The organism is Mucilaginibacter rubeus, from assembly GCF_014643835.1.
In the GTDB taxonomy this organism is placed as follows: Bacteria; Bacteroidota; Bacteroidia; order Sphingobacteriales; family Sphingobacteriaceae; genus Mucilaginibacter; species Mucilaginibacter rubeus.
The window spans coordinates 57,672-115,342 of sequence record NZ_BMKD01000004.1 but is presented as its reverse complement, the minus strand read 5'-3'; the positions used below and the strand labels follow the sequence as shown (position 1 = coordinate 115,342).

Sequence of the window (57,671 nt, the reverse complement as noted above, 5' to 3'; positions counted from 1 at the left end):
AACACCGTATATGCCATCGCCCATTTCAATCTCGTTCAGGTAAACCTCCATGATGCGCTTTTTGCTCCAAAAGGTTTCTATCAATATGGTAAAATAAGCTTCGATACCTTTACGGAGTATGGAACGGCCTTCCCAAAGGAAAACATTTTTGGCTACCTGCTGTGATATGGTACTGCCGCCAATTAGTTTTTTGCTGTGCGAATTTTTTTCGATAGCTTTTTCGATGGCGTTAAAATCGAAGCCGTGGTGCTCTAAAAAGGTCTGATCTTCGGCAGCAACGGCGGCACGTTTCATATTGTCGGAGATCTCGTCAAAATCTTTCCATTTTTTATCTATCTTCCATTCCTTACCTGCCGATTTACGCTGGAAGCCGCGTTCGATCATTAACCAGGTAAAAGGAGGGTTTATAAAACGGTAACCAATTACACCCAAAAGGCTTAAACCAAAAAACAGGATGAATATCAGTTTAAAAATTCTGAATATCAATTTAGGGACGCCATAAAGCTTTGAATCCGATGGTGAATTCCGTTTGCCCGACTTTGATTTTTGGTTGTTTTTGCCGAAGAATTTGAACACTGTTATAAAATATTTCCTGATAAAAGAAGAGGGTGCTTTGCTTTAGCAAAACACCCTCTAAAATTCTAAATTTTTTCCAGAAATCCGAAATAAATATTCTTGATTTCGGATTTCGAGTTTTCGATTTCGAATTTGTTTTTATTTAATTCTAATCATAAAAAAAAGGTGTTTTGAATTAACAAAACACCTTTTAAGTTTTTCAAAATCCGAAATCTTAAATCCGAATTCCGAAATATAATTATTCCGCTACTACTTCAAACGGAACCTGTACTTTAACTTCTTTATGCAGGTTGATGTTGGCAACATACTCACCAACAAATTTTGGCTCCTGGTCAAAAGTGATACGACGACGGTCAACTTCAAAACCTTCTTTTTTCAATGCATCAGCAATTTGGATAGTGTTGATAGCACCGAAGATTTTGCCTGTTTCGCCGGCTTTAGCACCAATGTTAAGTTTAACACCTTCTAAACGAGCTGCGATAGCATCAGCATCCTTGCGGATTTTTTCTTGCTTAAATTGAGCTTGTTTAAGGTTTTCGGCTAAAACTTTACGTGCGCTTTCGGTAGCTAATATGGCGTAGCCTTTTGGTAAAAGGTAGTTACGGCCATAACCTGGTTTCACATTTACGATATCGTCTTTATCACCCAGGTTTTTTACATCTTGTTTTAAAATAACTTCCATTTCTTAAATCTCCTATTATTTTAATGAATCTGTAACGTAAGGTAATAAACCGATGTGGCGTGCGCGTTTAACAGCCTGTGCCACTTTACGCTGAAACTTTAATGAAGTACCGGTTAAACGGCGTGGTAATACTTTACCCTGGTCGTTAATGAACTTTAATAAAAAGTTTGCGTCTTTGTAATCAATATACTTGATACCGTTCTTTTTGAAACGGCAGTATTTTTTACGGTTATCCTCCACTTTTGGAGCGGTAACATATTTAATTTGTTCGTTAGCCATTAGTTTGCTGCCTCCTCTGCTTTAGCTGCTGGTTTTTTGTTAAAAGCACCGCTGCGTTTTTTGTCATTGTAAGCAATGGCATGTTTATCCAAAGCAATGGTCAGGAAACGCAAAACACGCTCATCGCGCCTTAACTCTATCTCCAATTTGTTAATTAATTCACCCGGAGCCTTAAATTCAGTTAAGTGATAGTACCCTGTAGTTTTCTTTTGGATTGGGTACGCTAATTTTCTCAAACCCCAATTATCCTCCTGGACAATTTCGGCTCCGCCATCAGTAAGAATTTTGCTGTATTTGGCATTTGCCTCTTTAGCAGTCTCTTCTGAAAGCAACGGGGTTAGAACGATCACGATTTCGTACTGTTGCATTATACTTGATTTTTAATTATTTACCCGCTATAACGGGGCTGCAAATGTAGGGGTAATTATTGAAACAATCAAATGTTTTTAAATGAAATGCTACGTGTGTAACAGCAAATTAGCCCGGCAGTGCTATATTAGCAGCCAAATTAATATTATGAAAAAGAACCTGCTCCTTTTTATCGCATTTTTTATAACAACAACCGGTGCAATAAAAGCACAAACAATAGGGCCCGCGCAGCAACGCCTGCTTGATTCGCTTTGTAAGGAACTGTCCAAAATTGACGTGGCAAAGATATCTACCAAACAAGCTGCCAATGATGCTTTTGAAAAGTGCTTTGAAAACCATGCCGACTTGCTGATGGATGTAGCCAAAGAGCAAAATGTTGAGGTAACCGATGAACCGGCAATGAGTAAAGTAGGCGTGGAGATCGGTAAAAACCTGATGAAGCAAAAATGTGGATCTTTTATGCAACTGGCCATGAAAATGGGAAAGGGTGACGATGCTGAGGGTACCGGCGCGCAGGTTACTACCGGCGTATTTAAACGGATTGATACAAAAGGATTCAATTATATTGTTATAACAGATAAGGCGGCGGCCGAAAAATCATTTATCTGGCTCAGGCAGTTTTCCGGGTCTGAGAAATTTATAGATGCTTCACCGGCTAAACTTGCCGGTAAAAAACTGCAGATAACCTGGAAGGACCTGGAAGTGTATCTGCCGCAAGCCAAGGGGTATTATACGGTAAAGGAAATAGTATCGATAGATATTCTGTAAACAGGGGAGAGATTGTGTTGATAAAAACAATATTTTTTCTAAAACTTATGGCATAGCTTATGGTTTTACTTAAAAACTCATAAGCTATGCAACCCGCAACTATTCAAGCCGAAAAAGGAACAAGCAATCCGCTTACTTTCGATGAGATCTTAATGTATGGCGGAGGGGATGATCCCCTTGAAGGCGACTGGGACGACCAGGAAGATGAAGATTTTGATGATATCCTTGAGGATAAAGAAGATCTGCATGAAATACAGGTTGATGGCAGTATCGGTGAGCCCGACCCCGAAGATGATGATCATTTGCCTGATGATGATATTTAATATATTATGTGTTAAGTCGTGTTTGTTTGACCGCGATATATTAAGTTCCTTTTTGCTTATTCCTGTTTATTTCCTGTTGCTGCCTTAAAAAGGCAATCAGAGCAGCCTATTCCCTAAGCTGAGTTAAATTAAAATTGCGTAGTAATCATAACGCAGGCTCTTTTGTGTCTATTTTTTTCTTCATGATTTAATTTTTTTCGACCTGAGTTTCATTGACTTAAACGTATAGTTAAATTTAATTTGAAGTTAAAATGCGAATAATGTAATTTATTTGCTACATTACGATTGTTTTTGTATTAGCAATAGTATTATTGATGTGATTTTAATAAAAAAATAATATTATTTTTAATAGATTATCATTTTTTGTTATTTGAAATTAATCGTTAGCCGAAACTGTCTGTTATGAAAAAATTAGTCGTCTTATTGCCGATATTATTATCTTTTTTTTTAGCAAAAGCACAAAATCAGGATGTGCATATTAGCCTGGAGGCCCAGGGCATTGTCACTACCAATAATTCAGTGCCATTTTGGTTAAGGGCAAATCAGTTTGGCAGTATTCCGTTATCGGGTGGGTCCGGTAGCTTAATCGGAAAAATTCGGAAAGATTATGATACAACAAAAACTTACGACTGGGCCGCATCCTTTGAAGGTAGAGGAAATGCCGGAAATAATAGCAAGTTTATTTTAGTTGAGGGATTTGTAAAGGCCCACGCCGGTATTTTTGAATTGAAAGCTGGCCGTTCAAAGGATATTGTGGGGATTGTAGATTCGACCCTTTCATCCGGGGCATTTCCGATTTCAGGTAATGCCTTAGGCATACCCAAGATTAGTTTAAGCATACCCAACTATTATAGTATTCCATTTTTCGGGAAATTATTTGCAGTTAAGGGGACGTTAGCAAGTGGTTATTTAGGAGATGTTAAAGTTAGAACTGGTGAAAGGCCAACAGATTTCAAAGGTTATTATCTGGAAAATACACTGTATGTTAAAATAGGCAAGCCATCATGGAGATTTAAGTTTCAGGCGGGCTATAATCATGAAGCCTTATGGGGAAATGAAAAACGTGTGTTTAGCCGTTTTCAATTGTCGGGATCCGAAACGTATTGGTATGTGCTTACCGGTAAATTATATCAGGGAAGTAAAGTTGGCAATCATTTAGGTTCGTTAGACATGGGCGCTGAATATAGATTTGATGGGGTCACGGTATCAATATATCGCCAAAACTTTTATGATATAGGTGCCTTAAGGTCATTAGCTAATGTCACAGATGGCTTAAACGGAATTACTTTCGTTAATAACAAGCCAAACTCGGATCATTTTTACTGGAAGAAGTTTTTATTTGAATTTTTATACACAGCGAACCAGGCTGGTAAGGCGGATTCCAAGAAAACAAAATCAGGTGCTGAAAATTATTACAATAATTATGAGTACGAAGAAGGATGGTCATATAACGAAGTTGGATTGGGTACCCCCTTTATAACTACAGTAAATGATGTAAGAGATAGCCAAATAGGTAATAACAAGCAATTTTTTGTAAATAACAGGGTTTTAGCGTTGCATACCGGTGTGCAGTTTTATGCCTTTAACTGGCTTTATACAGGCAAGTTTTCCTATTCAGAAAATATGGGAACTTATGATAATGGCACTGAACTGTATAGATCGGTTGGAGGCAAAATACGAAGCCCTGCCAATTATGGGGCATTTAAAAAGGTGCATCAATACTCAACCTATTTTGAGGGAATCAGGGCGTTAAAAAATGGTTATTCTGTTGGATATGATCTGGCATATGATCATGGGGGCCTGCTTTACAATTCGTTTGGCATTATTTTAAAGGTGTCAAAAGCGTTTATGTAATAATGCCGGGTTTAACATGGCGAAGAGGCCGGTGTGTAAAAAAATTAGCAAAGCCGCTCTTTCACCAAATCTAATTTCTCACTACCTTAGCACTTGTGGATAATTTCATTGTTTCGGCCCGTAAGTATCGCCCGGCTACTTTTGAAACCGTTGTTGGTCAGCAACATATAACCAATACGCTCAAAAACGCTATAAAAAATAACCAGCTGGCACAGGCATTTTTGTTCTGTGGGCCGCGTGGCGTGGGCAAAACTACCTGCGCACGGATCCTGGCAAAAACCATTAACTGTACCAATTTACAGCCCAATGGCGAAGCCTGCGGCGAATGCGCTTCATGCAAGGCTTTTGAAAACGGAAATTCTTTTAATGTTCATGAGCTTGACGCTGCTTCAAACAACTCTGTTGATGATATCCGCAGTTTGATTGAGCAGGTACGGATCCCGCCCCAGGCGGCACGTTACAAGGTTTATATTATTGATGAGGTGCACATGCTGTCGCAGGCCGCTTTTAACGCGTTCCTGAAAACACTTGAGGAACCACCTCATTATGCCATATTTATATTAGCTACTACCGAAAAGCATAAGATCCTGCCAACCATTCTTTCGCGCTGCCAGATCTTTGATTTTAACCGCATCAGGGTTGAGGATATGGCCAACCATCTGGCATCAATTGCCGGCAAGGAAAGCATAGGTTATGAGCCCGACGGCCTGCATATCATAGCCCAGAAAGCCGATGGCGGTTTGCGCGACGCGCTTTCGATGTTTGATCAGATTGTAAGCTTCTCTGGTGGCAAAGTTACTTATCGTTCGGTTATCGATAACCTGAACATACTTGATTACGATTATTATTTTAATATAACTGAGAGCCTGCTTAAGGAAGATACCGCTAAAGTATTATTGTTTTTTGACGAGATCCTTTCGCGCGGGTTCGATGGCGCGCATTTTATAGCCGGGCTTTCTGAACATTTCAGAAATCTGTTGGTGGGGAAGGATCAATCGACACTAAAGTTGCTTGAGGTGAGTGAAGGCATTAAAACAAAATACCTGCAGCAATCGCAGCAGGCATCGGTGTCGTTTTTGCTCTCGGCCATGAATATTGCCAATCAGTGCGATATTAGTTATAAGCTCAGCAAAAATCAACGGCTCCAGGTTGAACTGGCATTACTCAAGATGTGCCACCTGCCATCGGTGTTTAACCTGGCAACCACACCACTCACTGTAACTTCCGCGACCGACGGGGGACTAAAAAAAAAACCTGATACCTCAACAGTAGCGCCTGTTAACGGAGCGCAGGCAAGCCCTGCTGTATCTATGGTGAGCGAAGCCGCACCGGTATACAGTGCCCCACCAAAAGAGGTTGTAACGCCATCTGTACAGGTAAAAGAAACAATAACATCGCCTGCTGAAAAGCCTAAGATAGTAATGCCTTCGCGAAGTACGCTCACCCCTTCATTAACCGGTGAAGTTAAAACGCAGGAAGAATTACTTGAAGAAGAGGACCCATATTTAAAAGGAGAGGATAAAGAGGATTTTACTATGGACGCCTTTTTGCAATGCTGGAGCGATTTTGCTGCATTCGCAAAAAAAGAGGGTAAAAAAACTTTGCTAACCGTTCTTACAGCGGGCGCGCCGCGCATGCTAAAGCCCTATGTTTTTGAAGTAATAGTAGGCAATATGGTGCAGGAAAACATTTTCAGGGATGAAAAGCCGGTTATGTTGAATTATCTGCGCAGTACACTTAAAAATTTTACTATCGAGGTAAATGCCCGGGTTGACGAACAAAAGGTAGTACGTAAGCCTTATACCGCGCCCGAAAAGTTTCAGCATATGGCAGCCCGCAACCCGCAGTTGCTGGAATTGAAAAGCCGGTTTAATCTTGATTTTGATTAACCGGGTTTTGAATGCTGAGCTGCGGGCTTAATTAAAAACCCACAACTCAGCAGTTAATAAATTATCTCAGGGGTTCCCTGTCATTTTTGGGGTATCCCTCTTCATCAAGGTCGTCGCGGTCATCTTCGGGAGTATGAGAAAGGGCGGCATCAACCGGATCAATCTCAACACTTTCTCCGTTGTCAATGTGCATTCCCAATTCATCTACATCGGTTTCAAGCGAACGGTCTTCGTCAAATTCGCCCTCTACATCGTAAGGGTTTGCCTCGTCATAGGTGGAGTTAAAATCCTCGCCGTTTTTTGCGGCAGTGTGATACGGGTCGGGATGGTCATAATCCGGGTCATCGCTTTTAACATCGTATTCGTAGCTATTATCGTCCGGGTTATAGCTCAGGTCTTCCTTATCAATGGTTTCGCCCAGTTCATCTTTCAGGCTTTCGTCGCGATCAGGCAGATCATCATTGAAACCTGCATCGTCTATTTGATCGTAGTTCATAGGTTTGTGCTTTTATTATATAAATATACGCAGTAAAAATCCTGCCAAAAAGCAAATCAACCAAAAAAGATTTAGCCTAAGCTTAATAATGGATCTGTTTGCGGTAAGATGTAACACCACCAATGGCAAATTTAAAACCTAAAGTAACCTGCGAATACGCGTCATTATGCGCGCCGGCTACGTAGGCGTCCAGATTATCGCCCATAATAAAATTGTACTGGTAGCCCAGGTCAATTTTAACTGCAGGCTGGTTGTAACTGTTAAACAGCTTAAACTCATAACCCAGCCTTAGTGGTATAAATATTTCATTTGTTTTGCGTTCGTAGGGTAATTCCAGGCCCTGCTCTAATAAAAGCGCATCTTGTGTTCTGTCTACAACATTATTATTAATGTATCCTAAGCCCGATGACAGGTAAAGGTTTTTAAAAGCATTGGCTACAGCACTTTTCGAGTAGTCAATTAATTCGCCTGCCTGTACCTGCACCCTGAAAGAGTAAGCACTGAAATGGTTTTCAAATTGCCTTTGAGTACTTGTAGCCGGCGAACCGCCTTTTAAACGGCCTACCTCCACATTAAATACATAATTTACAAACGGGCTTTGATTGTAAGTAAAGTTAAGATTTATAGAAGGTGTTGTTTTTAGGGTTTGCACATCGGTGGAACTGGCCTGGTTGATACCTGCGGCAAAGCCAACGTCATATTGTGCATAATCAAAGCCTATTTGGGCTTTAGCTAAAAAAGATACAGAACACAGCAGGATTATAATGGAGATTTTTAGTATGGATTTTATCATAAATAAACGGCAGCACCTGTATAAAAGGAGCTTGTTTTATGGTAAGCGTTTTATTTTATAAAAATAGCACCAAAGTTTATAAAAACAACAATGCCGGTACTAATAATTGTCATTATAACGAAATCTATAATTTTTCATTGCGTTATTTGATAAAATTGATAAAGTCAATTTTATATATTTGGGCCGTTTGTATAACAAAAACCACATCAGGCATGTCAAAAATAAAAGTAGAGAATCCGGTAGTTGAACTGGATGGCGATGAAATGACCCGAATAATCTGGAAATTCATCAAAGACAAATTGATTACCCCGTACCTTGATCTTGATATTAAATATTACGATCTGGGTATCGAGTACCGCGACCAAACCGACGACCAGGTAACTATTGACGCAGCTAACGCTATTAAACAATACGGCGTTGGTATTAAATGTGCTACTATTACGCCCGACGAAGCGAGGGTGAAAGAGTTTGGGTTAAAACAAATGTGGAAATCGCCGAACGGTACTATCCGTAACATATTGGACGGCACTGTTTTTCGTGAGCCTATTGTTATGTCCAATGTACCCCGCCTGGTACCTAACTGGACAGCACCTATCTGTATTGGCCGTCACGCGTTTGGCGATCAGTACCGTGCTACCGATTTCTTAACCAAAGGCAAAGGTAAATTAACCGTTAAGTTTACTCCTGAAGATGGCGGCCCCGAGCAATCATACGAGGTATTTAATTTTAAAGGTGATGGCGTTGCATTAACCATGTACAATACCGATGAGTCTATCAAAGGATTTGCGCATGCCTGCTTTAACCAGGCTTTAATGAAAGGCTGGCCTTTATACCTTTCAACCAAAAATACCATCCTTAAAAAATATGATGGCCGCTTCAAAGATATTTTTGAAGAGATCTATCAAAATGATTACAAACAAAAGTTTGAAGCAGCGGGTATCACCTATGAGCACCGCTTAATTGACGACATGGTTGCATCGGCCCTTAAATGGAACGGTAACTTTGTTTGGGCTTGTAAAAACTACGATGGCGACGTACAGTCAGATACTGTAGCACAGGGCTTTGGTTCATTAGGTTTAATGACCTCAACCCTCGTTACCCCTGATGGTACTGTAATGGAAGCTGAAGCTGCCCACGGTACTGTAACCCGTCACTATCGTGATCACCAGGCCGGTAAGCCAACCTCGACAAATCCAATTGCATCTATTTTTGCCTGGACAAGAGGTTTGGAATTCCGTGGGATCCTGGATAAGAACACAGAATTGATCAATTTCTGCAAGGCTTTGGAAGAAGTTTGTATTGAAACCGTTGAAAGCGGCAAAATGACCAAGGATTTGGCCATTACCATTAAACCCAAAGTGGAGCATGGTACCGATTACCTGTACACCGAGGAGTTTTTGGCTGCAATTGACGAAAACCTGAAAAAACGCTTAGGTAAATAATAAAATGCTTATTCAATAAAAGGGGCTGTCTCGATTTGAGAACAGCCTCTTTTTGTTAGAATTTATTCATAAGATAACTCGAATAAAATAATTTAAACGCCAATCTTCTACTTTTAAATTATTTCTTAGACCTTATTATGCCATTGTATTCAAATAACAAAGGGAAACTCCAAAAATTAAATCTTATATCATTAGATAAAGAGAAAGCCCTTCAAAAATTAGTTGAGGAAAATTTACTTGAAATTTTAGACATTAAATTTTTATATTCTGAATATCCAACGACACATGGAGGAAGGATTGATACGTTGGCAATCGACTCTGAAGGAGCTCCAGTAATTCTCGAATACAAAAGAAACAGAAATGATAACGTCATTAACCAAGCGTTATCATATTTGAAATGGCTTAAATCTCAGAAGGTTGAGTTCTTCGAAAGATTAGTTGTAAAAAAATTGGGCGATAATAATTCAATTGAAATAGACTGGCATCATCCGAGAGTAATTTGCATTGCTGAAAGTTATAGTAAATACGATATCGATACATTAGAAATCATCCCATTACGGCTTGAGCTTTATAAATATCACTATTATGAAAATGATATTTTCGCTTTAGACAAAGTTAATGGGGATGATGAAAAAATAGATTCGACGATTATCGTTTCGAAAAAAAAGGAGAGCATAAAAGAATTTAATCTACAAATCAAACAAAACGATTCATCGCAATTGTTGGATATTAACCTGGAGAGGCAATTAAATAAAGCGCAGCCTTTTGTAAAAGAGTTGTTTTTTGATTTAAGAAAAACAATTTTTGAACTGGATGAAAATATCTATGAGAAAGCTAATGCCAATAATATAGCATTTAGAATATCTAAGATGTTTGTGGAGGTACATATCCAAACAGATAATGTATTAATTTATTTAAGACCAATAAACTATAATGACCCTTTGGGCAAAGTTTTTAAAGTCCCAGATACCCACCGATGGACATTGAATAGAGGGTTACGGATTAGAACAGTTACCGATTTAAATTATGCGGCCCCGTTAATAGAAAAGTCCTATCAAGATATATTGTAAACCAATTTAGCATTTTCAATTATCTATTTAACTCCTAACTTAGCGGTCAAAATACACAACACTATGTCGGCATTATATCCATTAAAATTTAAAACCATATATAAAGACAAGATATGGGGCGGTCAAAAGATAAAAACCTATTTGCATAAAGATTTTGGCAGCCTGCCCAACTGCGGCGAAACCTGGGAAATATCCGGCGTTAAATCTGATGTTTCGGTTGTAGCTTCGGGCGCTTTGGAAGGCGAATCACTGGCCGACTTATTAGAGCAATACAAAGATGAGCTGGTTGGTAAAAAGGTTTATGATCACTTCGGCAACATCTTCCCGTTATTGGTGAAATTTATTGATGCCAATGATGATCTTTCGGTACAGGTACACCCCGATGACAAGTTGGCCAAAGTACGCCATAACTCATTTGGTAAAACCGAAATGTGGTATATCATTGAAGCCGATCCGGGGTCGACACTGATTACCGGTTTTAACCAGGAAATGACCGAGCAAAAATATGTCGATGCTTTAAACAGCGGTCATATCATGGATATCCTTAACAAAGAAGATGCAGTAGCTGATGATGTTTTCTTTTTACCCGCAGGCAGGGTGCATACTATTGGCAAAGGTTTATTGATTGCCGAAATTCAGCAAACATCTGATATCACTTACCGTATTTACGATTTTGACCGCGTTGATGATAAAGGCAATAAACGTGAGCTACATACTGAAGAAGCCCTTGCTGCTATCGATTATAAACATTATCCCGAATACAAAACATTATACGAGCCTAAAGAGAATGAAACCGTAAAATTGGTTAGCTGCCCGTATTTTACAACCAATGTGCTTGATTTTGATGAAAGCACATCAAAAGACTACTCGGCCCTTGATTCTTTTGTGATCCATGTTTGTGTTGAAGGTGGATATACCGTTAAATATAACAATGAAGCGTACGCCGTTAAAATGGGCGAATGTATCCTGTTGCCAAAAAGCATCGATAAAATTGAGCTGGAAACAACAGGTGGCTTTAAAATACTGGAAAGCTATATTGAATAATAGCATACGGTTGTTTCCTGCGTTTATGAAAAAACAAATATATTTTTTAAGCCTGGCCACAGTGGCATTACTTGCGGGTAATGCCTGCAAAAAAGAAAAGGGTGAACCTGTAAATGCTTATGCAGGTAAGTATTCGCTGATATCAGAAACGAATATAAACATCACCACCGGTCACTCAGATACCTATACAAACGTTGTATCTCCATGCATAAGTGATAACCAAACTACCCTGAAAGGTGATGGCACATGGACAGCCGCTTACGTAGGCGCTGAAGATTGTTATGTTTCAAGGACTGATAATAGTTACACTATTATTGGGCAAAAGGGGGCATCTGCGTCAGGTTCCTGGGTGCAAAGCGGTAACCGGATAAAGTTTACTTTGTCCAATAAATCTGTTTCATACGGCGTGGTGAGCAATGTAGGCGGAAAAGTTCAGCTTACATTTAAAGATACCTCCCAATACTTTATTTCTACTTCGGTGTTAATGAAGCAATAATAAATACGGAGCCTTTTAGGTTCCGTATTTATTTACTTGCTCGTTCACTTGCAGTTAAACGTTGTCAAAAACCTCTTTTAACTGATTTATTCTTACAGGTTTGAACAGATAGTCAGAAACTTCAGAAATATTTTTAGCCCGGTGGATATCGTTAAGATCAACGGATGAGCTCACCATATAAACAGCGATCTTTTTCCCCGTTCGGGGTTTTATTTTCGCAAATTCATGCATAAACTCCCATCCATCCATAACCGGCATATTAATATCCAGTAATATTACATCGGGTAGGTTATGGTCTTCGTTTGCTTTTTTCAATGCGCAAATGGCTTCTTCTCCATTTACAAAATGGCTTAATTGGGTATTCAGTTCCTTTATGCTTATTAATTTTTTAAGGCCGTAAACGTAAATACTATCATCATCCACAATCCAGGTGTTAGCCGGACTTCGCTCTGCAATCATCTCTTGGTAATTTTAATTATACCAGTCTGATAGTAAATTTTGTGCCAACGTTTACTGTACTGTCAACTTTAATGCTTCCGCCTAATGCTTCAATCTGGTTACGGGTTATAAATAAGCCAATGCCTTTTGCATCCGTATTTTGATGAAATGTTTTATACATGCCAAAAATCTTATCGCCATAACGGTCAAGATCAATACCAAGGCCGTTATCTTCAAAAATGAGATAAATATGTTTCCCTTCTGTTAAGGTATAGCATTTTATAACGGGCTGCCTGTCGGGGTGACTGTATTTTAAAGAGTTGGTAAGCAGGTTTTGTAAAATACTTTCCATGTAAGCCGGTATATAACTAATCTCGCGGCATTGCGTAAAGTCACCTTCAACGTGGGCGTTTATGGTCTCAATATTATTTTTTAGTGCCGAGCAAATGTTTTTGAACATCGGCTCCAACTCAACCATCTTCCGCTCTTTGGTAATTTCAGTTTGAATTTTAACTATTTCGTTGATGTGTTCGATAGTCAGGTCCAGGCTGTCGCTGATGGTTTTAATATGCGAAAAGATCTCCTCCCGCTCTTCAGTTGTTTCGGTTTGTTCAAACAGGTTTACCATAAATTGAAGATTGCCCGTATGCGAACGAAGATTATGTGAAACAATGTACGCGAAGTTTTGCAGGCGGCGGTTTTGGTCGGTCAGTAAATTTATCGACTGTTCAAGTTTCAGCAACTTTCTTTTTTCGCTGTCGATATCCTGGATAACCCCTTTTACTGATGTGCATTTACCCAGGTGATCAATCACAGGTACAGCCTTTACTTTTAGCCATAACATATTGTTTTTGGCCGAACGTAAAAGCAATTCAATATCAAAGGGCCTGCTGTCTTCAACAGTATGGTTAATAGCATTTTGTAAAACAGGCCGGTACGGAGGCTCAAAAAAACTAATAAACTCTTCAACGCTAAGTTTTAAATGATTTTGAAGATCAAATAAGTCATATACTTGTTTTGACAGCACAATGGTATTGATGTTTTGAGGATCAATTTCCCAGATGCCTAAGCGTGCTGTTTTAAAGGCACCATCATTGGTGATTTGGCTATGAGCCGATAATAAGTCATCTTGTTTGTAACGGTTGATGTTTACAAGCGAACCGTAAACTATACTGCCATGCTCGTCGTCCAGTTTCCTGATAGTGGTTTCAAACCACTGGTACCCGTTTTTTTTTGTTAAAAAACGTAATTGGAGCGGTGGTGTGTCTTCCGCTATCCTGTTGTTAATGGCGTTGAAAAAAAACGGTTTATCGCCGTGGTAAAGCAGATGTTCAAAAAAAGTATAAGCATCACATTCAATTTCATTGACTTGATAACCTAACAGCGTATAGAAGCCCGTCGACCATTTTACTTCCCTTGTATTGAAATTGTACTTCCAGATCCCCGTATCCAGATCATTGATCAAAGGGGTAAGATGTACATCATCGCCGGAAAGTTTGCCCTTTTCAAAAAAACTCATATCAACAATCTGTTCACTAATTCAACTTGTTTTTGACACGTGCATATGACTAAAACATGTGCCATGATTTGAAGTTTTTATAATTTATAACCATCAGTTGTATGGCCGTGGCTTCTTATCAATCATTTATTCCACATTTGGCCTGCTTCAAATATAATATTTTTGATACTTTATAATGTATTCTTTTACTGGTATTTACGGCTTGAAGAATATTTGGCCATATCTACTCTTAATTGAAGTGATATTTTACAAAAATATGCTCACACTTCATTTTTGTGTTAAAAAAATGAAGGTATCCTTCATGAAATTGTTTGATGTAATTGAATTGTAAAAAATTGCGGCCACCAGTTTAGTAAATATGGGTGAACTATTATTGGGTTTTATAATGTCCTATTTTACAGGCAATTTGCCGGAAATTTAACTTTGTAGAAAATATTAAATCATTATTTTCTTATTAGTTCATCAAGCGCGTTTTTTGCAATCCATTTGGCCGATTTGCTGGGCTGGTTATATATATTTTGTGCAGTGTTAATGGCTTTAACTTTTAATATATTATTCCGTTTGCCTATTTGACGTAAAGCCCAGTTAATAGCTTTTTTAACAAAGTTCCGGTTATCCCAGGCTTCCCGCTCCATAATGGGAAACAGGTTTGTAAATATTTTGTCGGGCGCCGTTTTATTATGAACTGCATATTCGGCCATTAAAACGAAACCGGCACGTTTTACAAATTCCTGCTCATGACTGCTATATTCAACAGCTTTATCAATGGCAAATGGGGTGCGGTCAAAAAGATTACCGCAAACCTGGTCGCAAATATCCCATGAATAAAAGCCGCCGGTCCAGCTGTCCATTAGTTCGGGGGTAACCTGTTTAGGATCAGCTATCATGGAGGCCAGCATCCGGGCTTCATGTATTTGCGTATCCCAAAGTGCTAAAGCCAGTTCATGATCTTTTTTAATGATCTTAGCCAGTTTGCGGATCTCCGGCAATTTTACCCCTAAAGCCCTCGAATTATCAATACCAAAACGGGCCATGCCTTTTAAGTACGCAGCATCAGCTTTTTCTTTAAGCTGTTCAAGTACAAATAGTACGTCATCCATTTAATTGGTCATGCTTTTCTTTTGGAGGGTGTTGTGAATCGGCACTACCTGCATCAGTGCCGCGCTGCAATAAAAAGGGTGCAGCTCCATCACTAAAGCCCCTGCTTTGATGGCCGGATCGGTTTCGGTAAGTTTTTGGGCTTCTTCCACAGTTTCTACATTAAAAATAAAAATGCCGCGTAAAGGCTGGTTATCTAAAAACGGCCCTGCAACAACAAGCTTACCTTCGGCAGCAAGGCGGCCAATATTTTTAAGGTGCGCCATCTGCAGCTGCATATTAGCCGCCGAATCTTTGAGTTGTGTTGGCCCTTCTTTTAAAAAGGCCATCACATATTTTTTCATACCATAATCATCGGCTCCGAGTTTTTTGGCCAGGGTGGCATCATAAACGGGTTTGGTGGCCGGAGCATTCTGGGCTAAGCAGTTAAGGCTTAACGCAAGAGCGACAATGATAAGTAAAGCTTTCTTCATAAAAAGTGATTGTTGATTATATCAAATATAATCTATTGCCAACCAAATAAAAAGCCGGGCAATGCCCGGCTCCTAATCATAATTTCAATATTAAAAATCTGAAATCGAAATTCCGAAATCTCAAATCAAAGATTCCCTCTCGCTTCCTGTTCACGTTCAATGGCCTCAAACAGGGCTTTAAAATTACCGGCACCGAATGATTTGGCACCCTTGCGCTGGATGATCTCAAAAAACAACGTCGGCCTGTCTTCAACAGGTTTGGTGAAGATCTGCAACAGGTATCCTTCGTCATCACGATCGACCAAAATACCTAAGCGTTTTAATGGCTCAAGGTCTTCATCAATATGGCCAACGCGGTCGATCAGATCATCATAATAGGTTGAGGGAACAGTTAAGAACTCAACGCCCCGGTTTTGCAGCTCGGTAACGGTGGCTACAATATCATGCGTTGCAAGGGCCAGGTGCTGTACACCTTCATCCTCATAAAATTCAAGGTATTCTTCAATCTGCGATTTCTTTTTACCCTCGGCAGGTTCATTGATTGGGAATTTTACATAGCCGTTCCCGTTGCTCATCACCTTGCTCATCAAAGCCGAATACTCAGTAGAGATCATTTTATCATCAAAGGTGAGGATATTGCGGAAACCTAAAACCTCTTCATAAAAGTTAACCCATTCGTTCATTTTATGCCAGCCAACGTTGCCTACGCAATGGTCAACATATAGCAGGCCGGTATCTGCCGGGTTGTAGTTATTTTCCAGCTTTTGATATCCCGGTAAAAACAAGCCTTTGTAGTTTTTACGTTCAATGAACATGTGCACCGTTTCGCCGTATAATTTAATGCCGCTGGTTCGTACTTCGCCGTTTTCATCAGTCAGGGTTTGCGGTTGCTGGTAAGGCTGGGCACCTCGTTTGGTGGTTTGCTCAAAGGCATCGTAGGCGTCGTCAACCCAAAGGGCCAGCACTTTTACACCATCGCCATGTTTTTTAACATGATCGGCAATAGGGTGATCAGAGTGCAGGGGAGTGGTAAGCACTATCCTGATCTTACCCTGCTGCAAAACGTATGATGCCCTGTCGCGCACGCCGGTTTCGGGCCCGGCATAAGCCAGGTTTTGAAAGCCGAAGGCGGTTTTATAATAATGGGCTGCCTGTTTGGCATTGCCAACATAAAATTCCACATAATCGGTGCCGTTAAGGGGCAGGAAGTCAGCCCCCTCTAAATCTCCCCCGGTAGGGGAGACTTTTTTATCTAAAGTTTGTGTGTTCATGGTTAATTATTGCAATGATTTTTGAGTTATTGTATTAGTGGCCGGAGTTTAAAACCTTTCAGCTTTCGCCTTTAACCTTTCGCCTTACTCTTGCCAGCTCTTATAATAATTTTCGTCCTCAATCTTAATCGCGTCTTCCGTAAGCATCAGCGGCCTGAATGGGTCGATCATCACAGCCAGTTCGTCCGTTGATTCTTTGCCTATTGATTTTTCGACCGAGCCGGGATGCGGGCCGTGTGGAATGCCACCGGGGTGCAGGGTGATCTGCCCTTTTACCACGCTTTTGCGGCTCATGAAATCGCCATCTACATAGTACAAAACCTCGTCGCTGTCTACATTGCTGTGGTTGTAAGGAGCAGGGATAGATAACGGGTGGTAATCAAACTTGCGGGGCACAAAGGAGCAGATCACGAAGTTATTACCCTCAAAGGTTTGGTGTACCGGAGGCGGCTGGTGTAAGCGCCCGGTTATAGGTTCAAAATCATGGATGGACAGCGCCCAGGGATAATGGAAGCCATCCCAGCCAATAAAATCAAAAGGATGGGTGCCATAGATATAAGGATAAATGAGGCCTTGCTTTTTGATCAGGATCTTGAAATCGCCATGCTCATCATAAGTTTTCAGATTGGCCGGTAGTTTGATATCGCGCTCGCAATAAGGTGAATGTTCCATTAGCTGCCCGTACTGGTTACGGTAACGCTTTGGCGGACGAATAGGACTAAAACTTTCTACAATAAAAAGTCGGTTGCCCATGCCGTCAAACTCCATCTGGTAAATGGTGCCGCGGGGGATCACCAGGTAGTCGCCGTATTGGAACTTGATATTGCCGAAACCTGTTTTTAAAATGCCTGTACCTTCGTGAATAAAAACTACCTCATCGGCCTGGCTGTTCTTATAAAAATAGTCGGTCATGCTTTGGCGCGGCGCTGCCAGCGAAATATGCAGATCGCTGTTTACCAGTACCGGCTTGCGGCTTTGCAGGTAGTCATCCTCGGGCTGGATATTGAAACCTATCAAACTGGTATGCTTCAGGTGTTTTTCGCGTGCTATTTTAGGTTCCACACTATAAGGCTCGCCAAGGGTTTTTACAATGGTGGGCGGATAGGCGTGGTACACCAGTGAATAAAGGCTTGAAAAACCTTCGGTTGATACCAGCTCTTCGGCATATAAACTACCATCGGGCTTACGGAATTGCGTATGCCGCTTAGGCGGAATTGATCCTAAACTATGATATAGAGGCATGGATTGGTTTAATTGGTTAACAATAAAACGTATAAAATGCTGATTTGTGTTCGGGCTAAAAAGTCCGTAACGCATAGCCTGACCATTTAATAAATAATGGTTAAAAATAATAGAGGAAAGAGGAGGGGGAATTAGTATTGCGCCAGCACGATCTTGGCAAGCATAGCATCTCTGAACGATGACGCATCGCTCATGGAGGTTAACCCCAATGAAAACAGAAAATGCATTTGTACGCGTAACATGATACTAAGTTAGCGGGATTATATTTAGGATGCAAGTTTTGGGTTGAATAGTGAGTGGTTGATTAGGTGACTGGTTAGTTATTTTTTAATCCTTACGCCGCCGCTCGGCTCCAGCCCATAGCCATTAACCTAAGAGATTAATTTAGCACATGCGCTTTAAAATCCCCTCTTGAGAGGGGGCGTAGTGGGAAAGAGCGGGAGCAGGGGTGTGTTATACAAGCGATAAGCTGCACGTAGAATAACACACCCCTCCACCCCTCTCAAGAGGGGAGTCGCACATTCCCTCGCTTTGAAGAGTTTTTTCCTTAAGTTAACGGCTATGGGCTGGAGCCGAGCGGTGGCAGTATATCTTTATATACGCCCGCGAGAGGGACCTCTCAACTTAATCAACCATTCACTATAATTCCCTCAATCAAAATCATTAGCTTTGATTATACCAATTAAGCTACTCTATGAAATTAGTATCCTATAAAACCGAAGACCGTGAACATCTTGGCGTTTTTGTTAATGGCCATATCTACAATTTAAACTCCTGCGATAAGCTGATCCCCGACAATATGAACGAGTTTTTATGGGGAGGCCCCGAACTGATGGAGCATGCTGCACGGGTTAACGAAGATATCCGGTCGGGAAAGATAGAGGCTAAAGAGGAACTGTTTTTTGAGCTGATGGCACCGGTACCCCATCCAACATCATGTCGTGACGGTTATGCATTTCGCCAGCACGTGGCTTCGGCAAGGCGCAACCGTAAGCTGGATATGATACCTGAGTTTGATCAGTATCCTATTTTTTATTTCACCAATCACAACGCCATACAAGGCCCCGGCGAAATTGAATGTATGCCCGATCATTTTCAAAAACTTGATTTTGAGCTGGAAGTTGCCGTTGTTCTCAATAAAAAAGGGCGTAACATTACAGCTGCCGAAGCCGATAGTTTTATAGCGGGATATATGATCATGAATGATATGAGCGCCCGCACCCTGCAAATGGAAGAAATGCTGCTGAACCTTGGCCCGGCGAAAGGTAAAGATTTTTCGACGGTGATTGGTCCCTGGCTGGTAACACCCGACGAACTGGAGCAATATAAAGTACCTGCAAAACCTGGTCATACAGGGAATGCCTATAACCTGGAGATGAAATGCGTGGTGAATGGCAAACAGGTATCCGCAGGTAATATGGCCGATATGGACTGGACCTTTGCCGAGATCATTGAACGTGCTGCCTATGGATGCGATGTATTACCGGGTGATGTAATAGGTTCGGGCACGGTTGGTACAGGCTGTTTTCTTGAACTGAATGGCACCGGTGTACTTAATAATGCAGATTATGAACCACAATGGCTGCAGCCGGGTGATCTGGTTGAAATGGAGGTTACCGGTTTAGGCATGCTCGGGAATATTATTAAAAAATCCAATAGTGATTTTTCGATATTGAAGTTGAAGAAGTAAGAAATAATACCAGTAAGCATAAAATGCGTCATTGCTATAACCCACCAGGAAACCCCGGGAAAAAATGGTTATGACCTTTAAAATGTATTATGACGTGCGGGGCCGCGTTAGGGATTGCAGTGAAAAGCCCACAGCGCGTGCAGGGATTGCGGGTAGGAAAGGCGAGGACTTGTAACGGAAAGCCCGGGCCGCAGGCAACGCCCATGTTATAAAATTGATCGAGAAAATATACTTAATAATCAATAACTTATAATTCCGTCATTATAAGGTACGAAGCAATCCCAAACTATACAGAGGGACTTGTATAGCTTCTCTGCCAATTGGGGATTGCTTCGTACCTCGCAATGACGGTGAAAGTAAAACGTCCATGCCCACCATCCACATATCCGATCTTTCTCCTGTTCAACTGCAAAGCTACCTGAACTTTGCGGTAGCTCCGCGACCGATTTGCCTGGCCTCAACGGTTGATAAAGCCGGGAATGTAAACCTGAGCCCTTTCAGTTACTTTAATATTTTCAGCGTTAATCCGCCCATATGTATTTTTTCGCCATCACGGCGGGTGAGGGATAATACCACCAAACACACGCTCGAAAATGTAAAAGAAGTGCCCGAATGCGTGATCAATATTGTTAATTATGATATGGTGCAGCAAACTTCGCTCTCAAGCGTAGAGTATCCGCAGGGTGTTAATGAGTTTATTAAATCGGGTTTAACACCTGTACCATCCCAATTGGTAAAACCGCCACGCGTGGCGGAGTCATATGTGCAAATGGAATGTGTAGTTAAGGAGGTTGTTGAATTGGGACAAGGCCATGGCGCCGGCAATCTTGTATTCGCCGAAATCAAGATGATGCACATTAATGATGCCGTTTTAGACGCGGATGGCAAAATAAACCAGGCCAAAATGGACCTGGTTGCCCGGCTTGGCGGCGACTGGTATTGCCGGGTTACTAAAGATAACCTGTTTAAAGTAGCCAAACCCAATACCAAAATGGGTATAGGTGTTGATGCACTGCCTTATGCTATCCGCAACTCGAGGATCCTTACAGGTAACAACCTCGGGCAATTGGGTAACCTCGAAGCTATACCCGGCGATGAGGCTATCGAAGCCTTTGCGCTTACCCCGGAGATAAAAGAAGTACTTGATGCCACCATCGGCGACAGCCAGACCCGTGAGCTGCAATTACATTTGAAAGCTAAGCATTTACTTGAAGAAGAGCGGGTTGAAGAAGCTTTGATGGTGTTGCTGATGGAATGATAGCTGAATACGTATTCTTCTGCCAGTGTGAGACGGATCATCAGCTACATCCCTTTAAAGTCTGTTATAGTGTTTCCATCATACCGGTACACTCCACCTATAGCACCAAACCAAATATTTCCTTTATCATCTTCTAAAATCCCAAAAACCATTGGCTTATTAGTTATTTCGGTTACTGATGGCTTTTTATCAGACAAGGATTTTTCATCGTAACGGGAAAGCGCCCAGGCCGCTGTATTAGCGCTAAAACCAGAAAGTACCCTGTTGGGGTTATCAGCACTTTCTGAACTTGTCCAAATGTTTCCTTTTTTATCTTCGTAAACGTAACCCGCAAATTTCCGGGTGAAATTGGTAAATGAACTACCATCATAGCGCCACAGTCCATCACCGCCGGCGAGCCAGATATTGCCCTTTTTATCTTCCATTACAGAACGAACATTGGTAAAAGGTTTACCATTACGGCTGAAAACGTTAAATATTTTTCCGTCGTACACAAAGGTGTTGCCTCTTGTGGCAAACCAAAGCTTGCCCGTTCTGTCTTCAATAATTGAATTAACTTCGTAAGGTGCCCTATCCGGAAATGTTTTCCCTGTTGGGTCTTCATTCATCCCATATCCGTTTATGATATAATTCCGAAATGATATTCCATCATACCGGCTTGTTCCACCCCAAACGCCGAACCAGATGCTGCCTTTTTTATCTTCATAAATACTTACAACATCATTATTGAGAAGGCCATCCTTTATTGTAAAATTACGAAAGGATTTCCCGTCGTAACGGTAAACACCTGAACCGATAGAGCCGAACCACAAGTTGCCTTTCCTATCTTCTAAAACAGAAAAAAAGCGGGCCGAACTCACTTTACTTGTGATATTGGTAAAGGATTTCCCATCGTACCGAAAAATACCATCAAATGCAGCAATCCAAATGTTGCCTTTTTTATCTTGTATGATATTACGGGTGATTCGGTTAGGTCCGGCGAAAGGGATTACGCTTTCGGCATGCTTTTGCTGGGCCTGTGCAGGGGAATAAATTACTCCTGCCAGCAGAATAATCAGGCAGGACAAAACGTTTCTTTTATTTTTCATATCATATCAAAGTTGATCCAGCGAAATTACTTTGATACCTTACTGTCAGAAGAACCAGGATTGTAAATAAAAATGTAAACTTTGTAAATAAAGTCTCCATGTTATGCCTGGTGGCCGAAGTCTCCTCCCCGGGGAATGCAAATCCTTATTCGGATTGACATTGAGCGTGTGTTAACGCCAGAAGTGTTCGGAAGAAATAGAAAAAGCGAGGGATTGTGCGATTCCCTCCCCTGGGAGGGTGTAGGGAGGGGTTTTATTCACAGACTTATTCGCCTGAAATGAAGTATAAACCCCTCCCTGCCACCACGAAATCCAGCCGCACCCCTCCCAAGGGAGGGAATTAAAATCTTTCGAATACTTCTGGTGATAATACCGATCACAAGCTAAATATTTGAGCCCCATCCGCGTAATCAAAAAATCAACGGTTAATAAGCGTATTCCTTCCCCTTAAGATGATAATCAACTGGTAGCTGTCGTTTTTCAAATAATTCGTAAGCCGGTTTGAGGCTGCGCCAAAAGGCATCCTGTCTGTAAGCCGCATAGCGCTTTAAGTTTGCGTCATCCATCCGGAAAGGGAAAATATCAACACGGACTTGCTTTTGGCCGGCTACAAATGCCTCGTAAACCAGGGTATAAATTTCTTCTATCCGTGCATCGGTCATGGCATAGCAACCTATAGAAGCACAGTGCCCATGTACCATGATGGCGCTGCCGGTATAACCTTTAGCTTTATCAATGGCATTTGGGTAGCCAACATTAATAGCCAGGTAATAGTTGCTTACCGGGTTTAGTTGTTTAGGCTCTATGGTATATAAACCTTCCGGGCTTTTACCGTCGCCGCTGCGGGTTTTGGTACCTAACCCGCCGGAGTAGGTGCATACGTCATAAGTTTTAAAGAGCTGGTATTTATTAGCCGATTTTACCCATACTTCAAGTATGCTGATGTCTTTGATAATACGGAGGTACACCGAGCCATAGGAAGCAAAGCCTTTGTCTTTAAGTTCTTTCTGAAGTTTAGGCCATACTTTAAGACGCACATCGTTAGCTCTTTTGCTGTCGGGGATTTCGGTTTTGTGAAGTGCTGCCAATATAATTAATAGCAGCAATGTAATTGGTTTAGGCATTGGTTAGGTTTTTAACTATAATTATAGTTAACGGAGTTGTTGGAAGGAAATTATGCGGGAGGGGAGATTTTTTGTTGGCTAAAAATGCAGGTTATAATCTCCATGTCATTGCGGGCGCAGCGCGGCAATCGCACGGATGCATAGCCGCTCTGTATAGCATGCGATTGCTTCGTCGTCCCTCCTCGCAATGACATTTTTTTGTTGTAAGCAGTTGGTTCTATATCCCCAGCACCTGTTTCAACTTCACATACCCTGTTTTACTTACCGGGATTTTAGCGCCTGATTTCAGGATGGCCAGGTGTGCGTCTTTTTCGTATGGGTCGATACGGGTGATTTGTTGTATGGCTACGATGTAGGAACGATGAACACGAACAAAATGATTAGGATCAAGGGTTTGCTCAAAAAAGCTCATGGTTTTGTTTTTGAGGTACGAGCCTTCTTTGGTGATCACACTTACATAATCATCATCGGCCTGCAGGTATTCAACATCGGCAACCGGAATGATCTTTACCTTGGTGCCGGTTTTTACCACAATGCGCTCATGCTGGGCGGGCGACTGGGTAGCGGCGGTCTCCAGCAACTCTTCCGTTTGCTTAACGGCAGGTTTTGGCGCGGCTGAGGCCAGGAATTTTTCAACCGCTTTATTAAACCGTTCTTTACTGAATGGTTTTAATAAATAGTCAACCGCGTGGGCTTCAAAAGCTTTGATGGCGTATTCGTCAAATGCGGTGGCAAATATTACGGCAGGAGGTTGTTCAACCAGTTCAAGCATTTCGAAGCCGGTAATTTTAGGCATCTGGATATCTAAAAAAACCAGGTCGGGCTGGTGCTGCTGAATGGCTTTGAGGCCTTCAAAGCCGTCGTTACATTCCTGTATCAGTTCAATGTCTTTAAAATCAAGCAGGTATTCCCTTACAACCATGCGGGCTAAAGGTTCATCATCAATAATTAAAGCTCGCTTCATAGTTGCGGTATTTTTATAATGGTTGTGTACAGATCATCGCTCGCATGGGTTTCCATTAAATCATTGCGGGCATAAAGCAAATATAATCGCCGTTGCACTCCCCGCAAACCAAAACCTGTACCTTTTTTTGGTTTAGATGTTTGCGGATCGTAGGGGTTCTGTACCATTAAGTTCAGGTAGCCATCCTCAATTTCACCGCGAATGCTCACTGTAACTTCGCCTATGGTGTCGTACAGGCCAAATTTAATGGCATTTTCAACCAAAGGCTGTAACAGCATAGATGGCAATATGGCACTTCCGCATTTGGGGTCGCAGCTTATTTCGGTTTGTAAACGGTGGCCAAAGCGTACTTTTTCTATATCGAGGTATAAATTAAGATGTGCCAATTCCTCGGTAAGGCTAACCTGTAGCTGATCGTCCTTTTTAAGTGTTCCGCGCAAAAAGTCGGATAACTGGTGGATCATCCTGCGGGCCTCATCTGGTTTAAAGCCAATAAGCGCGTTGATGGAATTTAAGCTGTTAAACAGGAAGTGGGGCTGTAGTTGCTGCCTCAAATTATATAATTCGGCCTCGCGGGCCAACTGCTCAGCTTCGGTTTTGCGTTTCAGGGTTTCTTTCTGGTCGAGTTGCGAAAACCAAAGCAAGCTGATCATGGCCATCCAGCCGATGGCTAAAAAGTCGGTGAAAAAGCGGATGGTTAACGACTGGGCCAGGAAACCGGTGTAAATTGTGTCGCTGTTAATGAGCGGTAACAGGTAACGGCAGCCGGCGGTGCAGATCCCTGCCAGCGCAACGCACCAGATAAACAGGTTAATATAGCTGCCCTTACCCGGCTGATAGTAGCGTAAGTTATTATTGATAAGCCAGCATGCACATGAAAGCAATATGGCGCTTAACAGGCCATCGGTAGCGGCGGTGAACCATAAAAAACCAAAACTATGGATGATGTAAGTTTGCAGTGCGGCCCAGGCCACACCGCATATTACAAATGCCGCGTATAGTTTTGATGTTTGTATTGATGGAACTTCCAAAACGGGTTACTTTCTGTGGTTTTAAGGTTTAATTTCTGATGCCCAATAAGGCCGACTTATGATGCGCCCATGCAATGTACAGGTCGGCATCGGGTGTTTCGTGTATGTTGTAATACAATTCAGCACCGTCGGTAAGTTCGCCAAGCTGGTTAAGCTCGGCTACATCAATAAATTGCCATTTAACGGTTTGCTTTTCAATATTCTTAAAGCTATCCTGGTTGGCGTGACCTATGCGGTTGGCTTTTTCATAAGCCACCAGTTCATTATCTGCGCTGATTAACCTTAATTGCTCATCAAACTGCGCCTGATGGTCGCCATCCCCGCTTATCACCCTGAAAACTAATTTTGCTACGTACCAGTTCATGTTGTTTATGCTTTTCGTAATTAGCTGCCTTAATTAATAACTGCGGATATCTACCCCCGCGAATATGGATACCCCTTTAAGTACCAGCACCTTTTCGCTGCCTACGCTTGCGGTGCTCCTGATGCGTTTATCATCAACGCTGGCAAAAACCGCTGCCAGGTCAGATACTACCTGCCAGTTTGATGGCACAATAATTTTAGTGCCGCCGAAGATCTGGGTGATGTCGATGATGATACGGCCATTAATATCCGCCTGCGTAAAATCAAGTTCGGCACCGCCAAATATGTTTACGATATCGCCACCGCGGAACTGTTTGGAAAGGATTGTTTTGTTAACCCCGCCAAAAATGGATACGGTATCGATATAATCATCGCCGGAATATTTGGTGTTGTATTGCTGTTGTTTTTGAGCGTAGGGATCAACCGGGGGGATCTCGGCGCCTTCTTCTTTTACGGTATAGTCAACAGTTTCGGCTTTCTCAAATTGGAAGGGCTCTTTTTTATCCCAGTTGGTCCATTTTTCTCCTTTGAAATCGTTTTTCCATTGCTGCGGATCAAAATGTTTGTTGCGCCTTAATATCAGCCACATACCAAATCCAATTACAGCTAAGGGCCAAAGAATACGGTCGGAATTATTGATGTTTTTGCTGAGCAGAAGCAATACACCTAAGCCTACCAGCAAAAGCCATGAGGCTTTTTTGTACTGATGCTTTGAGCCAATATAAAGCCCCCAGAAGACAAGCCAAAATGGCCACAAAACAATATTATGTGGTATAAAGAAGAGGTTGAATTGCTGAAGCAGCAGTATGCTGCCTACAGCAAGTAAAATGATCCCGGCAACAGACTTGCCCTTGTTAGGATCTTTTGGACGTTCTATATCGTTGTTCATTGTATTATCTGCAAATTGAAATCATATCCAAAACTAAGGTAACATTATAGTTGAGCCAAACAAAAACTGGCGACGTATTTAAAGAAATCGGTGAAGGGGGATGTTTTGGCGGTGAAAAAGTTGCGGTTGATTTTTTATCATCCGGCAAAAATAAAAATTTGTATGTTGTGACGGTTTTTTATCGTAAATAACCGTGCTAAACTTTATCATATTAAAAAATGGAACAGGAATACACTATATCGCTATACTGGCGAATTTTTTATGGAGCAATGGGGACATCAGCAATTGTTTTTTCATTATTCCTGCTAACTAAACCGACTAATGGACTTATTATATTCCCCGTTGTATTTGGAACGGGAGGTGTGGTAACATTAATAAACCAATTTAAAAGTAAGCTTATAATATCTGATTACAGTATTGTAAGAACGACCGTATTTGGTACCAAAGAGCTTTTGCGTGCTGATATTAAAGGTTTCAGGATTAACAATAAGGTAATTGTTATTGAGCCTGTAGAAGCAGGCTATTCCAAAATAAAAATTCGCGACTATTCAAGCATCGGGAATCTTAATAACCTAACCTCTTGGTTGCGCACTAATCTTAAGGATTTAAATAAAGAAGATTACGAAAAGGAGAAAAATGATATAATAAATAATGCTAATTTGGGATATAGCGAAGGGGAGAGGACAGACAAGTTTAAAGCAATAACACGGTTATCGGGGATATACAACTTTGTTGGGTTTGTACTTTTTGTATTGTTCTTGTTTTTTCTGAGGGATACCAGCGCGGCTGATGCAATATTATTGGTTTTTCCTTTAATTGGTATTTCGATTATTTATTTCAGTAAGGGGCTTGTAACATTAATTTCTAAAAGAAACAGCGCTTATAACAATGTAATGCCGGGCTTATATCTCGGAGTATTATTATTGGTTTTAAAATCTCTGAATTATTATCACATAACTAACTATGATAAATTAACTGTTCCAAGTCTGATTTTAGGTTCAGTTATTCTCGGAGTATTAGCAGTGAAAGGATTTAATAACACATATAGTTCACGTATCGGGCAATTTTTACTAATGATTATATTTTCAGCAGCTTATGCTATAGGGGTAATAGCCAATGTTAATTGTTCTTTTGATAAGTCAAGTGCTCAAATCTATTCTACAACTGTAACCGATAAATTTATCTCCTATAAGCATGCAACTAATTATCATATCCGGATAGATAGTTGGGGGGATCATCACGAAGCGGAATATATTATAGTTCCCAAATCTTTTTATTACCATACAAGTGTTGGCTCAACGGTGCGTGTAATGGAGAAAAAGGGACTTTTTAAAATGCCATGGTTTTATGTCGACTTATAATATTTTTAAATCGATGGGAGGACAAACAAAAAGCCGGAGCTTTTTAAAAATGCCCCGGCTTTGATATATGATGGATGATTGAGTTTAAGCTTCGGTTTTGGGTTGTTCAAAGTCGAAGTGTTGTTTAGCTTTTTCGTTCTTTTCCCAGAAGTCCCGGTCGGTTTGTTTGGCCGGTTTGATGGCTATCCAGGTACCAAGCAGCATCAATGCAATTGGCCAGGTTATGCGGTCGGCGTTATAAACGTTATCATTTACCAGGAATATGATGCCTAACAGTATCATAAAGATCCATGATGGTTTTTTAAAGTCATGTTTGGCACCCATGTAAGCGCCCCAGGCTATGAACCACATTGGCCAGCTAAAAAGCCAGTCGGGAATAAGGAAGGCATTGAGCTGATCTATCAGAAATAAACCACCGGCGGCCAGTAAAATTATTCCTAACATGATTTTGCCATTTCTTTTGTTTTCGGTGTTTATTATATCGTTGTTCATCGCTTTAAGTTTTAATGTTACCCAAAACTACAGCAACAGGGCAGGCGGGTCAATCAATTGTTGGCGATGTAAGGGGAGATGTCGGTAAAGTAGGGGATAAAGGCGGTGAAAGCCCCCTCTAAATCTCCCCCGGTAGGGGAGACTAAAAAAATTAAAGCCCACTATGCAGAGGGCTTTAATTTTTTTAGTATTTTAAGAAACGGCATTGATGGTCATTAGCGTAAAGGGCGACGCCCCAAGTCTCCCTTACCCGGGGGAGATTTAGAGGGGGCTTGGTTCCTGCTGGCTGAGGCAATGGAAACTGCCGAGGCCCCAGATAATGTCGGTGCTGTCAATGCCTACAACCTTTCGGTCGGGGAAGCATTTGGTTAATATATCAAGCGCTTTATCATCGTTCTTTGAACAGTAAGTAGGCACAATCACGGCCGAGTTGGCTATATAAAAATTAGCGTAAGAGGCCGGTAAGCGGGTATCTTCATAAACAACCGCATCAGGCATGGGCAATTCAACAATGTTTAGCTGTTTGCCGTTAAGCAGGCGCATGGTCTTCAGCGTTTCGAGGTTTTCCTGAAGGATGTGGTAGTTCTCATCATTCTTATCTTCCTCAACAACGGTAACTACGGTATCCTCGTTTACAAAGCGGGTGATATCGTCGATATGTCCGTCGGTATCGTCACCTACAATACCATCACCCAGCCAAAGGATCTGTTCTGCGCCATAATAATTTTGCAGGTAGCTTTCAATCTGTTGCTGGTTAAGCTGCGGGTTGCGGTTTTTGTTGAGCAGGCAGGCAGTGGTAGTTAAAATAGTGCCTTTGCCGTTAAAGTCGACCGAGCCGCCTTCCATTACTATGCCGGGATTAAATACCGGCAAACCGAAGTGATTACCTATTTTGGTAGGGATCACGTCATCCAGGTCAAAAGGAGGGTACTTACAGCCCCAGGCGTTATAACCCCAGTCAACAATGGCTTTTTGTTTAGTAGCAGGGTTTATCAAAAACGCCGGACCGTGGTCGCGGCACCAGGCATCATTGGTCGGGAATTCAAAGATCTCTATTTTGTTAAGATCAACACCTGCGTTTTGCAACTGGAAAATCACCGAGGCCTTCATATCAGCATCAGTCACGTTAATGCGTACCAGTTCGCCTTCGGTAACAATCTTTATAAACTCAATGTAAGGCGCGTAAATGGTATCGATCTTGCCAGGCCATGATGCCTCTTTGTGAGGCCAGCTTAGCCAGGTAGCCGTATGTTTAGCCCATTCAGCAGGGAAAGAGAAGCCTTGCGCCAAAGGCGAGTCCGAAAGTCCGGAAGTCCGAAAGTCGGGAAGTGAGGATTGGGGTGATATATCTTTCAATGGTGACATTTAATAATTGGTTATTTTAGAGAGTTACGCAAACCATTCAACATTGCTAAAATTTCTTCGCATTGCTGATATAGTTTTGAAAAATTTTCGTCAGATATCAAATTCCGCTTTTGTGCTAAGTAAAGACATCCCACAACTTCAATATCCGATCGTAAAGCATAACCGACAAATTTATTAAACTCTGCGTTTGATTGGCCGGTCGAGCCTTCAGCAATATTTAATGAAATAGAATCCGCAGCCCGTTTTATCTGAGATGTTAAAATAAACAACTCATCTTTTGGAAAAGTTTTGGTTAGGTCATGAATGTCGGCCGACAGATCGACAGCTTTTTGCCATACAACTAACTTTTCAAACTTAAAACTCATATAAACTCTTTCTTTCGGACTTTGCTGACTTTCGGACTCAAGACATTAGTCCTCGTCTAATAACCTTTTAGTTATCGGCTGATAAGAATCTATGCGACGATCTCTCAAAAACGGCCAGTGACTTCTGTAATAATCAGATTTATCAAGATCCAATTCCTGTACTACAACTTCTTCATCATCGTGTGATGTTTGATGGATGATCGCGCCGAAAGGATTGGCAAAGAATGAACCGCCCCAGAATTTTACGCCGGCTTCTTCGCCCACTCGGTTAACGCTTACTACGTGTATGCCGTTAGCTACAGCGTGCGAACGTTGAATAGTTTGCCATGCGTTGTATTGCTCAACGTTGGTTGCTTCATCCTGCGTGGTAGCCCAGCCGATAGCGGTTGGGTAAAATAATATATCGGCACCCATTAGGGCAGTGATGCGTGCAGCTTCAGGATACCATTGGTCCCAGCAGATCAGTACACCTACACGGGCAAATTTGGTGTTAAATACTTTGTAACCTAAATCGCCGGGAGTGAAGTAAAATTTTTCGTAAAAGCCCGGGTCATCAGGGATATGCATTTTGCGGTATTTGCCTAAATAGCTTCCGTCGGCATCAAGCACAGCGGTGGTGTTATGGTAAACACCCTGAGCACGTTTTTCAAACAATGAAGCAATGATCACCACATTAAGCTCGGCAGCAACTTTTGAAAGCTCATCGGTTGATGGGCCGGGAATAGCTTCGGCCAGCTTAAAATTATTGTAATCTTCTTCATCGCAAAAATAAAGTGAGGTAAAAAGTTCCTGTAAACAAACTATTTGCGCGCCTTTAGCAGCCGCTTCCCTTACTTTAACAATTGCTTTTTGCAGGTTCTGCTCTTTATCAGCAGTACAGCTCATTTGTACTAAACCAACTTTTACTTTACTCATCTCCAAAAAATTTGCGCAAAAATAACACTTTGAAACAAGGATTTCACCCATTTAATATTATGATTACACTCAGTTGAAAGTACGATTACACTGGTGTGAGATTGCCTTTGCCATTTTACATTGATCCCTCCCCGAAATAATAACCTGATTTACTGGTTTTAATGTTTCCTGAAAACAAAATGAAGTTTTTTTGTTAATTGACTATCCGATACATCGAAATAAAAAAATAACATAGCTTTGCAGCCGAATGACACAAACAGAAGATCTCATTGACGAAGGTGCCGAACACAAAACCTGGAAAGGTAAGCTTTGGGGCGTTATAAAAGTAATCCTTATCATAGTAGTAACCGGTGGTTTGCTTTACTATGTATTCAGTAAGGTGCCGTTTGCTAAAATTAAATATCGCTTACTCCATGCCGACCGCGCCTGGTTAGCTGCCGCTATTGCCTGTTATATCGGGTCGATGTTTTTTTCATCATGGCGGTTATTAAGCTATTTCAAATCCATTGGTTTACGGTTAGACTGGCGCTTCAACCTCCGCCTGTATTTTCTTGGCTTGTGCTATAACGTGCTATTGCCCGGCGGTATCGGTGGCGATGGTTACAAAATTTACCTGTTGCACAAACGCTATCATTTACCTACAAAAAAAGTGTTCTGGGCCATCCTGTTTGACAGGCTTAGCGGTTTTTGGGCGATAGGCGCCATTGTAGTGGGGCTGGTTGTTTTAATACCGAGTTTTCCCTATCACCTGGCCTGGCCGCTTGGTATAGTATCGGTTGGTTCTGTGATCTATTACGCCGTAGCCCGTAAATTTTTTAAAGAATACACCCACAACTTTATACAGGCACATTTAAAAGCCATAGGTGTACAAAGCATGCAATTGCTTACCATTATTTGTTTACTGCTTGCGCAGGATTTCAACGGTAAGTTTGCTCCGTATCTGCTATCGTTTCTTTTCTCGTCGTTAGCGGCAATTATTCCATTTAGTTTGGGCGGCGGCGGTATCCGCGACGCGCTGTTCCTTACACTGGCCCGGCAGTTTAACCTGGCCGAAGATATGGCTGTGTACCTGAGCTTTGGATTTTATCTCATCTCAATTATTGTAGCTTTATTAGGTGTATATTATGTGCTTATTCCTAAACGACTTGAGGCTGGCCTTAAAAAAGGCGAAGAACCAAAATTGGAAAATCATCCAATAGAAGAATAATATTTTGCTGTTATTTTAATTTCAGAATAATAAACTGAAACTTGTTTTCATGGCAACCATCTGCTAAACTTGGCGTTGTATTATAAATCGCCAGTTATCAATGAGCCATTTTAATGATTTTAATAATCCGCAGGTTGCGGCATTGCCCGGTCATTTAAAACAATTTATAGTCGACCAGCACTACGAGCATTATACGCCTATCGATCATGCGGTGTGGCGCTATGTCATGCGCCAAAATTATAGTTATCTAAAGGATGTCGCTTACTACCCGTACATTCCCGGCCTGCAAAAAGCAGGTTTAACTATTGAACATATTCCCAATTTACAGGAGATGAATGATGCCCTCGGCAAAATTGGCTGGGGTGCTGTTACGGTCGACGGCTTTATCCCGCCGGCGGCCTTTATGGAGTACCAGGCGTACCGGGTGCTGGTTATCGCCGCTGATATACGCCAGTTAAAACATATTGAATATACTCCAGCTCCTGATATCATTCATGAATCGGCAGGGCATGCGCCCATAATTGCCGACAAGGATTACCATGAATACCTGAGTTATTTTGGATCGATAGGGGCTAAAGCCATGTTTTCGGCACAGGATTTTGAGCTTTATGAGGCTATCCGCGCACTATCGATATTAAAAGAAATGCCTGATGCCGATGAACAGGAAATCCTTAAAGCCGAAGAGCTGGTAACTTATTGCCAGGAGAATATGGGTGAACCTTCGGAAATGGCGTTGCTAAGCCGCTTACACTGGTGGACGGTAGAGTACGGCTTAATAGGCACTCTTGAACAGCCAAAAATCTATGGTGCAGGCCTGCTTTCATCTATCGGTGAAAGTTCAACCTGTATGAATAAAGATGTTCAAAAGCTATGGTATACTATTGACGCTGTTAAATATCCCTATGATATCACCAAGCCGCAGCCCCAGCTTTTCGTAACCCCCGATTTTCAAAACCTGATCAGTGTGCTGGAGGAGTTTGCCAATACCATGGCTTTCAGAAAAGGTGGTGCTTACGGATTAAACAAGGCCGTTGAAAGCAAAAATACCTGTACGGCTGTTTACAGTTCAGGCTTGCAGGTTTCGGGTAACATTACCGATTTTAAGACAGATGCAGCCGGCAAGCCTTATTTTATAAAAACCACCGGTCCCACCGCGCTGGGCCTAAACTATAAACAGTTAAAAGGGCATGGTAAAGATTATCATAAAGATGGTTTCAGTTCGCCGGTTGGTAAATTGAAAGGCTATCACAATACACCTTTGGAGGATTTTTCGGAGGATGATCTGAAAGCAGCGGGTATGATAAAAGGGTTGGGAACCGAACTGCATTTTGAAAGCGGGATCACCGTAAAAGGCATTATTAAAAATATCCTTTCGGAGGATGGCAAAATCTGCCTGATCACTTTTGATAACGTAACCGTTACTGATGATAATGGAACGTTGTTGTTTGATCCGGCCTGGGGCGTTTATGACATGGCCGTTGGCGAAGAGATCATTTCGGTATTTTGTGGCGCGGCCGACAGGGAAGCTTATGAAACCATTGTTTATAAATCCAAAACAGAAACCCATCACGCCCGGCATGATCATAAAACCAAAGAATTGCACAAGCTTTACCAGCAGGTACGAAATTGCCGCATTAACCATGGTGATTATGGTTTTTTAGGCAATGTATGGCAGCAACTCCAAAAAGATCATCATGACGATTGGCTTTGTGCCCTCGAGATACTGGAAATACTTGACCATGAAGGTGTAGACCCAGTGTTAGCAGCCGAAATCAAGCATTTTCTTGAAGAAAAGGGCCGTAACGAGCCTGAATATGGTAAGCTCATCAGCGACGGCTTTTACCTGATTAAGCACCCGGTTGAGCAAAAATTGGTAGTTTAGCGTTGATTTATCATCTTAGAGGATAAATCACGCGTCATTGTGAAGAACGAGGCAAGGACGCGTGGGAAATGAAATTAATAATAAATAATCATTCCCCCTTTAGGGGGTTAGGGGGCATATGAACATCATAATAACCGGCGCCAGTAGCGGCGTGGGCTTTGAAGCCGTAATTGAACTGATACTTTCGGGCAGCCATAAGGTAATAGCCCTGGCCCGCTCACAGGATAAACTGGAACGTTTGCTGGAGATAGCACATGGTTTAAACCCCGATTGCCAGTTGTTTGCTTTAAAATTTGATATAGTGCATGATGATTATGAAGGTTTGCAGCAGTTCATCGCATCACATTTTGATAATCGGGTTGATATTTTAATCAACAATGCAGGGGTGCTTATCAATAAGCCATTTGCTGAATTACTCGAGTCGGATTTTGTAGAGATGTTGCAAAGCAATTTTATTGGTCATGTACGTGCTATCCAGGCATTGCTTCCTTTAATGCCTGCGGGCTCGCACATTGTTAATATTGGCAGCATGGGAGGATTTCAGGGGAGCGCTAAATTTCCGGGGCTGGCGGCTTACTCAGCAAGTAAATCAGCATTGCATACGCTAACCGAATGTTTAGCACAGGAGTTAACCGAACAAGGGATCAAAGTAAATTGCCTGGCTTTAGGATCGGCACAAACCGAGATGCTGGAACAGGCTTTTCCTGGTTATCAATCGCCTGTAATGGCGTTTGAAATGGGTAAATATATCGCTGATTTTGCCTTAACCGGGAGCAAATTTTTTAACGGAAAAATAATACCAGTAGCAGCAAGTACCCCTTGAAATATTAGATAATATTGCAAACATTTTTTATAACTTAGTTATTATAACTATGTTATACCTGCCGCGTATGGACACAAGGTTTACGTCACTCTTTACTCATTCAAAAGATATTTTTTTTGTCATGGATATGAATGGCGTGATCATGCATACCAACCATGCTTTTCGTAACATCCTTAACTATAGCGATGATGAATTAACAGGCATAAATATCGCAGCGCTATGCCATCCGGCAGATAAAGAACGCCAGGCAGAATCACAGGGCAGCCTTCTGCTTAATAAAAAATTAGTTGGTTACCAAAGCCGTATTAAAGCAAAAGACGGGTGTTACTTTAGCATTATCTGGTCGGTGATATTGAATGAGGATGATAACCTGATTTATTCGAGCGGTAATACGCTGGCCGGTATGATAGGCCAATCGGGAGATGATATTGTTCAGCATACCATCCAAAGCCTTAATGAAGGTTTTATTGTACTTGATGCCAACTGGAATATAATTTCCTTTAACCCGGCTTTCCAGGCCATGACTAACCTTAGCTTAACCCAACTTGATCAGGCCAATTTTATGCAGATTAAAAGTCTTGGTTTAACTGAAAGGGTAGAGAGTGAGTTTCAACTTTCATTAACCTGCAAAAAATCAATACAGGTACAATATTTAAATGCATATTCAAACAGCTGGCTTCGCATCAATATATATCCATATCAGGACTATCTGGCTATTTTTATACGTGATATAACAGAAATTAAAAGGCAGGAAAGGGTATTGGAACTCGAAAAACGAGTATTGGAAGTAAATGCAACAGCACAATATACACTTGCACAATTGGCTGTTGAATTACTTACCGGAATTGAAAGAATCTTTCCGGACATGATCTGTTCTGTTTTGGAAGTTGATGACGCACAAGAAAAATTGTATACGCTTGCCGGCCCGCGGTTGCCACAGGCTTATAGTAATCAACTGGAAGGTTTGTCAATAGGGCCAAATGTAGGCTCCTGCGGTACGTCGGCATTTCACCGCAAGCAGGTTATTGTAAGCGATATTGAAAACGATCCCCTTTGGGCTGATTATGTTTATCTTGTTAAACCCTATGGTCTTAAGGCTTGCTGGTCATCGCCGGTAATGAGTTCAAAAAATACCAAAGTTTTGGCCGTGTTTGGTATTTATTACCATACTGTACGTGAGCCAAATGATGACGAGTTGAGTATTATTGAGCGTACTGTAAATATTCTGAGAGTACTGATAGAAAGCAAAAAGACCGAAGATAATATACGGGAACAAAATCACAGGCTGCAAACGATAGCCAATATCAGCTCGCACGAGTTGCGCAAACCGGTTGCAACTATCTTAGGTTTAGTTAATTTGTTTGATAATGAAGATCTTCAAAACCCGCTCAATAAAGAGATCATCGGGCATATTGATACAACATCGCAGCAACTTGACGGGGTTATACACTCCATTGTGGAAAGAACGGCGTATATTAAGGCTTCCGAGGCGGATGTGTAAGTCGAGGACGAAAGGATGAATACAATTACCAAGACTACATTGTATAGTAATTTGTCCGACGCTACGATTTCTTTACTTGAAATAGCGCGGAAATCGTCATGGAACAGAATAACTGACAACTGTTTGTACATTACATCTGAAATAGAAAACAGCGCGCAGAATTTTTGTGATTTGCACAAGTCGAGGAAACAGGAGAATGATCAAAAGGTACCCCGGTCGCTGGCCGAAGTGTTGCCGCAATTGCTTTCACTTTTTGATAATCTTCACGACATCAATTTATACGTTTACAGGGCTGAAAGAAATGTTACGATAATAGAAATTGCTTATTATCTGAAAACTTCATTAGATGCAATGTATCGGGAAACAATAATTAGCGATCCACCTATGCTGCACTATAAAGTTCCAATACCGAATTACGGAGCGCTGAAGGAAGACCGGGATAAAAAATTTGATATCAACTGGCAATTGAATCCGCTAAATCATCGGCTGAGGGTGTTTTGGATGCGCCTTAAATATAAATTGGGTATGTATCCTTTTTAAGTGGCAAATCAATCACTACAAAATTGCAATACACCTGAAGTTTAAACGCATTTTTAACTTCAGGTGAAGGTTGCTCTTCCCTTGGCGATACCTGCGCCCTTGAATCAACTGATCTTACCCGCCAATGCCCCACAGCTTTAGATATCTCGCCATTTGCTTTTCAGCCTTTAACGCCCACTTTTAAAAATTCGTTAACCACTACTTCAGATACGTAGCGTTTAATACCATCTTTATCGGTATAGTTACGATTGGCCAGTTTGCCTTCCACAGCAACTTCATCACCTTTTTTGAGCAGGTCTTCGGCAAGTTTAGCTTGTGTGCCCCAGAAAATCAGGTTATGCCATTGGGTATCGGTTATTTTCTCGCCTTTATCGTTTTTATAACTTTCGTTGGTGGCTATGGACAGGCGTACCATCTTTTTATTACTGTCAAATACTTTTACTTCCGGGTCCATACCTAAGTTGCCTACCAGGCGCACACTGTTTCTTAATGAGTTCATCGTTTTATTATTTATGTTTATTGTTGTTTGAATTAACGATACAAAGGTGGGGAGGGCAAGAAAAATTAACCGGATATTAACCGTTTATAGTCGATAGTATCCGTTTGCAAGCGTTTGCAAACGGATAAATTAATCGCTATCTTTATGTCATGAATCAGGAAAGAGTATGCTTAGATTGTGGTACGCCACTACAAGGCCGTGCCGACAAAAAGTTTTGTAATGATCTGTGCCGCAATAATTATAACAATCAGCTTAACAGTAACAGCTATAACCTGGTGCGTAATATCAATAATATCCTGCGCCGTAACCGCCGTGTGCTGGAAGAGTTGAACCCGACCGGCAAAACCAAAACAACCCGTAAAAAACTCACAGCAAAAGGTTTTGATTTTGACCATATTACCAGCATCTATCAAACCAAAACCGGGTCGACCTATTTTTTTAATTATGAGTACGGCTACCTGTTATTAGATAATGATGAAGTGTTGCTGGTGAAACGGGAAGGGGAGCAGTAGCATTTTGCTTGAGTAACAGTTTGCAGTGAGCAGCAGTTCGCTGTGAGATTTGCCGGTTTATTTGATTTGAACTTTAGGCGTTCTGTATTCAGCTTTAAAATCCGATTCTCTATAGATTTAATAGCATTTAACAGTTTAATATTTTGATAATTAATACTTAACTGTTGTTTCATTCGGCGCTTTATGTTTTCAATAAATTTAAGTACGTTTGGGGAAATGTAAATTTTTAATTTTTGACTGATCTTACTAATTTAAAATGAAATTATTTATTAAGAAACCGATTGCTCAACTAATGGCTGCTTCGGCAGAGACGGAGAAGTCGCTCAAGAGAACCTTAGGCGTTGGCTCACTTATAGCACTCGGTATCGGCGCAATTATAGGTGCCGGTATTTTCGTTCGTACGGCAGCTGCGGCAGGTGAACATGCCGGCCCTGCGGTTACCATCTCTTTCCTTATAGCAGCCGCCGGTTGCGCCCTGGCCGGATTGTGCTACGCAGAATTTGCCAGTATGATCCCCATCGCAGGATCTGCTTATACCTACTCTTACGCTACCATGGGCGAGTTTATTGCCTGGATCATTGGCTGGGATTTAGTGCTTGAATACGCGCTTGGTGCCGCTACAGTTGCAATTGGCTGGTCGCAGTATTTTAATGAATTTTTAACCACTTTCTTTAACGTGCATATACCATACGCATGGTCGCACTCGTTTATGGAAGTCTCAAATACCACTGCAGGTATGTACGCCGCCGAAATGGGTACAAGAGGTATCGTTAACCTGCCGGCTATTCTGATCCTGTTCCTGTTAACGCTGTTATTGATTCGTGGTACTGCAGAATCGGCAGTTGTGAATAATATCATCGTAATTGTAAAAGTTGCCATTGTATTGATGATCATTGGTTTAGGCTGGCACTTTATTAACCCGGCTTTCCATACCCCATATACTATCCCTGCCGATGCAGGAAAAATTAAAGTGAGTGCCGGAGTAGTTGACTATGCCGATACCTTTAACCATGGATGGCTTGGCGTATTACGCGGAGCAAGCGTTGTGTTTTTCGCCTTTATTGGTTTTGATGCAGTTTCAACTGCTGCTCAGGAAGCTAAGAACCCACAGAGAGACATGCCAAAAGGTATTTTGATATCGTTAGTGTTTTGTACTGCACTTTATATTCTGTTTTCGCATGTGTTAACAGGTTTAGTATCATACAAAGATTTCCTGATCCAGGGTAAAGAAGCTTCAGTAAGTTACGCTATCAAAACCGCTATGCCTGGTTATGGATGGTTGGCTTCATTTGTTACTGTATCGATACTTGCAGGTTTCTCTTCGGTGATCCTGGTGATGCTGATGGGCCAGACCCGTGTATTTTATACTATGAGCACCGATGGTTTGATCCCTAAAGTATTCTCAAAGCTGCACCCTAAATTCCGTACGCCTTACAAATCGCAATGGTTATTCTTTGTGTTTGTGTCATTATTTGCCGGTTTTATTCCTGATAAATATGTAGGGGATATGGTGAGTATAGGAACACTGTTTGCTTTTGTGCTTGTATGTATTGGTATCTTTATTTTAAGGAGAACCGACCCTGGCATTGAACGCCCGTTCAAAACTCCGGCTTATATGATAGTTTGCCCGCTTGGCGCCCTCATATGTCTGTGTATGATTGCCAGCGAAGGCTGGGAAAACTGGGCAAGGCTTATTGTTTGGTTATTGATTGGTTTTGCCGTTTACTTTGGTTACAGTATCAAACGTTCACATGTACGCCATGGTAAAGTTGAAGGTGCTAATAACCCTATCAACCCTAAATTTGTTGAGTAATCATAACAATGTTATCATAAACAAAAAAGGTTCTGAATTTTCAGAACCTTTTTTGTTACATTCTCTTTTTATACCAGTAAACCAATGATACCGCTTCATGAAGGGCGATAAAAACCTGTGGGTATTAGTATTTGTATGTATCATCAACTCGTTAGGGTTCGGCATTATTGTACCGATACTTTACTCTTATGGTAAAACCTTTGGCGTTACCGGCGAAACATTAGGTATCCTCACCGCTTCCTTTTCAGTAGCTCAGTTTTTTGCCACACCGGTTTTGGGTTCCCTGTCTGATAAATGGGGGAGGAAGCCTTTGCTGGTGATCAGCCTGGCAGGTACCTGTATTTCCTTTATTCTGTTTGCCGAAGCGAGGAGTATGATCATGCTTTTTGCAGCCCGGATTTTGGACGGGCTAACAGGAGGAAATGTTTCTGTGGCACAGGCCATGGTATCGGATACGGCAAGGCCGGATAATAGGGCAAAAAGGTTCGGTATACTAAGTTCTGCCTTTGGGTTTGGTTTTGTGATTGGGCCTGCCGTGGGCGGCTTCCTGAACAGGTACGGTATGCAGGTACCTTTCTTTTTTGCGGCTGGCATTTCACTTATAGGCACACTTTGCAGCCTGTTCTTTTTAAAGGAAACCAACCCGCCCGATAAAACAAAAAAGAATTCAGAAAAAACTAAATTTTCGTTTACATCGCTGATAACTACCCTTAAACGGCCGGTTATTGGCACGGCCGTATTTACAGGCTTTATGCTCACCATGGCGCAGTTTACCATGATTATCGCATTTCAAACTTTTACTGTTGATGTATTGAAGATCAACCCTACACAGATCGGTATTCTGTACGCAGGTTTCGGCGTGAGCGGTATTATTATGCAGCTTTGTGTGCCGCTGTTTACCAAATGGTTTTCATCTAAATCAATGATCCTGTTGCTCTCTACTTTTCTTTGCCTTGCGGCGATGTTTGCAACCGGGCTCACCAATCATTTTATTCCGTTCGTTATAGGTATTTGTATTTATGGCCTGTTCAACGGTCTGCGTAATCCTATGCTCAACGCAATAATTGCCGATCATATTGACCATAAAGAACAAGGCAAAATATTGGGCATCAACCAGTCGTATGCTTCCATAGGGCAAACCCTTGGTCCGGTTACAGCCGGCTTTGCAGCTTTGCTATCGGTACATGCTATTTTCTTCTTATCTTCATGCTATATTTTAGCTGCGTTGCTGCTAAGTATCCGGTTAAAGAGAAAAGAATAAATTTAAGAGACCATGCCGCACCCATTTATTTTTAAGGAGATCATTTCGGTTACGATGATCCTTTTTGCTATTATTGATATTTTGGGTGCTATACCGGTAATTATCCAGCTCAGGCAACGTGTAGGTCATATCGAGTCGGAAAAGGCCAGTATAGCCGTGCTGGTGCTTATGGTGACCTTTCTTTTTATAGGTGATGAACTATTGGCTGTAATAGGCTTGGATATTTCTTCATTTGCTATTGCAGGTTCATTGGTGATTTTCATCATCGCCATGGAAATGATTTTAGGTGTCGACTTTTTTAAAGAGGAATTACCACAGGCCGCTTCCATCGTACCACTGGCTTTTCCACTGATTGCAGGAGCCGGTACCATGACTACGCTGCTTTCCCTCAAATCGCAATATCAAACCCAAAATATCCTTGTAGGCATTGTGCTGAATACCCTTGTAGTTTACTTAGTTCTTAAAAATGTAAAGTGGCTGGAAAGGTTGCTTGGGCCGATAGGTTTGAGCGTATTGCGTAAAGCATTCGGGATTATTTTATTGGCTATAGCTATTAAACTGTTCAGGAGTAATACGCATTTGTAGATATCAAATATATACTACATGTCATTGCGAGGAGCAGCCAGGGAATGTGCGCAAAGGGCGACGCGGCAATCTCGTAGCTAATGCATATTAGATTGGCATGATGGTCATTAACGCGACGAGATTGCCGCGCTATGCTCACAATGACATATTTTTTATTAAATGATTGGAGAAGGGCTCAGCCTCGCCACAAACATTGTATCAGCCTTACGCTCGTAGCCTTTTAAAACCGCTTTTTCTTCAAGCTTTAAGCCAAGTTCATTTACCAGGTAGTCAACCACATCTTCGTTCTCGCCTTTAAAGGCCGAGCAGGTAATGTAGATGAGCGGCTTACCGGGCTTGAGGTATTTTACTACGTTTTGGGCAATACTCTTCTGAAGCTTTTGGAAAAACTCAATCTTATGCACATCAAACTGGGCTATCATTTCAGGAGTACGTCCCCAGGTGCCCGAGCCACTGCAGGGGGCATCAAGGATGATCCCGTCGAATGCATAATCATGCATCACCGAATCAATGTTTTGGGTAAGGTCGAGGGCTTTTTTCTGGTATTTGGTTAATCCGGCCAATTGAAAGCGCTCATCAAGGTTAGCCAATATCGATTCGCGGATATCGGATACAACCAGTTTGATATTAGGCTCATCTTCATGCAGCAATAATGATTTACCACCCGATGCTGCGCAGGCATCCCACCAGCTATCCCAGCGTTGCGGCTTAAAATAATTGCCAGTTTGCTGCGATGAATAATCCTGCACCTCAAACCAATGTTGTTTAGGAAATATGGTTTCGAGGCGCGTACCGTTTGGCAGCGAATAACAGCCATTACCTTCGTCTTTAAATACAACCTGGGCTTTGGTTAGTTCGGCTTTTACCAAATGATCATAACCGTTGCGTACGCGGATAAACAGATCGGGCTGGCAAAAAAATGATTTTAGAAAAGCTTCTTTATCAATCCCTTCTGAAAGCTGGCTGCTCCATGGGAAAACATCTGCCAGTTTAAAATCAGGGTAGGCGGTTTTTACAAGGGCCAGTTTATCATCGTCACTAAAACCAACACATACAGCCCACTCTGGTTTGAAGTGTTGCAGGTAAGAGTTGGTTTGGGTGTTGCATAAAAACTCGGCAACTAACAGGCGTTCATCTTCAGGCACATCAGGCAGTGCCCTGCCAAGCCGAAAGTAGTTGTATACTAACCGGTTGGCAACCCGCCTGTCGGTTGAGCCCATTTGTTTGTTTTGCCGGTAAAAGCCGGGTAAAAATTTACTTAGTGGCGTATCGGCAGGGTATTCACCCAAAATTCGCTGAAACGTTTTAAGCTGATTTATAGCCTTCATTCTACCTGTTTTAGCTCAAAGTTAGTATACATTAATATATTTACGTGGGTATTGATCCAACCCAGGCCCGGCTTTTTGATGAAATGAAAACTGTTATGCAGGCCGGTAAAATCGGTTCCCTCAATTGAAGCTAATCCTTTATCGGCAAAAAGTTGCCTGCCAAAGTATAGCCCTTCATCAAAACCCTTAATGGCGTATTCGGTCGGTTCAACGTGATAAGCACGCCTATAGTTACGTAAAAATGTTATTGTAGCCCCCGCTTTGTAATTTATTTTTTCGGTAGAGGTAATATGCGTATTCAAACGTTGTAAAAGTTGCGGTTTCAGGAAGCTAAACTTCTCCCAACTCGGGTGCCCAAACACCATAACCGGGTAATGTTTGTTCAATGTATCTAACGACCGGAGGGTTACACCCAAAAATGCCTGGTCGGTAGCGGGGATCAAAAACACATTTTTTTCGGTTTTTGATAGCTGCGGCAGCAGGCTACTCAGTTTGCCCCGTATAACATATACGTTGGTAACCTTTACCTTCTTTTTGCTTAAGCTGTCGATAGCCTTTTTAAAATTAACAGCGTAATCATTTTCCTGGTTAAAGCCCGAACGCAGAATAAAGATTTTTTTAGGCTTAACCGTTCTGTTAATGTATTCGGCAGCGCCCCATGCGTGATATTCAAGCGGCGGAATAGCAGTGATTAAATTTTTGCTTTTAATTGTGCTTGGATTGGCAGGCGATAGGGGAGATAAAATTGGTCCCTTTGAATAAGACAGTGCGCCTGAAAACGCTTTTACACCGTCCGGGAAAACCGGGCCGACTATCAGATCACTTGAACGTACAAACGCGTTTAAAGCCAGATCATGTGCCTGCATAGCCTCATCCTTTGAATCAAAGATCTGCAGCTTATAATTATTTCCGTAAGCAGTAAGCGAATCGAGGGCGAGTTTAAATCCCTGGTAATATTCAACAGCGATATTGGCCTGGCTTAATTGTATAGGGCTATATTTTTGAGCCGGATTTAAATGCTCAAGATTCAAAGGCAGGATCATGGCTATAGTAGCTACCTTTTGCTCCGGGGCTTTGACCGGTTTTTCGGAGGTATTATCGGGCTTTTTTTCGATGTCAGTCGGTTTTTTTATGGTAGTTGCTACCGGCCGCGTTTTGGGTGAACACGCGGCCAGCAGCAAGGCTATGCAAAAAAACGGTAACCACTTATTCCCACTCAATGGTGGCCGGTGGTTTTGAACTGATATCATATACTACCCGGTTAATTCCTTTTACGTTGTTGATGATCTCGTTGCTGATCTTGGCCAGCAAGTCGTACGGTAAATGGCACCAGTCGGCGGTCATCCCGTCAACCGATTCAACGGCACGGAGGCAGATCACGTTTTCGTAAGTACGCTCATCGCCCATTACGCCTACCGACTGTACCGGTAAAAATATAGCGCCGGCCTGCCAAACTTTATCGTAAACCCCGGCAGCACGTAAATTGTTTATATAAATTGCATCAGCTTCCTGTAATATCGCTACTTTTTCAGGCGTGATGTCTCCCAAAATCCTGATAGCCAGGCCCGGGCCCGGGAAAGGGTGGCGACCTAAAATATTAGGGTCGATACCTAAAGCTTTACCTACTTTCCTTACCTCATCTTTAAATAAAGTGTTAAGTGGCTCAACTACTTTAAGTTTCATAAAATCAGGCAGACCACCAACGTTGTGGTGCGATTTGATGGTAGCTGAAGGGCCTTTTACTGATACCGACTCGATAACGTCGGGATAGATTGTGCCCTGGCCAAGCCATTTCACATCCTGTACCTCATGCGCGGCATCATCAAATACTTCGATGAACACCCGGCCGATAGCTTTACGTTTCTTTTCAGGATCGGTTAAGCCGGCAAGCGCGTCATAAAAACGTTGTTTAGCATCGATGCCTTTTATGTTTAAGCCCATGTGTTGGTATGAATCAAGCACCTGCTCAAATTCATCCTTACGCAAAAGGCCGTTATCTACAAATATACAATGCAGGTTTTTGCCGATAGCATGGTGCAGCAATACTGCCGCAACCGACGAATCAACGCCTCCTGATAAACCAAGTACTACCTTATCATCGCCCAGTTTTTCGCGAAGAGCGGCAACTGTGGTTTCGATGAATGAATCAGGTGTCCAGTCTTGTTTGCAACCGCAAATGTCAACCAAAAAGTTTTGCAGCAATTGTTTACCATCAATACTGTGGGTAACTTCCGGGTGAAATTGGATGCCGTAAGTTTGGGTACCGGTAACCTGGTAAGCGGCAACTTTAACGCTATCGGTACTTGCAATTACCTCAAAGTTATCGCCAATGGTTGCAATGGTATCGCCGTGCGACATCCACACCTGTGAGCCACCTGGAACATCCTTAAACAATGGATTATCTTGTTTAATATATTCCAAATTGGCGCGACCGTATTCACGGGTGCTTGATGGTAATACTTCGCCGCCATGAAAATGGGCAACATACTGCGCACCGTAGCAAACACCTAAAATAGGGCGTGTGGTATGGAATTTTTCAAATTCGAAATGAGGAGCATCTTCCTGCCTTACAGAATAAGGGCTGCCGGAAAGAATGATACCTTTTACAGTGCTGTCAATTTCGGGATAATGATTGAAGGGGTGGATCTCACAATAAATATTGAGCTCCCTGACACGGCGCGCTATAAGTTGGGTGAATTGCGAGCCAAAGTCAAGAATGAGGATTTTTTCTTGCATGGGCAAAGATAGGATTTTGATATGAAATGTGAGATAGGAGATTTGAGAAATTGTCTGAACCCGAATTTATTAAATTAAGTTCCACCTGCGCTCATCTGTGATGAGTGCTTAATATGGTTCCGCATTTGTAATGCGAGTTGCGATGCAATCGCTAAGCCACGTTAAGCGCTCGTTGCAAACGAGCGCAAGTAGAGTGTATACATCAGGGTCCTCTGCGAGAGACCCTGATGGGACGTTAAGCTATATTAAAATCGCAATTAAAATCCCACTAATCCAAAAATCCCCCCAAATCCCTGTTCAGACGTTCTGATAATTCAACATCCAGTTAATTCCATACTTATCAGTAAACTCTGCGAAGTATGCCCCAAAGAACATATCGCTCAATGGCATGGTAACCACACCACCGGCCGAAAGTTCATTGAACAGGCGCTCGGTTTCTTCGCGGCTTTCGGGTTCAACATTGATGTGCATATTATTGCCGGTCTGCAGTTTAAAGCCCATACTCTCCGGCGCGTCGGTAGCCATCAGTATGTGGCCGCCCATAATGGTAAGTTCGCCGTGGATGATCAATTTTTTATCAGCTTCGTTCATCCGGACCTCAGCCGGCAACTCTATATCGCTGAACCGCGTGAGTTTTTTACCTGTAAACTCGCCCTTAAAAACCTCTTTGTAAAAGGTTAAAGCCTCTTCAGTGTTTCCGGGGAAATTTAAATAAGTGGTAACCCTTGCCGCATTGCCCGGTTTCAGATCTTTCCTTATTCTGAAAGCTGTGCTCAGGTAATGATCAAGGTTGCTTAAGCCGGCAGTGAAGCCTTCCTGGAAGCCCATACCAACAATGGTTTGCATATCTTCCACTTTATCAAAATAGATATCGATGTTAACGGTAGTATGCTCACCTTCGCCGGTAAAGTTCTTCTCCCAGTTCATGACAGGAAAATTGGTATTGGTTACAGCATTTTCATCACAAAAGGAAACGGCATTGGCGATTTTTTGCGGGACTACAATGGTTTTATACTCTTCCTTGCACCATGTTGGATGTTCAGTATGCTCCGGGCCAACCATCTGGTATAACCAGTAGCCGCCTTCCCTAAAATCCATGGTTTTTGTTTCGGTGCGATAAGGTTTTGGTGCCCACCACTGGTCAAGAATTTCACTGTCGGTCCATGCCTGCCATACTAAATTGAGTGGCGCGTCAAAAGTTCTTACCACATTAAGCCGTCTGTTTTGCAGGTCTTTGGTAAATACGGTTTCGTTGTTTGTCATGACTGTTTGTTTTTTAGGTTTTGTAGTACGTTATCTAACTGGCTAAAACGGGTTTCCCACAGGGCGCGGAACTGGTCCATCCAAACATCCACTTCTTTCATTTTTTGAGCGTTAAAATGATAATAAATTTCGCGGCCGGTTTGTTTTTGATTAACCAGCTGGCATTCGCTCAGGATTTGGATATGCTTAGATACAGCTTGCCTGCTGCTTTGAAAATGTTCGGCAATGGCATTGGGTGTCATAGCCTGCAAAGCAAGCAAACTAATAATGGCCCTGCGGGTAGGATCGGCAATGGCCTGAAATACATCTCTTCTCATAAAAACTTTTTTGCAACCGTTTGATTGCAAATATAAATGCAATTAATCGGTTGCGGAAATTTATTCGAAAAAATATTTTAAAGCTCGTATTTTAAGCAAACGAAGAAATAGGACGTTAATAAAAGGGGAGTAAGTGGCTTATTCTTCATCTGTAAAATGCGCTTTCCGTTTCTCTTTGGCAAATTTATCTGCATTGTAATTTTCAGATTGCCCCCTGGGGATAGATAGCGAATGCCAGGTTTCATTGCAAAGCATCTTACCTAAAAAAACGATCTGGCCAACGTGGTAAGGGTAATGGGCCAGCTGCCGGTTAATGGCTTCCATAACCGTATGGCCCTGGTTGCGGATATAGATGATCTTATCGAGATCGTCGGCGGTTAGTTTATCAAGCGTATCAAAAAGGCATTGCCATCCCTGTTCCCAGGTTTTGGTAATTGTTTGGCGGGTGGGGGTAGAAGGGGTAAATTCAGCTTCCCGGTTACGGGTGGATTTTTCACCATCAGTAGTGAAAATATCAGTCCATCTGGAAATCATATTGCCTGCCATGTGCTTCACGATCATGGCAATGCTGTTTGATTCGGAGTTGTATTGCCAATATAATTGTTCGTCGGTAAGCTGTTCAAACGTTTTTTCGCCGAGGGATTTGTAATAAGCAAACTGCTTTTTTACACTGGTTAAATAGTCATTTTCCATAAGTTAATTTACAGCTGAAAGCAGAACGCAAAAAGCATAAAGCTATGAGCTTTGGTATTAAATTTATAATTGTTCACACAGTTTTTTTAATATAGCAAGTGTTACATTCCAGTAAAAATTAACATGCTTGTAAATTATTTCGTCCGGAAAATTATTTAAGGTTAATATAACCATTGTTTTATCTTCAATGGGGGTTAATACAAAGCGGACTTCTGTGTAATTTTCAGGTATATCAGGCAGGTTTGAAAGCGAACTCCAATAATTATATTGAAAAACCTTTTCGGGGTCGAATTGCCGGATAGTGCCCTTGTTTTCAAAACTTATCCAGTGCAGATCCCCCCGGAAAATTATTGGGCTTCCAACCTGCCATTCGGATATCACATCAATTGCAGAATCAGACATCCATAGCTTAATTAATGCCGGATTTGTCATGGCATCCCACACCTTTGAAACCGGGGCATTGATATTAACCGTTTTATTTATTTCTGTTTCATATGGTGAACTGTCTGTCATGTTTCCCTGGTAGTTGATTAAGAGGTAAAGTGAAAATAAAATTTAAAAATGGGAAAGACCAGCGTTAACCAATTTATATGACCGTAATTGAACATGATATGTGCAAAATCAGACAGTTGGAGTGAATGGATTTTTGCTTAAGGTGTTGGTTTTTAATTATTTAAAACAATGACACGATATGCGTGTATAATAAAGTACAGGCTGAGATTTAACCTGGTTTAGTTGATCGATATCAATGAGACGTTGTCGAGATTGCGTTCCGGGGTGAGATACGGAACGCATTTTTTTTGAGAGGATTATCAAACAAAAGTAATTGTCATTTCGAAACGAGGAACGAGTTAGAAATCTCTCTCGCCGTTGTTGGTGTTGTCCCCAACAACTCCGCGCCGAGCGCCGCTCAATTACTACGTGGATAGCAAATGGTGATTTCGTGATTATTAGATATAAAACAGGCAAAAAAGTTGGTGGTGACAACACCAACAACGGCATGAGTTTTTAGTTTTTAGTGCTCATGAGGGCTACGCCGTTTAGAGGGGGCTTACTGTTTTCCTTTCAAACTATCAGCTTTTGCTTTTTCTTTCTTCTTGAAAAAACCTCTCAGGAAAAAGTTATGCTGAACGGCTTCCAGGTCATCATTTAATTTGATAGATGCTGCCTGCAGGTTATTAATGGCCGATTGTGTTTGCACCGCCGCTTTGGGATCGTTCAATAATACGCCTAATGCATTATCGGTAGTGTTAAGCTTGTTACTTGCCCTGGTAAGATTGCTGGTAAGTGTTGAAGCGTTTGCTGCGGTTTGCTGCAGTTGGCCTACAGCCTGTTTAATTTGAGCAAAGGTAGCTGTATCCGTAAGCATTTTATCGGCAAGGCCGCCTTTGGTGTTCATTTTACGGCTAAACTGGTCAAGCTGTACAGCCATTAAAGCAGCACTTTGAGTAGTGGCCTGCAGGTTGCGCATGGCGCCGCGCAGTTGTATCGCCATGGTGCTGTCGGCTAATAATGCGCCAACGGTACCTTTACCTTGCAATATGTTATGGCTTAATGATTTAAAATCGTTAGTGATGGCTAACAGGTTTTGGTTATTATCCTGCAGGGTTTTAAGCATGTCATCGGTCGAGAGCATTTTTTCGGATTGCAATACGTCACCATCTTCAATTACCGGTGCCTGTGCGGTTCCGCCTTCTATCACAATAATTTTATTACCTATCAAACCGTCTGATCCTATTTTGGCCATCGCGTTGCGGCGGATGTATTGCTGTGTAGCCTCATCAACATTCATATACACCTGGACCTCTGATGGGCCGATAAATTTGATATTGCTGATAGTGCCAACTTTAACGCCCGAAAACCAAATGGCGTTGCCTTTCTTTAAACCGGCAACATCGGTAAATACGGCGCTTAACTTTATATTTTTAACAAAGGCTTTTTGCTGGCCCCCCAGGGTAAATACCCCCAATATAAACAATATGAGCCCAAGTGCCAGGAATATGCCTACTATGATCGATTTTCTTTTTTCTGCTGGATCCATGATAATGGTATATCTTATCTAATTGTTGTTATTCAATAAAGTTGTAATCGTAAAATGGTTTCACCCGGCTATCGGTGGTGTTAAACACCTCGTCGAAAGTGCCGGTGCGCTGAAACTGCCCGTCTAAGAGCATGGCTATCCTGTCGCCGGTTTGCTTGGCGCAGGTCAGATCATGTGTTATAATGATGGATGATGTATTATACCGCTGCTGCACCTCGTTAATCAGGTCATTGATTTCGATACAGGTGATAGGGTCAAGGCCGGCGGTAGGTTCATCATACAGCATAACCTCGGGGTTCAGGATCAGTGTTCGTGCAATGCCGATACGCTTACGCTGCCCGCCCGAAAGCTCGGATGGCATCTGGTTGATGGTTTGCGAAAGTCCAACCGCGTCAAGCACCGTTTCAACCGCGGTATTGATCTCCCCGCGGGTAAGGTTACGTTTGTTACGCACCAACGGGAACTCCAGGTTTTTACGCACGGTCATACTATCGTACAAAGCGCTGTTCTGAAACGAAAAGCCGATACGGATGCGTAATTTCTGTAAGTCATCTTCGGTAATATGAGCGATATCCTGGCCAAATACTTTTACCATACCCTCATCAGGTTTAAGCAGGCCCGATATGATCTTGATCAGTACCGACTTACCTGTACCTGAGCGGCCAAGCACTACAAGGTTTTCACCCTGGTAAAGGTCAAGGTCAATACCGCGGAGTACGGCATAATCCTGGAAAGCTTTTTTTAAGCCCCTGATGCTGATAACCGGGTTATTATGATCTGTGTGTACTGCTGCCTTTTTCATATCTCCATAAATTAGCGGAACCAGCCGGTTATCTGTACAATAATAACTTCTTCAATAAACACCAGGAACATGGCGGTAATTACCGCGCCGTTTGCAGCTTTACCCACGCCTTCGGTTCCTTTATTGGAGTTATAGCCCTGGTAACAGCCCACAATGCCAATGGTAAAGCCAAATACAATTGATTTTATAAGCGATGCCACAAAATCGGTAAAGGTTAGCGGCTCAAAAACTTCCTGTATAAAAGTTGTCCAGGTGGTGCCTTCGTTCATGGTTACATTTAAATACCCGCCAAATAAAGCCACAAAGCCTGTATAGGTTGATAAAATTGGAATAGTAAGCGTGGTAGCCAGCACGCGGGTACATACCAGGTATTTAAATGGTTTGGTGCCCGATACTTCCATCGCGTCTATCTGCTCGGTAACGCGCATGGACCCCAGCTCGGCGCCAATGCTTGAGCCTACTTTTCCGGATGCTATCAGTGCGGTAACCAAGGGCGCAAGCGCACGCATGATGGCTATGGATACCAGCGAAGGCAACCACGATTCGGCGCCAAACTGTGATAACGATGGCCTTGATTGCTTGGTAAATATCACCCCCACAATAAAACCCGTAACCGATATCAGGGTAAATGAACGTACACCTACTTCATAACACTGGCGTATAACTTCCTTAAGTTCAAAAGGTGGTACAAAAGCTTCTTTAAAAAAGCGGATGATAAACTGGTTTATCCGGTAAAGCGTTAAAAAAAAGTCGCTCAGGCTTTGTTTAAGCTTCACGAATCTTTTGTTTGTATGCCTGGTTATGCTTTGCGTATTGTCCATTAAAAATGTACTTGTATATGCGTATGGTAACTCTACAAAACCCGCAGGTGTTTGTTTGCTGTACCGTGTTTTATTTCATTAAGATACTTTGGGCAACTTTTTAAATCGTTTTAAAAAGAATTTGTTTAATTAATAAAATGACATAAAAGTATTAGGTGCCGATGCTTTGTTTTGAGTGTTTACAGTAGTAATTTAAACGTTTTTGGTAATTTAAAACTAAATAATGAAAAAAAAGTATTACATCTTGCCCGTGCATTAAAAGTACATTTGATAATAAATCAATTATAAAATGCTGTAGCAAAAGGCCGGCCAAAATCTCTGCCGGCAAATTATCAATACAGTATTAATGACAGATTAAATTACGGCTAAATAAACCTTTGACCGTTTGGGTTAAATGTTTAAACCAATTTGTCTGCAAACCTAAAAGTTAAAATTTATATAGCGCAGTACAGCCCCTAAAATATTAGTTAATGAAGTGTAAAATTTTGATAAGTTGCCTTATATTATACTGTATTACCAGGCATTTTAAAACGCGCTGCCAAATTCATTTGAGTTTTCACGGCTTGATATTAACGGCAAATTATCAGATAGTGAGGTTAACTGTGATTTTGCCATACAACTAACGTTAAACCCTGCAGGCACATTTTAATTGGTTACAGTGCTGTAAGGGGGCATAATACGCAATGAGGTAACGAGAATTAATAATTAATTGTTTAATTGACATTTTGAAAGTATAAAAGTGTTAAATTAGTATCATTAATTAGTAAACTTATTTTAGTGGATTCTATGACGACAAGTAATGTAATGCGGGAGATAACTCCGCTAACGCCAAGTGATTGTTTTACTATTTTTTCGAGGGTAAAAAAGAAATTTGATTTTCCGCTTCATTATCATGACGAATACGAGCTTAATTTAATTATCAACGCCAAAGGAGCCAAAAGGGTGGTAGGTGGCCATATTGAGGTTATTGAAGAAGTAGAGCTTGCGCTGATAGGCCCAAACTTATACCATGCCTGGTTTACGCACCAATGTCAAAGCGAAGATATAACCGAGGTTACCATCCAGTTTCATAAGGATCTGTTTGATGAAAAGTTTCTGAAGCGAAATCAGTTAAGTTTTGTAAAAAGCATGCTCGAGCGCTCGCAAAGGGGGATTTCTTTCTCATCGGAAACCATTTACGCGCTTAAAGACCGGATTATGCAGCTGGATAAAAAAAGTGGTTTTGACTCTGTATTAGAACTTTTATCCATTCTTCATGACCTGTCAATTTCCCGCAATATGAAAATGCTGTCGGATCCAAGCTTTACAAATGAGAAGTTTTACTACAACAGCCGCCGCATTGAAAAAGTGTTTGAGCACATGAATATTAACTATAACAAGCAAATCACCCTTGCCGAAGTAGCTAAAATTGCCAATATGCCCGAAGCTTCATTTAGCAGGTTTATCAAAAAGCGCACGGGCAAAACCTTTATTGACAGTTTGAACGAGATCAGGCTTGGGCATGCTTCCAGGATGCTTATTGACTCTACAACCACGGTAGCCGAAATTGCCTATAAATGCGGCTTTAACAATATCTCCAATTTCAACAGGATCTTTAAGCGTAAAAAAATGTGTATTCCCAAAGAATTCAGGGAAACCTATACCGGAAACCGCGTATTTATTTAACTGGTATTTATTTGGCTTTATGGCTGGTTAAAAATGTATCAGCCTGTCGATAAAGTTAAATATAAGGTTAAAAAAGTATTATAAAGTTGCTGATAATAAATTCATTTTTGAGTAATGACAGTTAGGTGTCTGAACTCGAATTTTTGGAATTTATGAATTCGTCGAATTTATTGTATTTGGCCATTTTTAAACCAGGATTGTAGTATTCTGACAATTATTTAATTCAAAAAATTCCGGTTCAGACAAAATCAGACAAGATGAAGTTACACTTACTTGATGTTGCCATTATAGTTTTATACCTGCTGAGCACCATTTTTATTGGTTTATGGTACCGTAAAAAGGCCCGCGAAAATAAGGAAAGCTATATGCTGGGCGGCAAATCTTTACCCTGGTATAAACTGGGTTTAAGCGATGCCTCCGATATGTTCGACATCAGCGGTACCATGTGGATGGTAAGCCTGTGCTTTGTTTATGGTATGAAAAGTATCTGGATCCCCTGGTTATGGCCGGTATTTAACCAGGTGTTTTTAATGATGTACCTGTCGCGCTGGCTGCGCCGGTCAAACGCCGCTACCGGGGCCGAATGGCTGGCAACCCGCTTCGGTAAAACCGGGCCGGGGGTAACAGGGTCAAATGTGGTAGTTATCGCTTTCGCGCTGTTAAGCTGTTTTGGTTTCCTGGCTTATGGGTTTATTGGTTTGGGCAAGTTCATTGAAATATTTATTCCCTGGGACCTGGTTAAAGCTTACGTGCCCTTCCACGTGGCGCCTCAGTATGTACCGCATATGTACGGGATCATATTTACGCTATTTGCCATGTTTTATTCTATCATAGGTGGCATGCATAGTATTGTACTGGGCGATATGATCAAGTACGGCATTATGACCGTAGCCTGCGTGTGGATCAGTTTCATAGCTGCAGGCAAACTCAGCGGGAACCACCTCAATGTGCCCGATGGCTGGTATAGCCCTTTTTTTGGTAAAAATCTTGGCCTTAGCTGGACGGGGATCATCAACGAGGTAAACAATAAGATCAAAGAAGATGGTTATTCGCTGTTCGGCCTGTTTTTTATGATGATGACTTTTAAAGGCTTCTTCGCGGCAGTGGCCGGGCCCGCGCCTAATTATGATATGCAAAAGATCCTCTCCACCCGCTCGCCCGAAGAGGCCAGCAAAATGAGCGGCTTTGTAAATATCATCCTGCTGCCTATCCGTTATTCGCTTATTGTGAGTTTAACTATCCTAGGTGTACTTTTTTATCACCGAATGGATTTGAAAGACGCCAAAGGGGCTATTGATTTTGAACGCATCCTGCCGGCCGTGATCAACAACTTTTTGCCGGTTGGTTTGGTTGGATTGTTGCTGGCCGGTTTGCTTGGAGCTTTCATGAGCACCTTCAGCGGTACCATGAACGCGGCGCAAGCTTATATTGTGAATGATATCTACCTCAAATACATCAACCCGAAGGCATCTACCAAAAAAATCATCACCGCCAATTACATGGTGGGGGTTTTTGTGGTAGCGGTAGGCGTGATACTCGGCTTTTTTGTAAAGGATGTGAACAGTGTGCTGCAATGGATAGTATCGGCACTTTATGGCGGTTATATAGCCAGTAACGTACTTAAATGGCATTGGTGGCGCTTTAATGCCAACGGTTTTTTTTACGGGATGCTTTCGGGGATTTTGTCAGCCATGATATTCTCGCTTATTATCCCTTCGATCCAACTGTTGTACTGGTTCCCGGTGCTGTTTGTCATCTCGCTGGGGGGCTCGGTTATCGGCTCGTACGCTACAGCGCCAACGGATATGACCGTGTTGCGGTCGTTTTATACCACCGTAAGGCCGTGGGGCTTTTGGGGGCCTGTTAAGGCTTTGGTAATGGAGAAAAATCCATCATTTGTGCCTAACAAAAACTTTAAGCTAAACATGTTCAACGTGGTTATCGGTACTATTACACAATGCTGCCTTACCATACTGCCCATGTACCTGATACTGGCACAAAAAGCATCGCTCATAGTTACCATAGCCATACTGGTGGTTACTATTACCATACTGAAAAAAACATGGTGGAATAAATTAAAAGACTATTGATAAAAAACTATATGACGCAGGAATTTAACCAAAGGCTCATTCAACTACAGGCCGAACAAGCGCAATTGATTAACCGGCAAAACCAGGTTGAGGAAACAGGCAACGGTATTTTTTGCCGGTTTAAATATCCTGTGCTTACTGCCGCCCATACCCCGCTTGAGTGGCGATATGATCTTGATGCTAAAACCAACCCTCATTTAATGGAACGTTTTGGTATTAACGCGGTTTTTAATGCCGGCGCTATAAAGTTTAACGGCAAATACCTGATGGTAGCGAGGGTTGAAGGCGCCGATCGGAAATCGTTTTTCGCTGTGGCCGAAAGTGCTGATGGGATCAATGGGTTTAAATTTTGGGATTACCCGGTTGAACTGCCCCAAACCGATGAGCCCGATACCAATGTGTACGATATGCGCCTTACCCAGCATGAAGATGGCTGGATCTATGGCCTGTTTTGTACCGAACGCCGTGACCCCGAAGCTCCGTCATATGATCAGTCGATGGCGATAGCAGCCTGCGGTATCGCGCGCACCAGGGACCTGGTAAAATGGGAGCGCCTGCCCGATCTGAAAACCAACTCGCCCCAGCAGCGCAACGTGGTATTACACCCCGAGTTTGTTGATGGTAAGTATGCCTTGTATACCCGTCCGCAGGATGGTTTTATCAGTGCAGGGACCGGTGGTGGAATAGGTTTTGGCTTGTGCGATACTATGGAGCACGCGGTTGTTGACCATGAAACAATCATTCACAATAAAAGCTACCATACCGTTTACGAAGCCAAGAATGGCCAGGGCCCGGCGCCAATCAAAACGGAAAAAGGCTGGCTGCACCTGGCGCATGGCGTACGCAATACAGCTGCTGGTTTACGTTATGTGTTGTACATGTTTATGACCGACCTTCATGACCTTACTAAAGTACTTTACCAACCAGCAGGTTATTTTTTGGCACCGGTCGGTGAGGAGCGTATCGGCGATGTATCCAATGTAGTGTTCTGTAATGGCTGGATAGCCGATGATAACGGATCGGTTTATGTTTATTATGCGTCCTCAGATACCCGCATGCATGTAGCCACTACTACAATTGATAAACTGATAGACTATGCCATGAACACACCGGCCGATGGTTTGCGTTCGGCCTCATCGGTACAGGCAGTGTACAATATTATCGATAAAAATAAAGCTTTAAGCCAATTACAGGGAGCCGGCGCCTGAACAGAGATTTAAACATGCTTCAACCATCAAATACTGTTTCAAATCATCAGCTTGCTGTCTTCAGCAATGAGCTAACAGGTGAGTTGAAAAATATCCTCAATTATTGGCTCAATCATACTGTAGATGATGTAAACGGTGGTTTTTGGGGCAAGATCAACAATGATAACCAGGTTACTCCCGGTGCCCCCAAAGGTTCGGTCTTAAACGCGAGGATACTGTGGAGTTTTTCTGCTGCTTACAATCAAAAGCCTGATGAAGCTTATTTACAGGCAGCTAAGCGGGCCTATGATTATATCAAAGCTCATTTTGTTGATGATGAGTTTGGCGGCGTGTATTGGTCGGTTGATTACAAAGGTGATATGCCGGATACAAAAAAACAGGTATATGCCAATGCCTTTACCATTTACGCGCTGAGTGAATATCATATAGCTTCGAAATCGGAAAGGGTAAAGCAGGAAGCCATCGGCCTCTATCATCTTTTGATCAATAAAAGTTACGACAAGGATAAAACGGGTTATCTCGAAGCTTTCACGCGCGATTGGCAGCCGCTCGGCGATCTTAGGCTAAGCGCTAAGGATGCCAATGAGAAAAAGACCATGAACACCCATCTGCACGTACTGGAAGCTTATACCAACCTGTACCGCATCTGGCCGGATGGCGGACTTAAACAGCAGATTGAAACCCTGATCAATAATTTTTTTGATCATTTTATTGATGCTGGAACCGGGCACCTCGTGCTGTTTTTTGATGAGGATTGGAACCGCCGGTCAGAAACCATATCGTACGGGCACGATATTGAAGCCACCTGGCTTTTACTGGAGGCCGCCGAAGTTATTGGTAATCAGGAAATTATCGAGAAGGTCAGCGGCACTTGCATCGCGATAACAGAAGCAACCGTACAGGGTTTAGATGTAGATGGTGGCTTATGGTATGAATATGAACCGGCGGATGATCTCCTCATCAAAGAAAAACACTGGTGGGTACAAGCCGAAGCTATGGTAGGTTTTTACAACGCCTGGCAGGTTAGCGGTAATGATAAATACTTTCATTTGGTCCT

General features: G+C 42.0%; 58 protein-coding genes (2 of these 58 cut by a window edge). 25 read left to right on the top strand and 33 right to left on the bottom strand.

Features of this window, described 5'->3' with window-relative positions:
* The 4 genes from mtgA to rpsF all read right to left on the bottom strand — a co-directional run.
* On the bottom strand, window positions 1–486 hold the 5' portion of the coding sequence (mtgA, locus tag IEX80_RS14390) for a monofunctional biosynthetic peptidoglycan transglycosylase (protein ID WP_188833523.1). Its footprint begins 186 nt before the window's first position; only the first 486 of its 672 coding nucleotides appear in the window; the start codon lies at window positions 484–486; its stop codon lies off the left edge, out of view.
* 328 nt (window positions 487–814) lie between these two features.
* On the bottom strand, window positions 815–1,258 hold the full coding sequence (rplI, locus tag IEX80_RS14385; protein WP_090528515.1) for a 50S ribosomal protein L9: 444 nt from the start codon (window positions 1,256–1,258) through the stop codon (window positions 815–817).
* Between the two features lie 15 nt (window positions 1,259–1,273).
* On the bottom strand, window positions 1,274–1,537 hold the full coding sequence (gene rpsR, locus IEX80_RS14380; RefSeq protein ID WP_022833472.1) for a 30S ribosomal protein S18: 264 nt from the start codon (window positions 1,535–1,537) through the stop codon (window positions 1,274–1,276).
* A complete protein-coding gene (gene rpsF / locus IEX80_RS14375; RefSeq protein WP_090528512.1) occupies window positions 1,537–1,905 on the bottom strand; it encodes a 30S ribosomal protein S6 in 369 nt (122 codons plus the stop codon). The genes rpsR and rpsF overlap by 1 nt, the downstream gene beginning before the upstream one ends.
* Window positions 1,906–2,053: 148 nt before the next feature.
* Here rpsF and IEX80_RS14370 point away from each other — a divergent pair, with 148 nt between their 5' ends.
* The 4 genes from IEX80_RS14370 (at window position 2,054) to IEX80_RS14355 (ending at window position 6,740) form a co-directional block, all read left to right on the top strand.
* Window positions 2,054–2,674, top strand: a complete 621-nt coding sequence (locus IEX80_RS14370; RefSeq protein WP_176628065.1) for a hypothetical protein — start codon at window positions 2,054–2,056, stop codon at window positions 2,672–2,674.
* Between the two features lie 86 nt (window positions 2,675–2,760).
* Window positions 2,761–2,997 (top strand): hypothetical protein, encoded by a 237-nt coding sequence (locus IEX80_RS14365; protein ID WP_090528506.1) that lies wholly within the window; start codon window positions 2,761–2,763, stop codon window positions 2,995–2,997.
* Between the two features lie 402 nt (window positions 2,998–3,399).
* Window positions 3,400–4,851, top strand: a complete 1,452-nt coding sequence (locus tag IEX80_RS14360; protein ID WP_188833310.1) for a capsule assembly Wzi family protein — start codon at window positions 3,400–3,402, stop codon at window positions 4,849–4,851.
* A gap of 95 nt (window positions 4,852–4,946) precedes the next feature.
* The gene (locus tag IEX80_RS14355; protein ID WP_090528498.1) at window positions 4,947–6,740 is read left to right on the top strand and encodes a DNA polymerase III subunit gamma/tau; all 1,794 of its coding nucleotides are present in this window, start codon (window positions 4,947–4,949) and stop codon (window positions 6,738–6,740) included.
* Window positions 6,741–6,801: 61 nt separating this feature from the next.
* Here the strand turns inward: IEX80_RS14355 and IEX80_RS14350 are convergent, their stop codons facing one another.
* Window positions 6,802–7,236: a hypothetical protein gene (locus IEX80_RS14350; RefSeq protein ID WP_090528494.1), complete on the bottom strand. Its 435-nt coding sequence runs from the start codon at window positions 7,234–7,236 to the stop codon at window positions 6,802–6,804.
* Between the two features lie 82 nt (window positions 7,237–7,318).
* Window positions 7,319–8,029, bottom strand: coding sequence for a hypothetical protein (locus tag IEX80_RS14345; protein WP_090528491.1), 711 nt, complete (start codon window positions 8,027–8,029; stop codon window positions 7,319–7,321).
* A gap of 212 nt (window positions 8,030–8,241) precedes the next feature.
* On the opposite strand from IEX80_RS14345, the gene IEX80_RS14340 reads away from it, so the two are divergent.
* The 4 genes from IEX80_RS14340 to IEX80_RS14325 all read left to right on the top strand — a co-directional run bounded on the left by IEX80_RS14340 (window position 8,242) and on the right by IEX80_RS14325 (window position 12,081).
* Window positions 8,242–9,471 (top strand): NADP-dependent isocitrate dehydrogenase, encoded by a 1,230-nt coding sequence (locus IEX80_RS14340; protein ID WP_090529643.1) that lies wholly within the window; start codon window positions 8,242–8,244, stop codon window positions 9,469–9,471.
* A 137-nt stretch (window positions 9,472–9,608) separates the two neighbouring features.
* Window positions 9,609–10,541 carry a DUF5655 domain-containing protein gene (locus IEX80_RS14335; protein WP_188833309.1) on the top strand — a complete coding sequence of 311 codons (933 nt, stop codon included), beginning with the start codon at window positions 9,609–9,611 and terminating at the stop codon, window positions 10,539–10,541.
* A gap of 63 nt (window positions 10,542–10,604) precedes the next feature.
* Window positions 10,605–11,585 (top strand): type I phosphomannose isomerase catalytic subunit, encoded by a 981-nt coding sequence (locus IEX80_RS14330; RefSeq protein WP_188833308.1) that lies wholly within the window; start codon window positions 10,605–10,607, stop codon window positions 11,583–11,585.
* A gap of 25 nt (window positions 11,586–11,610) precedes the next feature.
* Window positions 11,611–12,081 carry a hypothetical protein gene (locus tag IEX80_RS14325; protein ID WP_176628071.1) on the top strand — a complete coding sequence of 157 codons (471 nt, stop codon included), beginning with the start codon at window positions 11,611–11,613 and terminating at the stop codon, window positions 12,079–12,081.
* Between the two features lie 54 nt (window positions 12,082–12,135).
* On the opposite strand, the gene IEX80_RS14320 is transcribed toward IEX80_RS14325, so the two are convergent.
* From IEX80_RS14320 to IEX80_RS14295, 6 genes are all read right to left on the bottom strand, one after another.
* The gene (locus IEX80_RS14320) at window positions 12,136–12,540 is read right to left on the bottom strand and encodes a response regulator (protein ID WP_090528481.1); all 405 of its coding nucleotides are present in this window, start codon (window positions 12,538–12,540) and stop codon (window positions 12,136–12,138) included.
* A gap of 16 nt (window positions 12,541–12,556) precedes the next feature.
* Window positions 12,557–14,038 (bottom strand): PAS domain-containing sensor histidine kinase, encoded by a 1,482-nt coding sequence (locus IEX80_RS14315; RefSeq protein ID WP_188833307.1) that lies wholly within the window; start codon window positions 14,036–14,038, stop codon window positions 12,557–12,559.
* 443 nt (window positions 14,039–14,481) lie between these two features.
* Window positions 14,482–15,138: a DNA alkylation repair protein gene (locus tag IEX80_RS14310; protein WP_188833306.1), complete on the bottom strand. Its 657-nt coding sequence runs from the start codon at window positions 15,136–15,138 to the stop codon at window positions 14,482–14,484.
* Window positions 15,139–15,609, bottom strand: a complete 471-nt coding sequence (locus tag IEX80_RS14305) for a YciI family protein (RefSeq protein ID WP_188833305.1) — start codon at window positions 15,607–15,609, stop codon at window positions 15,139–15,141.
* Between the two features lie 125 nt (window positions 15,610–15,734).
* Window positions 15,735–16,880, bottom strand: coding sequence for a 4-hydroxyphenylpyruvate dioxygenase (hppD, locus tag IEX80_RS14300; protein WP_176628075.1), 1,146 nt, complete (start codon window positions 16,878–16,880; stop codon window positions 15,735–15,737).
* Between the two features lie 84 nt (window positions 16,881–16,964).
* Window positions 16,965–18,122, bottom strand: a complete 1,158-nt coding sequence (locus IEX80_RS14295; RefSeq protein WP_188833304.1) for a homogentisate 1,2-dioxygenase — start codon at window positions 18,120–18,122, stop codon at window positions 16,965–16,967.
* Window positions 18,123–18,816: 694 nt separating this feature from the next.
* Between IEX80_RS14295 and IEX80_RS14290 the strand changes: the two genes are divergently transcribed.
* Together IEX80_RS14290 and IEX80_RS14285 are read left to right on the top strand one after the other, a co-directional pair.
* Window positions 18,817–19,812 carry a fumarylacetoacetate hydrolase family protein gene (locus IEX80_RS14290; protein WP_188833303.1) on the top strand — a complete coding sequence of 332 codons (996 nt, stop codon included), beginning with the start codon at window positions 18,817–18,819 and terminating at the stop codon, window positions 19,810–19,812.
* Between the two features lie 367 nt (window positions 19,813–20,179).
* Window positions 20,180–21,070 (top strand): flavin reductase family protein, encoded by an 891-nt coding sequence (locus IEX80_RS14285; RefSeq protein ID WP_176628078.1) that lies wholly within the window; start codon window positions 20,180–20,182, stop codon window positions 21,068–21,070.
* Window positions 21,071–21,114: 44 nt separating this feature from the next.
* Here the strand turns inward: IEX80_RS14285 and IEX80_RS14280 are convergent, their stop codons facing one another.
* The 6 genes from IEX80_RS14280 to IEX80_RS14255 all read right to left on the bottom strand — a co-directional run bounded on the left by IEX80_RS14280 (window position 21,115) and on the right by IEX80_RS14255 (window position 26,529).
* Window positions 21,115–22,158, bottom strand: coding sequence for a ligand-binding sensor domain-containing protein (locus IEX80_RS14280; RefSeq protein WP_176628079.1), 1,044 nt, complete (start codon window positions 22,156–22,158; stop codon window positions 21,115–21,117).
* Between the two features lie 425 nt (window positions 22,159–22,583).
* A complete protein-coding gene (locus tag IEX80_RS14275; RefSeq protein WP_188833302.1) occupies window positions 22,584–23,282 on the bottom strand; it encodes a L,D-transpeptidase family protein in 699 nt (232 codons plus the stop codon).
* A gap of 217 nt (window positions 23,283–23,499) precedes the next feature.
* The gene (locus tag IEX80_RS14270; RefSeq protein WP_090528453.1) at window positions 23,500–24,246 is read right to left on the bottom strand and encodes a LytR/AlgR family response regulator transcription factor; all 747 of its coding nucleotides are present in this window, start codon (window positions 24,244–24,246) and stop codon (window positions 23,500–23,502) included.
* Complete coding sequence (locus IEX80_RS14265) at window positions 24,243–25,277, bottom strand: sensor histidine kinase (protein WP_229701633.1); 1,035 nt, start codon at window positions 25,275–25,277, stop codon at window positions 24,243–24,245. The genes IEX80_RS14270 and IEX80_RS14265 overlap by 4 nt, the downstream gene beginning before the upstream one ends.
* A gap of 28 nt (window positions 25,278–25,305) precedes the next feature.
* Window positions 25,306–25,641 carry a DUF4288 domain-containing protein gene (locus IEX80_RS14260; protein ID WP_090528450.1) on the bottom strand — a complete coding sequence of 112 codons (336 nt, stop codon included), beginning with the start codon at window positions 25,639–25,641 and terminating at the stop codon, window positions 25,306–25,308.
* Window positions 25,642–25,674: 33 nt separating this feature from the next.
* The gene (locus tag IEX80_RS14255) at window positions 25,675–26,529 is read right to left on the bottom strand and encodes a LiaF transmembrane domain-containing protein (RefSeq protein WP_188833301.1); all 855 of its coding nucleotides are present in this window, start codon (window positions 26,527–26,529) and stop codon (window positions 25,675–25,677) included.
* Window positions 26,530–26,579: 50 nt separating this feature from the next.
* Between IEX80_RS14255 and IEX80_RS14250 the strand changes: the two genes are divergently transcribed.
* Together IEX80_RS14250 and IEX80_RS14245 are read left to right on the top strand one after the other, a co-directional pair.
* Window positions 26,580–26,720, top strand: a complete 141-nt coding sequence (locus tag IEX80_RS14250) for a hypothetical protein (RefSeq protein ID WP_188833300.1) — start codon at window positions 26,580–26,582, stop codon at window positions 26,718–26,720.
* Window positions 26,721–26,747: 27 nt separating this feature from the next.
* Window positions 26,748–27,890, top strand: a complete 1,143-nt coding sequence (locus IEX80_RS14245; RefSeq protein ID WP_188833299.1) for a hypothetical protein — start codon at window positions 26,748–26,750, stop codon at window positions 27,888–27,890.
* An 84-nt stretch (window positions 27,891–27,974) separates the two neighbouring features.
* Here IEX80_RS14245 and IEX80_RS14240 read toward each other — a convergent pair whose 3' ends face one another.
* The 4 genes from IEX80_RS14240 to IEX80_RS14225 all read right to left on the bottom strand — a co-directional run bounded on the left by IEX80_RS14240 (window position 27,975) and on the right by IEX80_RS14225 (window position 31,027).
* Window positions 27,975–28,382 carry a LiaF transmembrane domain-containing protein gene (locus IEX80_RS14240; protein ID WP_090528441.1) on the bottom strand — a complete coding sequence of 136 codons (408 nt, stop codon included), beginning with the start codon at window positions 28,380–28,382 and terminating at the stop codon, window positions 27,975–27,977.
* A 261-nt stretch (window positions 28,383–28,643) separates the two neighbouring features.
* Entirely contained in the window at window positions 28,644–29,747 is a 1,104-nt protein-coding gene (locus IEX80_RS14235) for an agmatine deiminase family protein (RefSeq protein ID WP_188833298.1), read from the bottom strand.
* A gap of 11 nt (window positions 29,748–29,758) precedes the next feature.
* Window positions 29,759–30,112: a four helix bundle protein gene (locus IEX80_RS14230; RefSeq protein ID WP_176628874.1), complete on the bottom strand. Its 354-nt coding sequence runs from the start codon at window positions 30,110–30,112 to the stop codon at window positions 29,759–29,761.
* A 45-nt stretch (window positions 30,113–30,157) separates the two neighbouring features.
* Window positions 30,158–31,027: a carbon-nitrogen hydrolase gene (locus tag IEX80_RS14225; protein ID WP_188833297.1), complete on the bottom strand. Its 870-nt coding sequence runs from the start codon at window positions 31,025–31,027 to the stop codon at window positions 30,158–30,160.
* A 247-nt stretch (window positions 31,028–31,274) separates the two neighbouring features.
* Here IEX80_RS14225 and IEX80_RS14220 point away from each other — a divergent pair, with 247 nt between their 5' ends.
* The 5 genes from IEX80_RS14220 (at window position 31,275) to IEX80_RS14200 (ending at window position 36,980) form a co-directional block, all read left to right on the top strand.
* Window positions 31,275–32,234 carry a lysylphosphatidylglycerol synthase transmembrane domain-containing protein gene (locus tag IEX80_RS14220; protein WP_188833296.1) on the top strand — a complete coding sequence of 320 codons (960 nt, stop codon included), beginning with the start codon at window positions 31,275–31,277 and terminating at the stop codon, window positions 32,232–32,234.
* Between the two features lie 100 nt (window positions 32,235–32,334).
* Window positions 32,335–34,116, top strand: coding sequence for an aromatic amino acid hydroxylase (locus IEX80_RS14215; protein WP_188833295.1), 1,782 nt, complete (start codon window positions 32,335–32,337; stop codon window positions 34,114–34,116).
* 118 nt (window positions 34,117–34,234) lie between these two features.
* Window positions 34,235–34,939 (top strand): SDR family NAD(P)-dependent oxidoreductase, encoded by a 705-nt coding sequence (locus IEX80_RS14210; RefSeq protein WP_176628877.1) that lies wholly within the window; start codon window positions 34,235–34,237, stop codon window positions 34,937–34,939.
* Window positions 34,940–35,006: 67 nt separating this feature from the next.
* Entirely contained in the window at window positions 35,007–36,440 is a 1,434-nt protein-coding gene (locus IEX80_RS14205) for a PAS domain S-box protein (protein ID WP_188833294.1), read from the top strand.
* Window positions 36,441–36,455: 15 nt separating this feature from the next.
* On the top strand, window positions 36,456–36,980 hold the full coding sequence (locus IEX80_RS14200; protein ID WP_188833293.1) for a hypothetical protein: 525 nt from the start codon (window positions 36,456–36,458) through the stop codon (window positions 36,978–36,980).
* A 160-nt stretch (window positions 36,981–37,140) separates the two neighbouring features.
* Here IEX80_RS14200 and IEX80_RS14195 read toward each other — a convergent pair whose 3' ends face one another.
* Window positions 37,141–37,479 (bottom strand): single-stranded DNA-binding protein, encoded by a 339-nt coding sequence (locus IEX80_RS14195; RefSeq protein ID WP_176628880.1) that lies wholly within the window; start codon window positions 37,477–37,479, stop codon window positions 37,141–37,143.
* 149 nt (window positions 37,480–37,628) lie between these two features.
* On the opposite strand from IEX80_RS14195, the gene IEX80_RS14190 reads away from it, so the two are divergent.
* From IEX80_RS14190 to IEX80_RS14175, 4 genes are all read left to right on the top strand, one after another.
* Window positions 37,629–37,991 carry a hypothetical protein gene (locus IEX80_RS14190; protein ID WP_176628881.1) on the top strand — a complete coding sequence of 121 codons (363 nt, stop codon included), beginning with the start codon at window positions 37,629–37,631 and terminating at the stop codon, window positions 37,989–37,991.
* Window positions 37,992–38,247: 256 nt separating this feature from the next.
* Window positions 38,248–39,804, top strand: a complete 1,557-nt coding sequence (locus IEX80_RS14185) for an amino acid permease (protein WP_112653578.1) — start codon at window positions 38,248–38,250, stop codon at window positions 39,802–39,804.
* Between the two features lie 97 nt (window positions 39,805–39,901).
* Entirely contained in the window at window positions 39,902–41,065 is a 1,164-nt protein-coding gene (locus IEX80_RS14180; protein ID WP_188833292.1) for an MFS transporter, read from the top strand.
* A gap of 12 nt (window positions 41,066–41,077) precedes the next feature.
* Entirely contained in the window at window positions 41,078–41,650 is a 573-nt protein-coding gene (locus IEX80_RS14175; protein WP_090528400.1) for a MarC family protein, read from the top strand.
* A gap of 155 nt (window positions 41,651–41,805) precedes the next feature.
* Here the strand turns inward: IEX80_RS14175 and IEX80_RS14170 are convergent, their stop codons facing one another.
* The 10 genes from IEX80_RS14170 to IEX80_RS14125 form a co-directional block, all read right to left on the bottom strand.
* Window positions 41,806–42,978, bottom strand: a complete 1,173-nt coding sequence (locus tag IEX80_RS14170; RefSeq protein WP_188833291.1) for an RsmB/NOP family class I SAM-dependent RNA methyltransferase — start codon at window positions 42,976–42,978, stop codon at window positions 41,806–41,808.
* The gene (locus IEX80_RS14165; protein WP_188833290.1) at window positions 42,975–44,228 is read right to left on the bottom strand and encodes an ABC transporter substrate-binding protein; all 1,254 of its coding nucleotides are present in this window, start codon (window positions 44,226–44,228) and stop codon (window positions 42,975–42,977) included. The genes IEX80_RS14170 and IEX80_RS14165 overlap by 4 nt, the downstream gene beginning before the upstream one ends.
* Complete coding sequence (guaA, locus tag IEX80_RS14160; RefSeq protein WP_090529629.1) at window positions 44,185–45,714, bottom strand: glutamine-hydrolyzing GMP synthase; 1,530 nt, start codon at window positions 45,712–45,714, stop codon at window positions 44,185–44,187. Before guaA ends, IEX80_RS14165 begins: the two co-directional genes overlap by 44 nt.
* Window positions 45,715–46,011: 297 nt before the next feature.
* Window positions 46,012–46,977, bottom strand: a complete 966-nt coding sequence (locus IEX80_RS14155; RefSeq protein WP_188833289.1) for an SRPBCC domain-containing protein — start codon at window positions 46,975–46,977, stop codon at window positions 46,012–46,014.
* Window positions 46,974–47,294, bottom strand: coding sequence for an ArsR/SmtB family transcription factor (locus IEX80_RS14150; protein ID WP_090528388.1), 321 nt, complete (start codon window positions 47,292–47,294; stop codon window positions 46,974–46,976). Before IEX80_RS14150 ends, IEX80_RS14155 begins: the two co-directional genes overlap by 4 nt.
* A 138-nt stretch (window positions 47,295–47,432) precedes the next feature.
* The gene (locus IEX80_RS14145) at window positions 47,433–47,987 is read right to left on the bottom strand and encodes a DUF1572 family protein (protein ID WP_188833288.1); all 555 of its coding nucleotides are present in this window, start codon (window positions 47,985–47,987) and stop codon (window positions 47,433–47,435) included.
* A gap of 63 nt (window positions 47,988–48,050) precedes the next feature.
* Complete coding sequence (locus tag IEX80_RS14140; protein WP_188833287.1) at window positions 48,051–48,500, bottom strand: SRPBCC family protein; 450 nt, start codon at window positions 48,498–48,500, stop codon at window positions 48,051–48,053.
* A 538-nt stretch (window positions 48,501–49,038) separates the two neighbouring features.
* Window positions 49,039–50,028 carry an MlaD family protein gene (locus IEX80_RS14135; RefSeq protein WP_090528376.1) on the bottom strand — a complete coding sequence of 330 codons (990 nt, stop codon included), beginning with the start codon at window positions 50,026–50,028 and terminating at the stop codon, window positions 49,039–49,041.
* A gap of 28 nt (window positions 50,029–50,056) precedes the next feature.
* A complete protein-coding gene (locus IEX80_RS14130; protein ID WP_090528374.1) occupies window positions 50,057–50,830 on the bottom strand; it encodes an ABC transporter ATP-binding protein in 774 nt (257 codons plus the stop codon).
* 11 nt (window positions 50,831–50,841) lie between these two features.
* Window positions 50,842–51,606 (bottom strand): MlaE family ABC transporter permease, encoded by a 765-nt coding sequence (locus IEX80_RS14125; protein WP_223266281.1) that lies wholly within the window; start codon window positions 51,604–51,606, stop codon window positions 50,842–50,844.
* 831 nt (window positions 51,607–52,437) lie between these two features.
* On the opposite strand from IEX80_RS14125, the gene IEX80_RS14120 reads away from it, so the two are divergent.
* The 4 genes from IEX80_RS14120 to IEX80_RS14105 all read left to right on the top strand — a co-directional run.
* A complete protein-coding gene (locus tag IEX80_RS14120) occupies window positions 52,438–53,316 on the top strand; it encodes an AraC family transcriptional regulator (RefSeq protein ID WP_090528369.1) in 879 nt (292 codons plus the stop codon).
* 257 nt (window positions 53,317–53,573) lie between these two features.
* Window positions 53,574–55,406: a sodium:solute symporter family protein gene (locus tag IEX80_RS14115; RefSeq protein ID WP_176628891.1), complete on the top strand. Its 1,833-nt coding sequence runs from the start codon at window positions 53,574–53,576 to the stop codon at window positions 55,404–55,406.
* An 11-nt stretch (window positions 55,407–55,417) separates the two neighbouring features.
* Entirely contained in the window at window positions 55,418–56,614 is a 1,197-nt protein-coding gene (locus IEX80_RS14110) for a glycoside hydrolase family 130 protein (RefSeq protein ID WP_176628892.1), read from the top strand.
* A 14-nt stretch (window positions 56,615–56,628) separates the two neighbouring features.
* On the top strand, window positions 56,629–57,671 hold the 5' portion of the coding sequence (locus tag IEX80_RS14105) for an AGE family epimerase/isomerase (RefSeq protein ID WP_188833286.1). It continues 181 nt past the right edge of the window; 1,043 of the gene's 1,224 nt are visible here — the first part of the coding sequence; it begins with the start codon at window positions 56,629–56,631; its stop codon lies off the right edge, out of view.

Coding starts and splice junctions, on each gene's coding strand:
- rplI (WP_090528515.1), bottom strand. CDS start 1,258: ATGGAAGTTATTTTAAAACAAGATGTAAAAAACCTGGGTGATAAAGAC.
- rpsR (WP_022833472.1), bottom strand. CDS start 1,537: ATGGCTAACGAACAAATTAAATATGTTACCGCTCCAAAAGTGGAGGAT.
- rpsF (WP_090528512.1), bottom strand. CDS start 1,905: ATGCAACAGTACGAAATCGTGATCGTTCTAACCCCGTTGCTTTCAGAA.
- IEX80_RS14370 (WP_176628065.1), top strand. CDS start 2,054: ATGAAAAAGAACCTGCTCCTTTTTATCGCATTTTTTATAACAACAACC.
- IEX80_RS14365 (WP_090528506.1), top strand. CDS start 2,761: ATGCAACCCGCAACTATTCAAGCCGAAAAAGGAACAAGCAATCCGCTT.
- IEX80_RS14360 (WP_188833310.1), top strand. CDS start 3,400: ATGAAAAAATTAGTCGTCTTATTGCCGATATTATTATCTTTTTTTTTA.
- IEX80_RS14350 (WP_090528494.1), bottom strand. CDS start 7,236: ATGAACTACGATCAAATAGACGATGCAGGTTTCAATGATGATCTGCCT.
- IEX80_RS14345 (WP_090528491.1), bottom strand. CDS start 8,029: ATGATAAAATCCATACTAAAAATCTCCATTATAATCCTGCTGTGTTCT.
- IEX80_RS14340 (WP_090529643.1), top strand. CDS start 8,242: ATGTCAAAAATAAAAGTAGAGAATCCGGTAGTTGAACTGGATGGCGAT.
- IEX80_RS14335 (WP_188833309.1), top strand. CDS start 9,609: ATGCCATTGTATTCAAATAACAAAGGGAAACTCCAAAAATTAAATCTT.
- IEX80_RS14330 (WP_188833308.1), top strand. CDS start 10,605: ATGTCGGCATTATATCCATTAAAATTTAAAACCATATATAAAGACAAG.
- IEX80_RS14325 (WP_176628071.1), top strand. CDS start 11,611: ATGAAAAAACAAATATATTTTTTAAGCCTGGCCACAGTGGCATTACTT.
- IEX80_RS14320 (WP_090528481.1), bottom strand. CDS start 12,540: ATGATTGCAGAGCGAAGTCCGGCTAACACCTGGATTGTGGATGATGAT.
- IEX80_RS14315 (WP_188833307.1), bottom strand. CDS start 14,038: ATGAGTTTTTTTGAAAAGGGCAAACTTTCCGGCGATGATGTACATCTT.
- IEX80_RS14310 (WP_188833306.1), bottom strand. CDS start 15,138: ATGGATGACGTACTATTTGTACTTGAACAGCTTAAAGAAAAAGCTGAT.
- IEX80_RS14305 (WP_188833305.1), bottom strand. CDS start 15,609: ATGAAGAAAGCTTTACTTATCATTGTCGCTCTTGCGTTAAGCCTTAAC.
- hppD (WP_176628075.1), bottom strand. CDS start 16,880: ATGAACACACAAACTTTAGATAAAAAAGTCTCCCCTACCGGGGGAGAT.
- IEX80_RS14295 (WP_188833304.1), bottom strand. CDS start 18,122: ATGCCTCTATATCATAGTTTAGGATCAATTCCGCCTAAGCGGCATACG.
- IEX80_RS14290 (WP_188833303.1), top strand. CDS start 18,817: ATGAAATTAGTATCCTATAAAACCGAAGACCGTGAACATCTTGGCGTT.
- IEX80_RS14285 (WP_176628078.1), top strand. CDS start 20,180: ATGCCCACCATCCACATATCCGATCTTTCTCCTGTTCAACTGCAAAGC.
- IEX80_RS14280 (WP_176628079.1), bottom strand. CDS start 22,158: ATGAAAAATAAAAGAAACGTTTTGTCCTGCCTGATTATTCTGCTGGCA.
- IEX80_RS14275 (WP_188833302.1), bottom strand. CDS start 23,282: ATGCCTAAACCAATTACATTGCTGCTATTAATTATATTGGCAGCACTT.
- IEX80_RS14270 (WP_090528453.1), bottom strand. CDS start 24,246: ATGAAGCGAGCTTTAATTATTGATGATGAACCTTTAGCCCGCATGGTT.
- IEX80_RS14260 (WP_090528450.1), bottom strand. CDS start 25,641: ATGAACTGGTACGTAGCAAAATTAGTTTTCAGGGTGATAAGCGGGGAT.
- IEX80_RS14255 (WP_188833301.1), bottom strand. CDS start 26,529: ATGAACAACGATATAGAACGTCCAAAAGATCCTAACAAGGGCAAGTCT.
- IEX80_RS14245 (WP_188833299.1), top strand. CDS start 26,748: ATGGAACAGGAATACACTATATCGCTATACTGGCGAATTTTTTATGGA.
- IEX80_RS14240 (WP_090528441.1), bottom strand. CDS start 28,382: ATGAACAACGATATAATAAACACCGAAAACAAAAGAAATGGCAAAATC.
- IEX80_RS14235 (WP_188833298.1), bottom strand. CDS start 29,747: ATGTCACCATTGAAAGATATATCACCCCAATCCTCACTTCCCGACTTT.
- IEX80_RS14230 (WP_176628874.1), bottom strand. CDS start 30,112: ATGAGTTTTAAGTTTGAAAAGTTAGTTGTATGGCAAAAAGCTGTCGAT.
- IEX80_RS14225 (WP_188833297.1), bottom strand. CDS start 31,027: ATGAGTAAAGTAAAAGTTGGTTTAGTACAAATGAGCTGTACTGCTGAT.
- IEX80_RS14220 (WP_188833296.1), top strand. CDS start 31,275: ATGACACAAACAGAAGATCTCATTGACGAAGGTGCCGAACACAAAACC.
- IEX80_RS14215 (WP_188833295.1), top strand. CDS start 32,335: ATGAGCCATTTTAATGATTTTAATAATCCGCAGGTTGCGGCATTGCCC.
- IEX80_RS14210 (WP_176628877.1), top strand. CDS start 34,235: ATGAACATCATAATAACCGGCGCCAGTAGCGGCGTGGGCTTTGAAGCC.
- IEX80_RS14205 (WP_188833294.1), top strand. CDS start 35,007: ATGGACACAAGGTTTACGTCACTCTTTACTCATTCAAAAGATATTTTT.
- IEX80_RS14200 (WP_188833293.1), top strand. CDS start 36,456: ATGAATACAATTACCAAGACTACATTGTATAGTAATTTGTCCGACGCT.
- IEX80_RS14195 (WP_176628880.1), bottom strand. CDS start 37,479: ATGAACTCATTAAGAAACAGTGTGCGCCTGGTAGGCAACTTAGGTATG.
- IEX80_RS14190 (WP_176628881.1), top strand. CDS start 37,629: ATGAATCAGGAAAGAGTATGCTTAGATTGTGGTACGCCACTACAAGGC.
- IEX80_RS14185 (WP_112653578.1), top strand. CDS start 38,248: ATGAAATTATTTATTAAGAAACCGATTGCTCAACTAATGGCTGCTTCG.
- IEX80_RS14180 (WP_188833292.1), top strand. CDS start 39,902: ATGAAGGGCGATAAAAACCTGTGGGTATTAGTATTTGTATGTATCATC.
- IEX80_RS14175 (WP_090528400.1), top strand. CDS start 41,078: ATGCCGCACCCATTTATTTTTAAGGAGATCATTTCGGTTACGATGATC.
- IEX80_RS14170 (WP_188833291.1), bottom strand. CDS start 42,978: ATGAAGGCTATAAATCAGCTTAAAACGTTTCAGCGAATTTTGGGTGAA.
- IEX80_RS14165 (WP_188833290.1), bottom strand. CDS start 44,228: ATGATATCAGTTCAAAACCACCGGCCACCATTGAGTGGGAATAAGTGG.
- guaA (WP_090529629.1), bottom strand. CDS start 45,714: ATGCAAGAAAAAATCCTCATTCTTGACTTTGGCTCGCAATTCACCCAA.
- IEX80_RS14155 (WP_188833289.1), bottom strand. CDS start 46,977: ATGACAAACAACGAAACCGTATTTACCAAAGACCTGCAAAACAGACGG.
- IEX80_RS14150 (WP_090528388.1), bottom strand. CDS start 47,294: ATGAGAAGAGATGTATTTCAGGCCATTGCCGATCCTACCCGCAGGGCC.
- IEX80_RS14145 (WP_188833288.1), bottom strand. CDS start 47,987: ATGGAAAATGACTATTTAACCAGTGTAAAAAAGCAGTTTGCTTATTAC.
- IEX80_RS14140 (WP_188833287.1), bottom strand. CDS start 48,500: ATGACAGACAGTTCACCATATGAAACAGAAATAAATAAAACGGTTAAT.
- IEX80_RS14135 (WP_090528376.1), bottom strand. CDS start 50,028: ATGGATCCAGCAGAAAAAAGAAAATCGATCATAGTAGGCATATTCCTG.
- IEX80_RS14130 (WP_090528374.1), bottom strand. CDS start 50,830: ATGAAAAAGGCAGCAGTACACACAGATCATAATAACCCGGTTATCAGC.
- IEX80_RS14120 (WP_090528369.1), top strand. CDS start 52,438: ATGACGACAAGTAATGTAATGCGGGAGATAACTCCGCTAACGCCAAGT.
- IEX80_RS14115 (WP_176628891.1), top strand. CDS start 53,574: ATGAAGTTACACTTACTTGATGTTGCCATTATAGTTTTATACCTGCTG.
- IEX80_RS14110 (WP_176628892.1), top strand. CDS start 55,418: ATGACGCAGGAATTTAACCAAAGGCTCATTCAACTACAGGCCGAACAA.